The organism is Pseudomonas marginalis (assembly GCF_008692035.1).
Taxonomy (GTDB): Bacteria; Pseudomonadota; Gammaproteobacteria; order Pseudomonadales; family Pseudomonadaceae; genus Aquipseudomonas; species Aquipseudomonas marginalis.
Genome location: NZ_VTFG01000002.1, coordinates 1,535,254 through 1,592,924 on the forward strand (window position 1 = coordinate 1,535,254; position 57,671 = coordinate 1,592,924).

Sequence of the window (57,671 nt, forward strand, 5' to 3'; positions counted from 1 at the left end):
ACCACCGCCAGTTCGCGGTTGGATTGGTTGAGTGCGATGAGTGCCGGGTTTTCCTGGTTGATCAGGAAGTTCGAGGTCTCGTTGAGGTGCCAGTGGCCGGCCTTGTCGATGCCGATCAAAACCGGCTCGAAGCGGGTGCGGTCGAGTGCATCGACAATATTGCGCGCCGACTGCAACGAGACTTCGTGCTCGGCCGAACGGCCACCAAAAATAATCCCTACCCGCACCTTGCTCATGACCCGGCCTCACTGTTGAAAGTAAGGCTTCTTACCACGGACGGTCAGCGATTCGCTACCAGGTGTGCGCCGAACAACACGTAGCAACCGCCGGCAAAACGGTCGAGCCATTTGCGCGAGCGGCTGTAGAGGTTGGCCATGTGCGCACTGGAAAACACCAGGGCCACGCAGGAATACCAGCTGAACGACAGGGTGGCCATGGTGATCACCGCCAGGGTCAGCAGCATCGGCGACGGCGACGGCGGCATGGTGGAGGCGAAGATGGTGGCGACGAACAACGCGGCCTTGGGGTTGGACAGGTTGCCCAGCAACCCCAGGCGCCAGGCGGAAAACAACGAGCGGCGCGCTTCGTCCGGCAACAGGCTCTGGCCCATCGCCGGTGCCGAGCGCTTGAACAGTTTCAGCCCCAGGTAAATCAGGTAGCAGCCGCCGATGATCTTGAACGCCAGATACAACATGGGCGCGGCGGTAAACAGCGACTTGATGCCCAGCCCACCCGCCAGCCCCCACATGATCGTGCCAGTGGACACGCCCGCCGAAGCCACCACGCCATGGCGGCGCGAACAACTGGCAGCCAACTGTGCGGTGTTGAAGAAGTTGGGACCCGGCGTCACCACCGCCACCGTCCACAGCAGGGCCAGCGAGACCAGAGGCGCCACATAGGTGGGGTTGATAAATTCCATGGGGCGGCTCCATCAGCGCAGGGCACGAGCAGGGAGCATAGACCTCGCCCGCCGCCTGCACAATCGTACAAGACCCCGGCAGACAAGGGATGCAGACTGGGTTAACGTGTTTCCACCTCTTTTTGTGACAAGCCACTATGGGCAAACCGACCCGCAACTTCGACTGGCTGCACCGTGCCCCCCACGCCAGCGGCCTGGACCGTATCGAGGCGTACTTCGCCGGTTTCGCCTTCGACCCCCATCGCCATGACACCTATGCCATCGGGCGTACCTTGTCTGGCGTACAGAGTTTTCACTACCGCGGCGACATGATCCACAGCCTGCCCGGCACGACCATGGTGCTTCATCCCGATGAGACCCACGACGGCCACGCCGGCAGTGAGGAAGGTTTCAAGTACCGGATGATTTACGTGGAGCCGTCGCTGATCCAGCAGATACTTGGCGGCAAGCCGTTGCCGTTTATCCCCGGCGGCTTGTCCACTGACCCCAGGCTGTTCCGCGCCAGCGATGTGCTGCTGCAAAACCTGGATAACCCCATCGACCCATTGCAGGAACAGGACGCGATGTTCGACCTGGCCCACGCGCTGAGCAACGCCGCGGGCGCCATCGTCAGCCGCAAGGCGTTCGATTACGTCGCCGCCGAGCGCGCCCGGGAGTTTATCCACAGCGCCCTGGGCCGCAGCATCACCCTGGACGAAATGGCCGACCACGCCGGCCGCGACCGCTGGGCATTGTCGCGGGACTTTCGCGTGCTGTTCGGCACCAGCCCCTATCGCTACCTGACGATGCGCCGTCTGGACCTGGTGCGCAGTCTGCTGGCACAGGGGCAGTCGCTGGTGGACGCGGCGCTGACCGCCGGCTTCACCGACCAGAGCCACATGACCCGGCAATTTCGCAGCACCTACGGTATGCCGCCGTCGCGATGGGTGAAGATGCTCGGGCGTTGAGTACGCTTATAGCGAATGCCCATCGATGGGCTCGCCGATGCTCAGGAAATGACCACCCGCTACATGGTGCAAGGTGCGTAACTGATCATGCCCTTCAAAGTGCCAGCGGCCTTCGCTGAACACACGTTCGTCGGCATAGGCTGCGACCACTTCGCCGAGGAACAGGTCATAGGCCTGCTGGTTGTGGGGCTCGGGGAGCAAGCGGCATTCCAGCCAGGCTACACAGCCTTCCAGCAACGGCGCCTCAGTGTGTTCACCGTTGAAGGTTTGCAGGCCATAAGCGGCGAACTTGTCACGCTCGGTGCCGGTGGTATTGCCGACCGTCTGCACGAGGTCGACCTGGGCCACACAGGGCACCTGCAGCACGAAGCTGCCGGCACCTTCCAGCAATTGGCGAGTCCAGGTGGCCTTGTCCAGCACCACGGCGACTTTCGGCGGTTCGAAATCCAGCGGCATGGCCCAGGCGGCCGCCATGATATTGCGCTGGCCGTTGTGGGCCGCACTCACCAGCACGGTTGGCCCGTGGTTGAGCAAACGATAGGCCTTGGGCAACGGAACGGGGCGGCAGTGGGTAGGGCTCATGGAGGATCGGCTCTTCAAACGAAAAAACCTACGATACCTCAAGCATCAGCCCTATGGATCAGCTCGACAGTTGGTTAGCGAATTGTCCTACGGCGCTGACCACCTTCTGTGCGCCGTCCTGGATCTCCACGATCACCGTGCCCGCTTCCGCCGCCAGGGCCAGGCCTTGCTCGGCTTGCAGGCGGCCGTCGGTCATCAGGGCCACCGCGTCGCGGGCCATATCCTGGTTCTGACGCACCACACCAACAATTTCCTCGGTGGCTTTGCTGGTCCGTGATGCCAACTGGCGCACCTCATCGGCCACCACCGCAAAGCCCCGGCCTTGCTCGCCGGCACGTGCCGCTTCGATGGCCGCGTTGAGCGCCAGCAAATTGGTCTGTTCGGCAATGCCGCTGATGGTCTTGACGATGGTGCCGATCACTTGGGATTGCGCGTTCAGTGCCTCGATGCCTTCACCCGCCGCCTGCATGTGCGTGGCCAGGTCGCGCATCACCTCCACCGCCTGCGTCACCACGGTGGTACCGCGCTGGGCGCTGTCGTCGGTATGCAACGAGGTGCTGTAGGCAATGTTCGCGGCCTCGGCGACGGCTTGCTCCCGATTGACCTGATCGGTAATCACCGTGGCGAACTTGACCACTTTGTACAAACGATCATTGGCGTCCAGCACCGGATTGTAGGTGGCTTCCAGCCACACCACGCGGCCATGGCTGTCCACACGCTTGAAGCGCGCTGCGACGAATTCTCCGGCGTTCAGGCGTTTCCAGAAATGCTGGTACTCGGCGCTGTTGTACTCCTGCGGCTCACAGAAGATACGGTGATGCTTGCCCTGGATCTGCGCCAGGCTGTAGCCCATGCCGCTGAGGAAACGGTCGTTCGCGGTCAGCACGTGCCCATCCAGGTCAAACTCGATCACGGCGGTGGAACGCACCAGCGCGGTGATCAGGTTTTCATGCTCGCGCGACGCTTCGATGGTGCGGGTGAGGTCGCTGGAGTAAATCGAAAAATGCTTGATGCGCCCATCGGAACTGCGCACCGGCTGCACAATCGAGCGCAACCAGGCTTCCTGCCCGTTACCGCGCATCAGGCGTACGGCGCCGGCGAAATGCTCACCGCGCAGCAGGGCGTTCTTGAAGCGCTGCTGGAATTCGTCCTGGCGCACATGGGCGGGCACCAGGTCTTCGATGGGGCGCCCCAGCAGCGTGGAACTCTGGTAGACCAGTTCCTGCAGAAAGTTGGCATTGGCCCATTCAACCCGACCTTCTGCGTCCAGCGTCAGGCAGAGCATTTCGCTTTCCAGGCTCTCCCTGACCTGTTGCAAGCTGGACAGTTCTTCGCGAAGAGCGGACAGCTCCTGCTTCAAGCGGGTGTTAAACATAGGGCACCGAGGTCGATGGGAGAGAAGTATCAGATCTGCATCGGCCCTATGGGCTGTTTCTGAAGCGAACTCAGGCGCTACACCCCACTCTTTTTTTGACGCCATTAACTGCCGTTATTCCGGCACACGCCCATGACTTGGTACTCCAACGTGGTGAGCTTGCCGCTGGAGTCTTCATAGGTCATGCGCGAAGGCACGGTATTGCACGCGCGGATCGGCGGCGTCACGTTGACCACCTTGGCAATGTCCAGGTCCATGCCATAGCGATACACCTGGACCTGGGGCGCCGGCTTACCGTTTCTCTCGGCGTAGGCGGCCATGGCTTTTTCATTGCGTTCCATCATCAGGGCAAAGGTCCGGTCCCCCCCGCCTTCGGCCAATGCGCCGAATGACAGGACGGCCGTTAGTACACCCACGCCTGCGGTAGAAAAGTTCATCACCTGTTCCTCGACTGAAAGTTCAGTGCCGAGACTAACGAACGAACCCTGACGCGATGTTCACCAGAACATTACTTATTTGTTAGGTGGCGACGAGCTTCCAGAATTGTAATGTTCACGCCACCCAATCGTTATCCACGGTTTGCAACTATCAGCCCGGGCCAGATCAATAAGAACGCCCGCCTCCATAAGAAGCTGATAACTGCCAACACCGAGGAGCGAAACATGCGGATCCGTTATTACACCCTTCCCCTTTCACTGATCGCCACATTGCCCCTGGCAGCCGTGGCCGCGGAAGACAAACCTGAAGGGTTTATCGAAGGCAGCAGCGTGAACGTGCTGGCGCGCAATTTTTACTTCAACCGCGATGACCGCAAGGGCCAATCCAGCCCCACCGGTAATGGCTATTCCGAAGCCTGGGCCCAGGGACTGATCGGTCAATTCGAATCCGGTTTTACCCAGGGCACCGTGGGGTTTGGCCTGGACGCCTTCGCCATGGTCGGCGTGAAGCTCGACTCGGGCACCGGCCGCAGCGGCGGCAAGGGCTCGTTCGGCGTGCTGCCGGTGGACAGCAACAACCATCCTGAAGACAACTACAGCAAGGTCGGCGGCGCGGCGAAACTGCGGGTATTGGACACGGTGATCAAGGCCGGCGACGTGTTCCCGCTGACCCCCGTGGTGGCCTACGGCGATTCGCGGGTGTTGCCGGAAAGCTTCCGTGGCGTGACCCTGCAGAACACCAGCCTGGAAGGCCTGACCTTGCAGGGCGGGCGTCTGAGCGGCATGAGCCAACCCAACGAAAGCGGCATGAACAAGGGCTTTGCGACGTTTTACGCAGGCCCCGTGGACTCGCCCTGGATCGGCTATGCCGGTGGTGATTACCAACTCAACAAACACCTGAGCCTGAGCCTGTACAGCAGCCGCCTGAAGGACGCCTGGGACCAGTACTACGTGGGCAGCGCCGCCAGTTACCCGCTGAACGAAGACGTTTCGCTGTTCGGCGACATCAACTACTACAAGGCCGTGGACGAAGGCAAAAAGCTGCTGGGTGAATTCGATAACAGCATCTGGAGCGCCCGGCTCGGCGTGAAGGTGGGCGCCCACAGCCTGGCCGTTTCGCACCAGCGCAACAACGGCGATGACGACTTCGATTACCTGCGCCAGTCGGACTCGATCTTCCTCAACAACTCGATCCAGTACAGCGACTTCAACTCGCCCAAGGAGCGCTCGTGGATGCTGCGCTACGACCTGGACATGCAGCCATTCGGCATTCCCGGCCTGTCGTTCATGACCCGCTACGGCAAGGGCACCGGCGCCGACTACAGCAACGCCAACGCGGTGTATATGCGCCGCGATGCCGCCGGCGATCCGCTCACCGACCAACGCCGCTGGGAGCGGGATATCGAAGCCAAGTACGTGGTGCAAAGCGGCAACTTGAAGGACTTATCGCTGCGACTGCGCCAGGCCACCGTGCGCTCAAGTTCATTCGAGTCCGACCTTGAAGAAGTCCGCGTCATTATCGAATACCCACTGGCGGTGCTTTAAGACGCGCTTACATTCACTTGCCGATGCCCTACATCTGTTCACAGGTTGAAGTCTGTCAGAACTGTAATATCGGCCTCACCTTCTCGTTAAGTTGCACTTTTTATACTGCGCATCGAACACCTCTCATCTCTGCGGCTTTTGTGTAGCTCCTTTGGAACAGAGATGAATTTTATACGCCCCAGCCGGGGCGTTTTTTTTGCGTGCCCGATCAGTGACGAATCGTCGCACCGGCCTGACGCGGCTTGACCCTAAAGCTACTTTAGGCTTCAGAGTTTTCCTACAGCCCATTCAGCCTCTATGAGGCCATCTCCTTTCGTTTTCCTTGAAGGTAAATCCCCATGCGTATCCTTGTGGTTGAGGACGAGCAGAAAACCGCCGATTACTTGCAGCAAGGCCTGACCGAAAGTGGCTACGTCGTCGATTGCGCCGCCAGCGGCATCGACGGCCTGCACCTGGCCCGGCAGCACACCTACGAACTGGTGATCCTCGACGTGAACCTGCCCAACACCGACGGCTGGGAGGTACTGGAACAACTGCGCCGGGACGGCAACCAGCGCGTGATGATGCTGACCGCGCGCGGCCGCCTGGCCGACAAGATCAAGGGCCTGGACATGGGCGCCGACGATTACCTGGTCAAACCCTTCGAGTTCCCCGAACTGCTGGCCCGTGTGCGCACCTTGCTGCGCCGTAGCGAACATATCCCGCTGCCGGATGTGCTGCGCGTCGCGGACCTGGAGCTGGACCCGCGTCGCCATCGCGCCTATCGTGGCAGCCGGCGCATCGACCTGACCACCAAGGAATTCGCCCTGCTGCATGTGTTGATGCGCCAGGCCGGCGAGGTAATGACCCGCACGCAGATCATCTCGCTGGTGTGGGACATGAACTTCGACTGCGACACCAACGTGGTCGAGGTCTCCATCAGCCGCCTGCGCGGCAAGGTCGATGACCAGAGCGAGGTCAAATTGATCCACACCATTCGCGGCGTGGGTTATGTGCTGGAGGCGCGCCAATGAGGACCAGCAGCCTGTCGATGCGCCTGGGGCTGACGGTCAGCCTCATGGGCGCCGGGCTGGTGGTGCTGTTGGCGACCCTGGCCTACCTGGCCTTGACCCATGAGCTGGAAAAGCTCGCGCGCAAGGGCCTGGAAAGCAAGATGGAACAGCTCCAGCACAGCCTAGCGCTGGGCCTGGACACCCACGCAATCAAAGCCCGCCCCCACTCGTTGCTGGACCTGGTGATGGGCCATGACAATTTCTACCTGACCATCGTCGGCACCGCACCCGATAACGCGGTGCTGCTCAGTGTCGGCGCCAAACCCCAGGAACCGTTGCTGACCGACTTCTCCCCTCGGGAAACCCTCGGTTACCTCAACTGGCAAGACCAGGACGGCAACCAGGTACTCAGTGCCTCCAGCCTGATGCGCCTGGCCAGCGGCGAGCGCGTACGGGTGTTGCTGTCGCTGGACCGCAGGGATGACCAGGCCCTGCTCAGTGCCTACCTGCGCGCCACCCTCATCGCCCTGCCGATGCTGCTGGTCCTGATCGGCATGGGCGCCTGGTGGCTGGTGCAGCGTGGGTTGGCGCCGTTGAAGCAGTTCAGCCATGTCGCGGCCCAGGTGACGACCCAGGACCTGACCCACCGTTTATCCATCGACAACCTGCCCCAGGAGCTGGGCGAGTTGGCGCAAAGCATCAACGTAATGCTGCGTCGCCTGGACGCCGGTGTGCAGCAGTTGTCGCAGTTCTCCGACGACCTCGCCCACGAGCTGCGTGCGCCGCTGACCAACCTGATGGGCAAGGCCCAGGTGACCCTGTCCCGCGAACGGCCCTCGGAGGAATACAAGGCGGGGCTGGAATCCTGCACCGAGGAAATGGAACGCCTGTCGCGCATCGTCTCCGACATGCTGTTCCTGGCCCAGGTCAGCCATCCGGCGGCGCGGGCCGGGTTTGGCCCGGTGTCATTGGGTGAAGAAGCACAACGGGTGATGGCGCTGTTCGCCCTCAGCGCCGAAGACAAACACGTGACCCTCAACCTGCGCGGCGACGCCTGGGTGACGGGCGATCGCCTGATGATCCAGCGGGCGATTTCCAACCTGCTGTCCAATGCCATCCGCCATACGCCCGAAGGCTCCAGCGTGCTGCTGCTGGTGGAGACCTACGACCAGAGCGTGGCGTTGTCGGTGGGCAACCCCGGGCGTGGCATCGAAGCGCACCACCTGCCGCATCTGTTCGAACGCTTCTACCGCGCCGACAGCAGCCGTACCCGCGCCGAAGGTGGCACGGGGCTGGGGCTGGCCATTGTGCAGTCGATCATGCAGCTGCATCAGGGGCACACCGACGTCAGCAGCCAGCCAGGCCGGTTTACACGGTTCAGCCTGGTGTTTCCTCTTCCTTGCGATGGGCCCACTGGTACAACGCCGGCAGCACCAGCAAGGTCAGCAAGGTAGAAGAAATGATCCCGCCGATCACCACCGTCGCCAACGGACGCTGCACTTCGGCGCCGGTGCCGGTGGCCAGGGCCATGGGGATAAACCCCAGGGAGGCCACCAGCGCGGTCATCAATACCGGGCGCAGGCGGGTCAGCGCGCCCTCGTGGATAGCCACCGACAGCGAGCGTCCTTCCTCGCGCAGGTTGCGGATGAAGGCAATCATCACCAGGCCGTTGAGCACCGCCACGCCGGACAAGGCGATAAAGCCCACGCCTGCCGAGATCGACAGCGGAATATCGCGCATCCACAGCGCCATGATCCCGCCGGTCAACGCGAACGGAATCCCGGTAAACACCAGCAGCCCGTCCTTGAGGTTGTTGAACATCATGAACAGCAACCCGAACACCAGCAGCAACGCCACCGGCACCACGATCTGCAAACGCTCGGCGGCTTCCTTCAACTGTTCGAACTGGCCGCCCCAGGTGGTCCAGTAACCCGCTGGCACTTTCACCTGCGCCGTGATCGCCGCCTCGGCCTCTTCCACGAACGATCCCATATCCCGCCCGCGCACGTTGGCACTGACGATCACCAGACGCTTGCCGTTCTCGCGGCTGATCTGGTTCGGGCCGAGCACCAGGTCCAGGCTGGCGACCTGGGACAACGCAATGAACCCCAACTGCCCCGCCGCATTCCCGGCCAGCGCCGGCACCGGAATCAGCAGCCGCGACAAGCCGTCGATATCAGTACGCAGCGCGTCGGACAAGCGCACAACCATGTCGAAACGCCGGTCACCTTCATACAGGGTACCGGCCTGGCGCCCACCGACGGCGACGGCAATGGTGTCCTGCACATCGCCGACATTCAGGCCAAAGCGCGCGGCCTTGTCACGGTCGATATTGATGGTCAGCACCGGCAGGCCGGACGTCTGTTCGACCTTCACTTCCGAAGCGCCATCGAGGCCTTGCAGGGTCTCGGCAATGTCTGCGGCGGTGGTGTTGAGCACCGCCATGTCGTCGCCGAATACCTTCACCGCCACATCACTGCGCACCCCGGAAATCAGCTCGTTGAAACGCAGCTGGATCGGTTGCGACAACTCGTACGCACTGCCCGGCACAATCGCACTGGCGCGCTGGATATCGGCGATCAGGGTGTCGCGGGATTTATTCGGGTCCGGCCATTGCGCCTTCGGTTTAAGCATCACGTAGCTGTCGGAAATATTCGGCGGCATCGGGTCGGAGGCGATTTCCGCCGTCCCGGTACGGGCGAATACCCGCTCGATTTCCGGCACCTGGGCCATCAAGGTTTTTTCCAGCTGCTGCTGCATCTGCACCGATTGCGTCAGGCTGGTGCCGGGCACGCGCAGGGCCTGTTGGGCGAAGTCGCCCTCGCTGAGGCTGGGGATAAACTCACTGCCCATGCGGCTGGCCACCACGCCCGACGCAACAATGGTCAGCACGGCCAGGCCGAACACCAGTGGCCGGCGCGCCATCACCCAATCCAACACCGGCCCATAGGCCCGGCGCGCGGTACGCATCACCAGGTTTTCTTCTTCCTTGACCTTGCCGGTGACGAACAGCGCAATCGCCGCCGGTACGAAGGTCACTGACAAAATCATCGCCCCCAGCAGCGCGATCACCACGGTGAACGCCATGGGGTGGAACATCTTCCCGGCCACACCGGTGAGGGCGAAGATAGGCAGGTAAACGACCATGATGATCAGCTGCCCGAAGATCAGTGCACGCCGCGCTTCCTTGGCCGCCGCGAACACCTCGTGCAGGCGCTCGCTGCGGGTCAGCAGGCGGCCATGGCGCTGCTGCGCATGGGCCAGGCGGCGGATAGCGTTCTCGACGATCACCACCGCGCCGTCGACGATAATGCCGAAGTCCAGCGCGCCGAGGCTCATCAGGTTGGCGCTGACTTTGTGGGTGAACATGCCGGTAAAGGTGAACAACATCGCCAGGGGAATCACCATCGCGGTGATCAGCGCCGCGCGGATATTGCCGAGGAACAGGAACAGCACCGCGACCACCAGCAGCGCACCCTCGAAGAGGTTTTTCTTCACCGTGGCAATGGCTTTTTCGACAAGGTTGGTGCGGTCGTAGACGGTCACCGCCACCACGCCTTCGGGCAGCGAACGGTTGATTTGTTCGAGCCTGGAAGCCACCGCCTGGGACACCGTGCGGCTGTTTTCTCCGATCAACATAAACACCGTGCCCAGCACCACTTCACGGCCGTTTTCCGTGGCGGCGCCGGTCCGCAGTTCACGGCCGATCTCGACCTGGGCGACATTGCGCACGCGGATCGGCGTGCCATCGGACGTGGTGATGACGATATTGGCGATGTCGTCGATGGACGCCACCTGCCCCGGCGCGCGGATCAACAATTGCTCGCCGCTGCGCTCGATGTACCCGGCGCCGACGTTGGCGTTGTTGCGCTCCAGTGCCGTGACCAGATCGTTCAAGGTCAGGTTGTAGGCCGCCAGGCGCTTGGGGTCGGGGGCGATCTGGTATTCCTTGGCGAAGCCGCCGATGGTGTTGATCTCGGCCACACCGGGCACGTTGCGCAGTTGCGGCTTGATGATCCAGTCCTGGATCACCCGCAGGTCGGTCGGCGTGTAGGGCGTGCCGTCGTCCTTGCGGGCGCCCTCTTCAGCCTCCACGGTCCACAGGAAAATCTCCCCGAGGCCGGTGGAAATCGGCCCCATCGCCGTTTCAATCCCCACAGGCAATTGCTCGCGGGCCACCTGCAGGCGCTCGTTGACCAACTGGCGGGCGAAGAACAGGTCGGTGCCGTCCTTGAAGATCACCGTCACCTGGGACAAGCCGGAGCGTGACAGCGAACGGGTCTGCTGCAGGCCCGGCAAGCCGGCCATCGCGGTTTCGATGGGAAAGGTAATGCGCTGCTCGGTCTCCAGCGGCGAAAAACCGGCCGCCGCCGAGTTGATCTGCACCTGCACATTGGTGATGTCGGGCACCGCGTCGATGGGCAGTTTCTGATAGCTGGCAATGCCGACACCGGCCATCAACAGCACCGCCAGCAGCACGATGATGCGCTGCTCGATGGCGAATTGGATAAGGCGCTCAAACATGGGAAATCACTCGCAGGATCAATGGGCGTGCTCGGCCGAGCCCTTGCCCAATTCGGACTTGAGGATGAAGCTGCCGGTGGTGGCCACCTGGGCTCCGGCCTCCAGGCCCTGGCGCACTTCGACGTAGCCGTTTTCACTGGCGCCAAGCTCAAGATGGCGGGTGATAAAACCGTCTGGGGTGCGTACGAAGACCGAGGGTTTTTCCTCGACGGTCTGGATCGCCGTTTGCGGCACGGTGACCTTGGCCTGGTAAGTGTCGGTGGCCAGTTGCACGGTGACGAACAGTCCAGGGCGCCAGGCGTCGTCGGGGTTGGGCACCGTCACACGTACGGTGGCGGTGCGCGTTTGCTCGCCGAGCAAATTGCCGACATAGGCCACGGTGCCCAGCACGTCGGTGCCCATTTCCGTGGAGCTGACCTTCACCGGTTTGCCGAGCCGGACCTTGTTCAAATCCTTGGGAAATACGCCGAAGGTGACCCACACCTGGGACAGGTCAGACAGCGTGAAGGCGTTACTGGTCTCGCTCACCACCTCGCCGACACCGAGGTGCTTTTCCACCACCACGCCCGCGAACGGCGCACGCAGTTCGTAACGATTGCCGCCGGCCAATACCGTGTTGCCGCTGAGCGCGGTCATTTTTTGGCGGGCATTGTTCAGCGCGATTTCGGCTTCTTGCAGGGTTTGGCGCGCCAGCAGGTAATCCTGCTCGGCGGAGATTTTGTCCTGCCACAACTGGCGTTCACGCTGGAAGGTGATACGCGCCAGTTCAACCCGACGCTCGCTGGCCGCCAGCTCACTGCGCTGGTCGGAAATCTGCTGGCTGGCGATCACCGCGAGCAGCTCGCCCTTCTTCACCGCCTGGCCAAGATTGACCTTCACCGACTCCACCACACCGGCCGCGCGGGGGACGATATGCGAGGTACGGTCTTCGTCGAAACGCACCTCCCCTGGCAGCGTCAGCAATGTGCTGATCGACCGGGGTCGGGCCTCGGCGAGCTCGATGCCGGCGGCCTGGATTTGTTGTTCAGTCAGCTCGAGGGTGCCTTCTTCTTCCTCGGCGTTGGCCACGCCGGACAGCATCAGGCCCAAGGCGACGGCAAGCGCCACGCCGTGTCGTTTATTCATAAGGCACTCCAGAAAAAATCAAAACCGGGCGAGGTCGCCGTAAATCCGTTCGATGCGCAGCCAGGCATCGGTGGCCTGGGCGGTGGCCGCAAGGTATTGGGTGCGCGCCGCGATCAGGGTGCGCTGGGCGTCGAGCACGTCGAGGAAGTTGAACTTGCCCATCTCGAAGCCGCGGGTGGCGCTGTCCACCGCGCGTTGGGCGGCGGGCAGAATCTGCTGGTTGAATGCGCGCACTTCGCTGTTCGCGGTTTGCCACAGGTCCAGGGCCTGGCGCGTTTCGGTACGCAGGCGCAATTCGGCAGCGTTGCGCAGGTCGCGGGCCTGATCGGCACGGCGCGTGGCGGCGAGCACGTTGCCCTGGTTGCGGTTGAACAACGGAATCGGCATCGACACGCCGACCAGGTTCACCCGCTCGCGCACACTGGCGTCGTACTGGCTGCCAATGGACACATCCAGGTCGGGAATACGCTGGGCTTTTTCCAGGCCCACGCTGGCTTCGTTCTGCACAATCTGCAGTTCGGCCAGGCGCAGTTCGGCGGTCTGTTCAAGGCGCGCCAACAGGTGCGTGGCGGACGGCAACGGCGGTGTGGAGTGGCTTGGCGTGGCGACGGCCTGGAAGTCGGTCGCCGCGCTGCCGGTACTGGCGGCCAGGCGACGATAGGCGTCGGTGAGGCCCATGTGTGCGCGGTTGAGTTCGAGGCGAATCTCCGACAACTGCACCTGGGCACGCGTGGCTTCCACCGGTGAGGATTTGCCGGCAGTCACGCGGCCGTTGGCGACCACCAGCCCGCGCTCGGCCAAGGCCAGGGAACGCTGGGCCAGGTCGAGACGTTCCTGGGCGCGCAGGGCGCCGTAATAGCCCTCGATCACCTCGGCGCGCAACGTATTGCGGCGCTGTTCCAAGGCCAGTGCGGCGGCGTCCTGGGCACGCGTCGCCACGTCAATGCGGGCACCGCGCTTGCCGCCCAGTTCCAGGGTTTGGCTGAGCTTGAGGGTGGTGGTGCGCGTATCGCGACGAGTGTCTTCGGCATCCCAGGACGCCACCGGATTGGGGATCAGCCCGGCCTGCTGGCGACCGCCCGCGGCGATCTCGATGTCCCATTGCGCGGCCGCCAGGTCGGGGTTGTTGGCGAAGGCGGTTTGCAGGGCCGCGTCGAGGGTGAGGGTTTGTGCCTGGGCAATGCTGGCGGCGCCCCACAACAGCGTCGCCCCCACCAGCTTTCTAACGGAAATTGCCATAACGAGAGTTCCACGCCCATAAAGTAAAAGCCGGGAGAATGTAGCGTTCGCGACTTATCAGAGCGGTGGAGCAAAGATTACAAATCCGACAGCAATGGCTCTACGGCGGGCGTTATCAGGTATGCTTTTGGGGCAGGAAATAAAAAGAAACAATTTTCCCAACCTGTTCGATAAGGAGTCCCGCCTTGGCGTTATCGACTGCCGCGTGGATGGTTCACGACACCCGTCTCATGCTCTGCGTACTGCTGGCCATCGCCAGCATCATCGTGCTGATCAGCGCGACCAAGTTGCCGCCGTTCCTGTCGATCCTGATCGGCACCTTTATCGCCGGGGTCGGCGCCGGGCTGCCAGCGGAAGAGGTGGCCAAGGCCTTCAGCAAGGGCGCCGGGGCGATCCTCGGTGAGGCCGGGATCATCATTGCCCTGGGCTCGATGCTGGGTGCGCTGATGGCGGAATCCGGCGCGGCCGACCGCATCGCCACCACCCTGCTCGGGCTGGGCAAGGGCAAGTCGTTGCCATGGGTGATGGCGCTGGTGGCGATGGTGATCGGCCTGCCGCTGTTCTTCGAAGTAGGCCTGGTGATGATGGTGCCAATCATCTTTGTGATGGCCAAACGTTCGAACCAGCCGCTGTTGAAAATCGCCATCCCGGCGCTGGCGGGCATGACCACCTTGCACGCCTTGATGCCACCGCACCCGGGGCCGCTGATTGCGGTGGGCGCGTTGCACGCCGACCTGGGCCTGACCATGTTGCTGGGCTTTTGCCTGGCGGTGCCGGCGGTGATCCTCGCCGGGCCGCTCTATGGCAACTGGCTGTCCAAACGCCTGCATGTGGATGAGCCGGCCGACATCGGCGCGCTGTTCAGCGCCCCGCCCAAGGCCCCGCGCCAGCCGAGCTTTGGCGTGTCATTGCTGATCATTCTGTTGCCGGTGATTCTGATGCTCGGCAGCACCCTGGCCAAAGTCGCGCTGCCAGCGGAAAGCAGCGTGGGCCTGACCCTGAAATTCCTCGGCGAACCGCTGATCGCCCTGGGCCTGGCGGTGATCGCCGCCGTGATCTGCCTGGGCTGGGCCGCCGGGATGCCGCGCGCTGAGGTCGGCAACACCCTGCGCAAGGCCCTCGCGCCCATCGCCGTGTTGCTGCTGACCATCGGCGCCGGCGGCGGCCTCAAGCAAACCCTGCTCGACGCCGGCGTCAGCCAGACCATCAGCAAAGTCGCCGAAGGCGCGCACATGCCGTACCTGCTGCTGGCCTGGTTGATCGCGGTGGCGCTGCGCCAGGCCACCGGCTCGGCCACGGTCGCCACCACCACGACCGCCGGCATCCTCGCACCGATGATGGCCGGGTTGGCGGCGACACAAAGCTCACTGGTGGCACTGGCGATCGGCGCCGGCTCGGTGTTCTTCTGCCACGTCAACGATGCGGGGTTCTGGATGGTGCGCGAGTACTTTGGCTTGCAGCTGAAACAGACGATTTGGGTGTGGTCGGTGTTGCAGACGATTGTTTCGGTGGTCGGGTTGGTCGGTACGCTGGTGCTGTGGCACTTCTTGACCTGATCTTCAGGCCGCCAAGGTGTGGCGCTTGCCAAACAGCGTCACACACCCCACCCCAACCGCGCCCATCACCACGCAATACCCCACGCAAATCCACGGGCTGGTCGGCATCAGCGCGATCAGCATCAGCGGCGTGGTACTTGCCCACAGTGCGTAAGCGATGTTGTAGGTGAAGGAAATGCCCGACACCCGCACCTGCGCCGGAAACAGGCCGACCATCACCGACGGCACCGCACCCACCACCCCGCAACTCAAGCCCGCCAGCGCGTACGCCGCGCCAAGCCAGATGCCGCCGCTGATCAGGCTTGCGTACAGCAGGAAAATACCCACCGGCAGCAGCAGGCTGTAGACCAGCACCGCGCGCCAGGCACCGATACGGTCCACCAGCAGGCCGGCGAGGACGCAGCCGATATTCAGGAAGACGATGCCCAGGGCGCTCAAGGCAAAGGTGTGGCTGGGGCTCATGCCGAAGGTTTTCTGCATCATGGTCGGGGTGATGACCACCAATACCACTACGGCGGAGGTGAGCACGCAGGTGAGGATCATCGCCGGCAACAGTACGGCGCGATGGTCACGCAGTACGGTGCGCAGCGGCAGCTCGGCAGCGGCCTGGCGGCGGGCCTGCATTTCGAGGAAGACCGGGGTTTCGCTGAGCCAGCGCCGCAGCCACACGCCGATCACGCCGAACACACCGCCGAGCAGGAAGGGGAAGCGCCAGGCGTAGTCGAGGATTTCGGCCGGGGTGAAGACCTGCGCCAGCAGCGTGGCGGTGAGGGCGCCGAGCAGGTAGCCGAAGGTCAGGCCGGCTTGCAGGAAGCCCAGGGCATAGCCACGATGGTTGCGCGGTGCGTGTTCGGCGACGAAGGTCCAGGCGCTGGGTACTTCACCGCCCACCGCCGCACCTTGCAGCACGCGCAGCACCAGCAGGATCAGCGGTGCGAAGTAGCCGATCTGTGCGTAGGTGGGCATGATCCCGATCAGCAGGCACGGCAACGCCATCATCAGGATGCTCAGGCTGAACACACGCTTGCGCCCCAGGTGATCGGCGAAGTGCGCCATCAGGATGCCGCCCAACGGGCGCGCCAGGTAACCGGTGACGAAGATGCCGAAGCTTTGCAGCAGGCGCAGCCACTCGGGCATTTCCGGCGGGAAGAACAGTTGGCTGAGGGTCAGCGCAAAGAACACGAAGATAATGAAGTCGTAGATTTCCAAGGCGCCACCCAGGGCGGCCAGGCCCAGGGTTTTGTAGTCGGAGCGGGAAAAACGCTGCGCCTGTGGCACAGAGGTGGCAGTCATGTTGAGGCTCGGCAGACAAACAAAATGGCGTGCAGGTTATGAGCTGAGCCGGTTGATGGCAATCGCGGCAGATATATTTGTTTTCCTCATGGATCGATGAAGATAACTGCATTCCCATATCAATGGCCGTGGAGGAACATGCCGAAAAATTGCCGACACCATAATAACTACAAGAGGAAAGACTCGTGGCCGATGCTATCGAAGAAAGCCGCTATGCCCGCTTTGCCCTGCGCTGCTCGAACTTTGCCGAGCGCTGGTTTCCGGACTCCTGGGTGTTCGCCGCCCTCGCCGTGATCATCGTCGCCGTGGCGACCCTGGGCATGGGCGCCGCGCCGACCGAAGCCGCCAAGGCCTTTGGCGACGGGTTCTGGAGCCTGATCCCGTTCACCATGCAGATGGCCTTCGTGGTGATCGGTGGCTACGTGGTCGCCAGCTCGCCACCGGCGGTCAAGCTGATCGACCGCCTGGCACGCATCCCGAAGAACGGCCGCTCCGCCGTGGCGTGGGTCGCGTTGATCTCTATGGTGGCGTCATTGCTCAACTGGGGCCTGTCCCTGGTGTTCGGTGGCTTGCTGGTGCGTGCGCTGGCCCGCCGTACGGATTTGCGCATGGACTACCGTGCTGCAGGTGCGGCGGCCTATCTTGGGTTGGGCGCGGTGTGGGCGCTGGGGCTGTCGTCGTCAGCCGCACAATTGCAGGCCAACCCGGCCAGCTTGCCGCCGTCGATCCTGTCGATCACCGGGGTGATCCCGTTTACCGACACCATCTTCCTGTGGCAATCCGGTGTGCTGTTGCTGGCACTGATCGTGGTGTCGCTGATCATCGCCTACGCCACCGCGCCCGGCCCCAACAGCGCCCGTGACGCCAAGGCCTGTGGCGTCGACCCGGCCTTCAACCTGCCCAAGCTGCAACCACCGGGCCGCCCCGGCGAATGGTTGGAACACAGCCCGTTGCTGACCATTCTGCTGGCATTGCTGGCGGCGGGCTGGTTGTTCCATGAGTTCTCGACCAAGCCGGCGATCAGCGCGATTTCGGGGCTGAATACCTACAACTTCCTGTTCATCATGGTCGGTGCCCTGCTGCACTGGCGCCCCCGCAGTTTCCTCGATGCGGTGGCCCGTGCAGTGCCGACCACCACCGGCGTGTTGATCCAGTTCCCGCTGTACGGCTCGATTGCGGCGCTGATGACCGTGGTCAAGGGCGGCGACGGCCAGACCCTGGCGCACCATATCTCGACCTTCTTCACGTCCATCGCCTCCCACGACACGTATGCACTGCTGATGGGCGTGTACTCGGCGGTGCTGGGCTTCTTTATCCCGTCTGGCGGCGGCAAGTGGATCATCGAAGCGCCTTATGTGATGCAAGTGGCCAATGACCTGCAATACCACCTGGGCTGGGCGGTGCAGATCTACAACGCGGCCGAGGCGCTGCCGAACCTGATCAACCCGTTCTACATGCTGCCGTTGCTGGGAGTGCTGGGGTTGAAGGCGCGGGATTTGATCGGGTTTTCGTTTGTGCAGCTGCTGGTGCACACACCGTTGGTGCTGTTCCTGCTGTGGGCGCTGGGGACGACATTGAAGTATTTGCCGCCCGTCATGCCGTAGGATCAGTTGCAAGCCTCAAGCTTGAAGCTTGAGGCTCATAGCTTGCAGCTGCCTTAATTCCGTCACATTGCATTGCTACCGTCCTGCGAAATATCTTGCAACATCTCGCCAGCAAGGACTCCCCGCAATGAGTGATGATCACGAAGACCGCCCTTCCCCTGATGCCATGGCCCAACCGCCGGTAGACACCGGCCGTCGGCGCTTCCTGGGGGGCGCGGCGGTGTTGGGGGTTGGCGCGACCTTGAGTGCCTGCGGCAATGGCGGTGAGGCGCAGGGCAAGCCGGTGGCGCGGCCACTCACGCCCCAGGAGCTGGACAAGGCCTTGCACGACCAGGTGAAGACCGTGGTGGTGATCTATGCCGAGAACCGCAGCTTCAACAATCTGTTTGCGGACTTCCCAGGCGTTGAGAAACCGCTGTCGGCGCTTTCCGCCGCCGACACACAGCAACGCGACCGCGACGGCAGCCTGTTGACCACCCTGCCCCCGGCCTGGGGCGGTGTGCTGCAAGTGGGCCCGCAAAGCGTGGACGGGGTGACTTACCCCAGCGAAGTGCAATTCCAGGAAAACCTGCCCAACGCCCCGTTCGCCCTCAAGGGCCCGAACGCCGAAGACCTGCCGTTGAGCCTGGTCACCCGCGACTTGTGGCACGTGTTCTACCAGAACCAGATGCAGATCAACGGCGGCAAGAACGACGGTTTCGTCGCCTGGGCCGACGCCGGCGGCCTGGTCATGGGCCATTACGCCCAGAGCCGTTATTCCCTGCGCCTGTGGGATGTCGCCAAGGAGTTTGTGCTCTGCGATAACTTCTTCCAGGGCGCGTTTGGTGGCTCGTTCCTCAACCATCAATACCTGATCAGCGCCACCGCGCCGTTCTACCCGAATGCCGCGCAGTCGGTGGCCAAGGCGCAGATCGCCACGCTGCAAAGCGATGACCCCACCGACCCGCGTCTCAAACCGCTGGATAAATCCCCGGCGAGCGCCATGACCGGCCCGCCACAGTTCGGCCCCAGCGCGCTGACCCCGGACGGCTACGGCGTGAACACCCTGGCGCCGCCGTATTGGCCGACCTGGATTCGTGACCCGGAAAACCCGGACTACGCAAAAGCCGACCTGCCCAACGTGCTGGTGCCGCAAACCCACGAACATATCGGCGACAAGTTGTCGAAAAAGAACGTCGACTGGGCGTGGTACGCCGGGGCGTGGCAGGCGACGCTGGACCAGTTCAAGGATTCGGGCGGCATTCCGAAGATCCCCAACTTCCAGTACCACCACCAGCCGTTCAACTATTTCAAGCAGCAGGGCCCCGAGAACCGTGCCGAGCGTGACAAGCGCCTGCGCGATGGCGGTTTGGGCGATGAGGCGAGCACCAATAAATTCTTCGCCGATGCCCAGGCCGGCAAGCTGCCGGCGGTGAGTTTCTACAAGCCCCAGGGCAACCTGAATATGCACGCCGGTTACGCTGACGTGGCGTCGGGCGACCGCCACATCGTCCGCGCCTTGAAGGTGCTGCAGGAAAGCCCGCAGTGGAAAAACATGGTGGTGGTGGTGACCGTCGATGAAAACGGCGGCTGGTGGGACCACGTCGCCCCGCCCAAAGGCGACCGCTGGGGCCCAGGCACGCGGGTCCCGGCGCTGGTGGTCTCGCCCTTCGCGCGTAAAGGCACCGTGGACCATACGGTGTACGACACCGCGTCGATCCTGCGCTTGATTACGCGGGTCTTCCAGCTGGAGACCCTGGACGGGCTCAAGCAACGCGATGACGCCATGATTGCCCGGGGTCAGAAACCCATGGGGGATTTGAGCAACGCGTTGCAGTTCAGCGTGTAGGACGCTTATCCAATAGCGACATGCCTGGCGATTTAGCACGCGGTTTTCCTGGCCAACCGCTACTGTGAGGAGGTGGGCTTTCACCCCGCGCAGACGGGCTTTCGCTGACAAGGAATCAAGTATGTTCAAACCGACCAGGTTGTCCTTCACCCTGGCCGCACTGATGGCCAGTGCGGTCGTACACGCCGACATCGAAGTACCGTTGGGCAGCACTCAACGGGTGACCCAGTTGTTCGCCTACCCCAATAACTGCAATGTGATCTGCTTTCGGCCATGGACGCTGGAGCAGACCGCCGAGCACTACCTGAACCAAAGCCTGCAGCGCGATGGCTACAGCCGAGCCAAGGTCAGCGTCAAGAACCATGAAGGGCAGCTCGCCGCGACCTTCAGCGGTGTACCCGACAGTTACGGCCAGCCCCTGACCGCGCTGCTCAATACCGCTGACCTGGCCTACCAGGGCGCGAGCAGACTCAACAGCGACGGCAAGTGGGCGTACAACTGGTACCTGTTCCTGCCACTGGGCATGGCCCTGGAAAACCGCAAGAGCATCGAGTTGCTGCATTTCCCGCCGGATTATTCGCTGACCCAGGCCCAGGATTACCTGGAGTCGGCCACCACCGACCGCTGGGCCAGCCTGCTCACCGATAACGGCGTGCCGGCCACCGAAACCCCGGCCTACCAGACCATCATCGATATCGCCCCCATCGCCGCCCCTTCCAATGCGGGCAAGGACCTGGAGAACGTCTACGGCTACTTCACCGACTACCAGACCCGCATGGTCAGCGAACTGAGCCTGCACCCCAACGGCTCGCTGCCAATGGTCGCGTTCGGCGCGCCGGTGCGCAGTTGGATCAAGCAGCAATACGGGCAGACCGTGGGTGTGCTGGGCCTGGCGCAGATCAGCCCTGCCGCGGGCAGGACCGTCTCGGTGCTGGGCGCCAACCACCCCAGCTACATCTGGTACGCGGCCAGCCCGGACACCTATGACGGTAACGAGCAGAAAGCCGACGAAGCCGGCTTGAAAGTGATGGGCCAGGACTTGAGCGCCGCCTGCTGGCAGGCCGGAATGGGCCAGAAGCCCGCGAGCGATCCGAATGTACTGCTCAAGGCCTGCATGAACACCTGGCAGGTCACGCGCAAAGAACAGACCTGCGAATTGTTCTACACCTCGGTGCGCAACCTGACCCCGGAACAGGCGAACGCCAAATGCGCCACGCCTTCGATCAAGACGCAGCTCAAGCAGCTGAAAAACGCAGCACCCGCCCCCAGCATCACGGCGCCTGCGCTGTAGACAGCAAAAAAATCCGACTTCTACTGTCAAAGTTGACAGTAGAAATCGGCTCCACGTTCAGCGAGTCTTGAGCCGGGCCCATCCGCTGCAAGACTGGTAGTCAGCCACCACCCGCAGGTCGATGCAGCCTAACCAAGGAGAGTTATGAAAACTCAAGCCATGGACCAGGCTAAAACCGTTGTGGGTGATGGTTTGTACCCGTTCAAGACACTGCTCGTTGAACAGGGCTACCCTCCGGCCAAGCACTTTAAGGTTGAGCGCGACGGCGGCGGCGTCAGGGCTCGCGTGGATTTTGACGGCCGCGTGCGCATTGCCCGGGTGTCCGGTTACGCCGTGAACGAGCGACGCCCACGTACGCTGCAGCTGTCGGCCCGCATCCACCTGTATGACAGCTGGTTCTGCGGCCTGCTGCGACACTCCTGCAACCCGAATGTGTTTTTCGACACCACTTACCTGGAACTCTGGACCGTACAGCCCATCCCCGCCGGCGCCCCGCTGACCCTGGACTACGCCAGTACCGAGGACACCTTGTTCCGACAGTTCGCCTGCCAATGCGGCGAGCTGAACTGCCGGGGCTGGATCACCGGCAGCACAGAGTGTTTGAACGCCGAGGGCCAGGCGTTCATGACCCATTGGCGCGAACGCAAACGGCCTTAGGCTTCGCCCAGCGGACGCAGGCGATACTGCGGCGGCAGTTGCTCGAAGCCACTGATGGTGGTGTTCAAGCTCTTCCAACGGCCGTCCTTGATGCCGTAGATGCAGCCGTGGATCGACAGGCTCTGCCCACGGTGCCAGGCATTTTGCACAATGCTGGTGTGGCCGACGTTGGCCACCTGCTGGATCACGTTCAGCTCGCACATGCGGTCCACACGCTCCTCTTCGGTCGGCAGTTGGGCCAGCACGTCACGGTTTTCGTAGTAGAGGTCGCGGATGGTGCGCAGCCAGCCGTCGATCAGGCCGAACTGGCGGTCCTGCATCGAGGCGCGCACGCCGCCGCAGCCATAGTGGCCGGTGACGAGGATATGTTTGACCTTGAGCACATCGACCGCGTACTGGATCACCGACAGGCAATTGAGGTCTGTATGCAGCACCACGTTGGCCACGTTGCGGTGTACGAACAGATCACCGGGCAGCATGCCGACGATCTCGTTGGCCGGTACCCGCGCATCGGAACAACCGATCCACAGGTATTCAGGGGTCTGCTGGCGGGCGAGCTTGGCGAAGAATTCGGGATCTTCCTGTTTGATCGCATCCGCCCAGCGTTCGTTGTTATCAAGCAGGTCTTGTAGTTCGTTCATCAGGGAAAGCCTCAGGAATGATGCGCAGCTTTGACAGACGACCGCCCGTCCGGGTCACGCCGATCATAAAGATAGCCGGCGGGCAATTACTTGAATCTTGGGGGGCCATGCCTGTCCACACACTATAAGCCCCACAGTATGAGGATTGGCCATGACTGAATCACGACGTCCCTACGGCGCTGCACAGCCCGAACCGATTGACGACAACGAAGACCGCATGGGCTCGATGCGCGAGCTGGATTTTGACGAGGAAGAACCGACGGCGGAGATTGGCAATGAGATCCCCCGTGGCGAGCGAGAACAGCTGATGCCCGACGAACGGGTGCGCGAGGCCGGAATGACCGGGGCTTCAACGGCGGATCATGAGTCGACCGATGATGATATGAGCCCGGAAACCCTGATCCATGAAGACGGTGCGCGGGATGCTCGGGAGGCGGGCGAAGACAACCCGGCGGATTTTGACCTGAGCATTGTCGATGAAGATGACATTGGCGGCGGCAATGGCCTGGATGAAGCGGAACTGGCTGATCTGGACCCGGTGGACGGAAACCGCTGACACTGCGCAAATCCAAATGTGGGAGGGGCGACCTGCCCCCTGCCACGTTGGCTTGTGTGTTTAATCGACCAGGGTACAGGCCATCACGACTGCATCCTCACGCCCCCCCACGGCTGGGTAATAGTCCCGACGACGCCCAATCTCGTTGAAGCCATAGCGCTCATACAGGCGGAACGCGCCGGTATTGCTGTCGCGCACTTCCAGGAAGCATTCCCGTGCGTTGGCGGCATAGGCGCGGGACATCAGGTGTTCCAGCAGTGCCAGGCCCAGGCCACGGCCCTGGTTTTCCGGCTTGACGGTGATGTTCAGCAAATGCGCTTCATCGAGGATGATCTGTACCACGCCGTGACCTACCTGCTGCTCGCCTTCGAACATCAGCCAGATCTGGTACTTGCCCAGGCCGTCGAGAAAGATCCCGCGGGTCCAGGGATGGCTGAACGCCGCGTATTCGATTTTCAGCACGGCGTCGAGGTCGGCCTCGGTCATCGGGCGGAAGGATAAAGCCTCACTCATCGGTTGTTTTCCAGCGCGCCATCAGCCGGCGCATGGCTTGCCAGACATCAGCCTTACGCTGTGGCTCTTCCATTAATAATTCCAGGCCCGGCAGGGCCCATACAGAACCCAGGCCCTCGACCTGCAGTTCGCGGTACCAGGCTTCTGCGTTCGCTTCACCGGCAAATCGTACGGCGGGCAGGCCGATCAGCCACAGGCACACGCAGGGTTCGTCCTCCAGGCGTGCCGAGACGAAGCCTTGCACGAAATCCCGCGCCGCTTCCGGGCCCTGGTCCATGGTACCGCGTACCAGCAGTGGCCAACGGACCGGGTCGCCGACGATTTGCGGGCTGTCGGGCAGGCCGGCGGCGCGCAGCATGTCCTTGAGCAGCATGTAGGCGGGGTCGCGGGTCTGGAAGCGCTCGCCGGTGGGTAACTCCACCAATAGCAGGCAACGCCCGGCCCGCAATAACTGCAGGGCAAAACGTGGCGGCGGCACCACGGGGGCCTTGGCAACCGGCGCAGCCGCTTCGGCCACCACGGGCTTGGCCATTGGCCCCGGGCGCGGCACCTCGACCTTGACGCGTTCAACCGCAGGACGAGCTTCCAGTACGGGTTTGACCACGGCCACCGGTGCAGCCGCCTCCTCCCCCGAAACCTCGAACGCCTCATAGGGCTCAAGCGCCGCTAACAGCTCGGGCCGCGACGGGGCGGCGAACGGCAGTTCGGTGCGGGGCAGCCAGTTGACCACCTGCATGGCGGTCAAGTAAGCGCGACGTCGGGACTCGATAAGCACAGCTCGGCCACTTGTGGATAAGTAAAGAGCGGGGATTCTACCGCTGTTCGGTAACAATCGCCCACTGTGCACTGACCGGCTGTGGATAAATCCCGCGCCTGATGCAGTACAATCGCGACTTTTAATCGCCAACCAGCCGGCCATTCCCATGATCGAACCCAAGCGCGTCCTGCGCGCCCTCGCCGAACACTGGGCCTTACTTGAGCCATTGTGCGAACACTTCGACCAAGGCACCCTGAGCCTCGGCGAGCTGCGCGCACAACTGGCCGCCCAACAACTGGACAGCACGCCCCAGGACATCACCAGCCTGCTGGACGTGTGGATTCGCCTGGATATCCTGGTGCCTGTCGCCAAGAGCCCGAACCGTTTCGAGCTCAACGCGCAGATCCACGACTTCCTGGCTTATCTTCGCAAGGAGCACCGGCTTGGCCTGTGCCTGGAAATCGAAGCCTACCTGCGCCATCTGGAGCGCCTGGCCGGTTATATCCAGGATGCCTTCGACATTCGTGATGGCCACGACCTGGCCCGCCAACTGCGCCTGCTGGACATGCGCGTACGCGACGTACTGAAAAAACTCGCCAACGACGAACAGGCCCTCGCGGCCGTGGCCGACCGTGCCAAGACCAGCGACCGGCAGATCCCGCTGCGCCAGCGTTATGCTGAAGTCCTGGCAACCTGGGACGAGTACGTCGAACCGATGATCCAGCTGGTGAACGCCGACGGTGCCTTCGAGCAAGGCGTGCGCAAAGTGGAAAACGTGCTGCTGCGCATGCTCACCGAGCAACAGCGCCTCGGCCACCTGGTGGACGACGACATGCTGCTGCGCACCCACGCGCGCATCCTCGAAATGCAGACCAGCGCCCAGTTGACCTTGCGGCATGCCCGCGAGCTGCTGTTGCCGCTGCGCGAAGAAGCGCGTCGGCACAACGCCGTGACCCGCGGTGCGGCGCTGGCGCTGTCGGCCATCCGCCGTAAAGGCCTGGACGCGGTGCCGCAGGCGGCGATGCCGATGTTTACCCGACCGCAAAGCACCTTCCTCGGCAGTGCCAGCCAGGTCGAAGCCTATGTGTATGCCCTGGCGAACTTCGAGCCGAAACCGGCCCGGTTCCCCAAGGCGCACAAGTCCCACAAGGGCGAAGCCCAGCGCGCACCGCGGACGGTCAAGGAAATGCTCGAGCGCTGCGAAGACGCGCTGCCGATGCCGGACCTGATGACCTGGCTGCTGGAGCAGGAACCGGACGGTGCCACCGACGAATTGCTGTACTGGTTCTCGCGGCTCTCGCGGGAGAAACGCTTCAAGCGCGAGCGCCTGGAACGCCGTGACTACCACACACACGAGCACCAGGTCAGCCTGCGCTCATTCGCCCTGCTCCCGGCCGGCACCGACGCCGCCGAGCATTCTGCGAGTACACCTCATGCATCTTGATCTATCCGAACTGTCCCAGCTGGCGCCGATCTTTCGCGAGCTGTTCAAGGGTTACCACGTCAGCCGCCGCGACCCCGAGCTGTACGCGCAACTGTCGAACTTCCAGGACCAGTACCGCACGCTGTTCAAGGCCCTGGGCTTTGAGCTGGTGTGCGATACCCGTGGCTTCTACTACTTCGTGCCGGACTCCGCGATTGCCAGTGCGCAGGTCAACAAGACCGCCCAGCGTCTGGCGTTGTTCACCTTCATCATTGTCGAGCACCTGGCCGACCAGGGCCGCGACCCGATCGCCGTGCTCGACGGTGGCAGCCTCGGTCGCGATGAACTGCCGTCCCTGCTGGAAAAGTACCGCGACCTGTTTATCCAGGCCGAAGTGCAGACCCAGGAAGAACTCGAAGAAAAGATCATGCGCCGCATGACCCAGCTGGGTTTTGCCAGCGAAGACAACGGCATCTACCGCTTCCTGCCACCGATGCACCGCTTCCTCGACGTGTGCCTGTCGGTGCAGCAAGACCGTGACCTCGCGGCCAGCGTGCACAGCGTGTTGCCGTTGCCGGCACCGGTGATCATCGACGAAGACAGCGATGAGAAGCTGCTGAAGACCGATGACCCGCTGGACTTGAGTGACTTCGCGGAAGAAAGCGAAGAAGACGCCCTGGCCCGCGCCATTGCCGAAGAACAGGAGACCGACGCATGAGCAAGGAACGCTACGGCATCCGCCGCTTCGCCCTATTGAACACCGCCGGCTACAGCTTGGGCTTGTTCCCGCTGGAAGAACCGCTGTCGGTGTATGGCGCCAACAACCTGGGTAAATCCGCGTCGATCAACGCCTTGCAGTTCCCGATCCTGGCGCGCATGTCGGACATGAGTTTCGGCAAGTACACCCTGGAGCAATCGCGACGCTTCTACTTCGCCACCGACACCAGCTACATCCTGGTGGAAGTCTCCCTGCCCCATGGCCCCCACGTAATCGGCGTGGTCGGGCGCGGCCCGGGCGGCGGTTTCGGGCACCAGTTCTTTGCCTACGCCGGCAAGCTGGACCTGGCCCACTATCAGAAAAACGACACCTGCCTGCGTCAGAAGGAGCTGTTCACCAACCTTGAGCGCGAAGGCCTGAAAGCCTACGAACTCAAGCCGGATGAACTGCGCCGTTTGCTGGTGGGTGGTCATACGTCGATCCCGCTGGACCTGACCCTGATCCCGCTGCGCTCCACCAGTGAGCAAAGCCTGAAAACCTTCCGCGCGTTGTTTATCAACCTGCTGCACATGCGCGAAATCACCGCGGCCAAGCTCAAGCAGCTGTTCCTCGATGCGTTCGAGCACAGCCTGCGTTCGGGCAGTGTGGATTACATCGCAGCGTGCGAAGAAGCCTTCCGCGACGTACGACGTATGGAGCAGGACTACAATGCCCTGGTCGCAGCCGGCCCGCTGGTGGAAGCCCTGGCCAACGGCGTTCGCCAGCGCGACGTACTGCGCGGCAAGCTGCATCGCCTGTCGCCGCTGCTGGATTCGCTGCTCGGCACCTGGTCGGACTATGCCAGTGCGCGCAAGGAAGAGCTGACCATCCAGGCCGAGCACTACCGCAACGAGCAGGACGCACTGCAGAACGACCAGCGTGGCGGCACCCAGGAGCTGATGCGCCTGGAGCGGGAAATCAGCGGCATCCAGCGTTGGCTGGGCGAGCTGTCGGTGCTCAAGCATCGCTTTGCCCTGGTGGATGACGTCAAGGTCCTGGAGCAGCAACTGCTGGCGGCCAAGGATGCTCACGATGAACTGGCGGGCGCCCTGGCGCAGTCGCGGCAGTTCAGCGCCGAGGATCTGGACGAGCGTCTGCGTGACCTGGAAAAACGCTTGAAGTCGGTCAAGCAGCAGCTTGATCACGCGGATAACAACAGCTACGCCAAGCTGCGCGAAGAGTTTTCGCAGCAGGACGTCGAGCGCCTGATGCGCCTGTTCAACAGCTCGTTGTTCAGCCTGCCATTAGGTGAACACGGCATCACCCTGGACGAGGACGGCCAGTGGGTCAAATCCCTGGAGCAGATCCTCGATGGCTTCAAGGGCGAGCGCTTTGAAGTGCCGGGGCTGTCCATCGACATCTCCCACATCGAACCACCGGCGCTGCAGGCCCTGGCGGATCGCGCGGCGTTGCGCGACCAAAAGGAACGCCTGGAGAAAGAACTCAAGCAGCTGAAAACCCAGCAGGCCGTGGCCTCCGACCGCGCGGCGAGCAAGACCCAGACCGAAGCGCTGTACCAGCAGGTGCTGGACGCGCAAAAGGCGCTGGAAGACTTCCGTCGCGCGCAAACCCTGAGTGCCGAAGAAGGCGAAAAACTGGAAAACCTGGTACAGATGGAAGCGGCCCAGGATGAATTGAAACGTTCCAGCGATGCGTTCACCGAGCGCGTCCAGCAACTGTCCGCCAAGCTGCAACTGGTGGGCCGCCAGATCGGCGATATGGAAGCCAAGCAACGTACGCTGGATGACGCCTTGCGCCGCAGGCAGCTGTTGCCGGCCGACTTGCCGTTCGGCACGCCGTTCATGGACCCGGTCGATGACTCCATGGATAACCTGCTGCCGCTGCTCAATGACTATCAGGACAGCTGGCAGGGCCTGCTGCGTGCCGATGGCCAGATCGAGGCGCTGTATGCTCAGGTGCGCCTCAAGGGCGTGGCCAAGTTCGACAGCGAGGATGATGTAGAGCGTCGTCTGCAATTGTTGATCAACGCTTATGCGCACCGCACCGATGAGGCGCTGACACTGGGCAAGGCGCGCCGCGCGGCGGTCACTGACATTGCGCGAACCCTGCGTAATATCCGCAGCGACTACGACAGCCTGGAACACCAGCTGGCGCTGTTCAACCGCGAGATCAACAAGCGTCAGGTGTCCAACCTGCAGAGCTTCCGCATCGTACTCGCGCCGAACAAGGAAGCCCTCAAGCATATCGACCAGATCATCCACAGTGCTGGCCAGTACGAAGAAGGCGAAACCCTGTCGGTGTTCGACCTCAGCCAAAGTGCCGAGCAGGACAACAAGAACGAAGAGGCCAAGGAATACCTGGCCCGCCTGGTGGCCGCCAACCATAACCAGTTGGGCCTCAAGGACCTGTTCGAGCTGGCCTTCGAAATCACCAAGGTGCACGGCCAGCCGGTGATCCACACCGACATCGATGGCGCGGCGTCCAACGGCACCACCATGACCATCAAGGCGCTGACCAACATGTACTTGTTGCTGCACTTGATGGACCGTGACCAGGCCGGGCGTGTGCGCTTGCCGTACTACCTCGACGAAGCAGCGGATATCGATGAGAAGAACCAGGCGGCGTTGCTGGAAACCAGTTTGCAGCTGGGCTTCGTGCCGATCCTCGCCAGTGTGAAGCCGCAGGTGTCTGCCCAGGTGGCAATCGACCTGGAAGGCGGCAGCGGGCCGAACGGGATCTACATCGATGAGGCGGACTGGAAGTACATCCGTCGCCATGATGTGGTGAAGGCGACAGTGAATGTGCAGGCGGATGAACCGGAGCTGGATGAGGTCTGACGTTTTGCGCTGAAATGCAAAAAGGCCGCGATCCATTGGATCGCGGCCTTTTTTTGTAGCTTTATTTGCCGAGTGGGATTTTCGGTGCCCAGGTCAGCCATTCCTCTTCGAATTTGTCGAACAGCGGGAAGGTTTGCTGCGGCCGCGCGGCGTTGCCCATGCGCTCGCCGTCTGGCGTGGCAAAGGCGATACCGCCGGCCACCAGCGTCTCCAGGGATTCGGTGCGCACCGTCGCGCCCTTGAACAGACCGAAGTCGAGGCCAAAGCCGCTGGTGTTCCAGAAGCGGCTGCCACTGCGTACCAGCGGTGCGTACTTGGGCTCGATGAGGATGTGGATCAGCACCCGATCGGCGGTCTGGCCCAACTCGTAGCCGGTCACTTTGCCCACGGTGACTTCACGGTAGGTCACCGGTACACCTTCTTTCAACGAGCCACGGCGTGCGGCGCTGAGTGTCAGGCTCAGGCCAGCCTCCTGACGGACAGCTTCAGGGGGTTGGCCCAGTGCGACGAAGCTCTTCTGCGGACCGGCGTTTTTCGCAGCCGGCTGCACCTCGATGTATTGCCCGGTGACCAGGGTTTCCAGGTTGGAGGTTTTCATCAGGCCCAGCTCTGGCTTGACCACCCAGAACTGGCTGCCGACGCGCGCGATGCGGTCCGCTACTTGGGTAATACGTGCACTGAGCAACACCGATTGCATATCGGCACTGAGGTCCACGCTCTCGATCTTACCGACATCCAGGCCTTTGAAACGTACCGGTGTGCCTGGACGCATACCGTCAGCACGCTCGACCTTGATGGTCACCAGGGTGCCATGCTGATTGGCCGCCTCACGGTCGGCAAACAAACGGAAACGTGGAATGCGCTTTTTCAGCGGTACGTTCGGCTGCGGCGTTTCGAAGGCAATACCGCCGGCCATCAGGCTGGCCAGGGACTCACTCTTCACCTGGATACCACCGGTAAGGCCGCCGGTCAGGGTCACGCCGCTGGCATTCCAGAAACGTGTCGAACCGTTAACCAGGTTTTCGTATTCCTTCTCGATATGAACGCCGATCACCAGTTGCTTGTTCTTGCGCGAGAACTGGTAGCTCTGCACCGAGCCGACCTTGACCTGTTTGTAGAGGATCGGGCTGCCGACATCCAGGGAGCCGAGGTTGTCGGTGAACAGCACCATGTGCAGGCCAGGGGAACGCAGGTCCAGCGGCGGCGCCTTTGCGCGGGCGACGAATTCGCGCTGCGGGGCGCTGCCTTTGTCACCAGGACGAATGGCGATGTAATTACCTTTGACCAGGGCTTCCAGGCCGGTAATGCCGGCCAGCGAGATGGAAGGTTTGACCACCCAGAACTGGGTGTCCTGAACCAGGTAGTCTTCGGCCAAGGGGTCGAGGGTCAGCTCGGCGTTGGCGCTGGACAGGTCCGGGTCGATCTTCAAGGTTTTCAGGCTGCCCACCTGAATGCCTTTGTACATCACCGGTGTACGCCCGGCCTGCAGGCCTTCGAAGTCCGTGAGCTTGACCTTGGCCTTGATACCGGCAGCGGCTGCGTCGAAGTCTTCGTACAGGCGGAACGGCAGGCTCGGATCGGTCGGCGGGCTGTCCTTGCGATTCTCCGGCGTGGCGAAGGCAATGCCGCCGGCGACGATACTGGAGAGGGATTCGCTGCGCACCTTCACGCCGGAGAGATTGGCATCGATGCTGATGCCGCTGGCGTTCCAGAAACGGGTGTGTTTGCGCACAAGGTTGGCGTAGGTCGGCTCGATGTAGACCTTGATCTCGACGGTGCTCTGGTCCTCGGAGAGCAAGTAGCTTTTGACCTGGCCGACCTGTATCTGCTTATAGAACACCGGGCTGCCACGGTTGAGCGAGCCGAGGCGGTCGGCCTTGATGGTCAGGTGCAGGCCAGGCTTGGCGTCGGACAAAGGCGGCTCTTCGGAGAGCGCCTTGAATTTGCGTGTGGGCTCACCGTCACCGGGGCTGGCGGCGATGTAGTTACCCGAGACCAGGGTTTCCAGGCCGGTGATACCGGCAAGGCTGACACTGGGCTTGACCAGCCAGAAACGCGTGTTGGTCTTGAGGTATTGCTCGACATCCTTGTTCATCTCGATGGTGGCAATCACCCCGCGATTATTGCCCTCGTCGTCAAGGGCAAGGGTCTTTACCTTACCCACGGACATGCCTTTGTAGACCACTTCGGTTTTGTTGGCCTGGATGCCTTCGCCGCTTTCAAAGCGCACCTGGATCTCAATACCCTGCTGGGAATAGGCACGCCACCCCAGCCAACCGCCGATGATCAAGGCAATCAGGGGAAGAACCCAAATGGCTGACCAGTTGGAGGCCGGGCGGGTTTTAGCTTTAGGCAAATCACTCATGGTCGTCGTCCGACTCCGTGTTATCCCAAATCAGTCGGGGATCAAAAGTTACTGCGGCAAGCATCGTAAGGATCACCACACTGGCGAACGCTGCGGCGCCAAGGTTGGCCTCGACGCTGGCAAGCCGTCCGAAGTTTACGACCGCCACCAGGATGGCGATCACGAAGATATCCAGCATGGACCAGCGGCCAATGAATTCGATAAAGCGGTACATGATAATGCGTTGCTGCGCGGAAAGCGGTTGGTGACGCTGAACCGAGAACAGTAAAAGGCCAATGCCCACCAGCTTGAACGTCGGCACCAGGATGCTGGCGATGAACACCACAGCCGCAATCGGGAACATGCCGTGCTGCACCAGTTGGATGACTCCGGCCATGATGGTGCTGGGCTCGCCCTGGCCGAGGGAATTGACGGTCATGATCGGCAACAGATTGGCGGGGATATACAGAATGGCCGCCGTGATCAGCAAGGCCCAGGTACGGGTGAGGCTGTTGGGGCGACGGGCATGGATCAGCGCACCGCATCGCGTGCAGGTTTGCTCATCGGTGTCAGGCTCTTGTTTGTTCAGCTCGTGGCATTCAGTACAAATCAGAATGCCCGCATCAATCGCCCGCATGATCATCCTCTCCTGACAGTGCTTGCCAGATCTGGTGCGGCGACATCACCACCTCAAGCAGAACCTGAACCATTAATAGGCTGACAAAGCAGACCAGACCCAGGCCGATGGTGATTGAGGCCATGTCGGCGAGTTTCACGATCGCCACCAGTACGCCCATCAAGTAGACCTCCAACATTCCCCAATCTTTCATATGGTGGTAAATGCGGTACAGCAGCAGGCCGTAACTACGGCCGATCTTCCAACGAATACTGAGCAGCACCACCAGTTGGCAAAGCAGCTTGAGCAGCGGAATACCCATGCTGCATAGGAACACCACGGCGGCGACACCTTGCATCCCGGTATCGAATAGACCGACTACGCCACTCCACACAGTGTCCTCTGAGGACTGCCCGAGCAGATTGAGCTGCATGATGGGCAGAAAGTTCGCCGGGACGTACAGCAACAGCGCGGCGAGTACCAGGGCGAGGCTGCGCTCAACGACATTATGGCGGTGAGCGTAGAGTTCATAACCGCAACGCGGGCATTGGGCTTTTTCACCGAGGGCGAGCATGGGTTTGCGCATCAGCAAGTCGCACTCATGGCATGCCACCAAGTTGTCCAGTGGTAAATCCGACACCTCAAGGGCATCAACCGGATCCGGCATAGATAGGGCTCTGACTCTAAAAAAGGTTAGGTGCCTATTCTAGTGGTCTGGTTCAGAAATAACTGTGCAAATTTGTCGTGCATCTTTGCGCACTTTTCGAGCGCCCAAAACAAAACCCCATCTGCTTTCGCAAATGGGGTTTCGCAATTTAATCTTGACGATGACCTACTCTCACATGGGGAAACCCCACACTACCATCGGCGATGCATCGTTTCACTGCTGAGTTCGGGATGGGATCAGGTGGTTCCAATGCTCTATGGTCGTCAAGAAATTCGGGTACTGAGTCGTGGCCGGCTGGCCTCGCTTCAGCAAATTGGGTATGTGACAGCTGTCGGTGCTTTGTGAAATCTCGAACTTTCGGTTCATTGCGTCTTCACACACCGCAATCTGATGCTCTTTCGAGTAGTCAAATTGCTTGGGTGTTATATGGTCAAGCCTCACGGGCAATTAGTATTGGTTAGCTCAACGCCTCACAGCGCTTACACACCCAACCTATCAACGTCGTAGTCTTCGACGGCCCTTCAGGGGACTCAAGGTCCCAGTGAGATCTCATCTTGAGGCTAGTTTCCCGCTTAGATGCTTTCAGCGGTTATCTATTCCGAACATAGCTACCCGGCAATGCCACTGGCGTGACAACCGGAACACCAGAGGTTCGTCCACTCCGGTCCTCTCGTACTAGGAGCAGCCCCTCTCAAATCTCAAACGTCCACGGCAGATAGGGACCGAACTGTCTCACGACGTTCTAAACCCAGCTCGCGTACCACTTTAAATGGCGAACAGCCATACCCTTGGGACCGGCTTCAGCCCCAGGATGTGATGAGCCGACATCGAGGTGCCAAACACCGCCGTCGATATGAACTCTTGGGCGGTATCAGCCTGTTATCCCCGGAGTACCTTTTATCCGTTGAGCGATGGCCCTTCCATACAGAACCACCGGATCACTAAGACCTACTTTCGTACCTGCTCGACGTGTCTGTCTCGCAGTCAAGCGCGCTTTTGCCTTTATACTCTACGACCGATTTCCGACCGGTCTGAGCGCACCTTCGTACTCCTCCGTTACTCTTTAGGAGGAGACCGCCCCAGTCAAACTACCCACCATACACTGTCCTCGATCCGGATAACGGACCTGAGTTAGAACCTCAAAGTTGCCAGGGTGGTATTTCAAGGTTGGCTCCACGCAGACTGGCGTCCACGCTTCAAAGCCTCCCACCTATCCTACACAAGCAAATTCAAAGTCCAGTGCAAAGCTATAGTAAAGGTTCACGGGGTCTTTCCGTCTAGCCGCGGATACACTGCATCTTCACAGCGATTTCAATTTCACTGAGTCTCGGGTGGAGACAGCGCCGCCATCGTTACGCCATTCGTGCAGGTCGGAACTTACCCGACAAGGAATTTCGCTACCTTAGGACCGTTATAGTTACGGCCGCCGTTTACCGGGGCTTCGATCAAGAGCTTCGCGTTAGCTAACCCCATCAATTAACCTTCCGGCACCGGGCAGGCGTCACACCCTATACGTCCACTTTCGTGTTTGCAGAGTGCTGTGTTTTTAATAAACAGTCGCAGCGGCCTGGTATCTTCGACCGGCATGGGCTTACGGAGCAAGTCCTTCACCCTCACCGGCGCACCTTCTCCCGAAGTTACGGTGCCATTTTGCCTAGTTCCTTCACCCGAGTTCTCTCAAGCGCCTTGGTATTCTCTACCCAACCACCTGTGTCGGTTTGGGGTACGGTTCCTGGTTACCTGAAGCTTAGAAGCTTTTCTTGGAAGCATGGCATCAACCACTTCGTTAACTAAAAGTTAACTCGTCATCAGCTCTCGGCCTTAGAATCCCGGATTTACCTAAGATTCCAGCCTACCACCTTAAACTTGGACAACCAACGCCAAGCTGGCCTAGCCTTCTCCGTCCCTCCATCGCAATAACCAGAAGTACAGGAATATTAACCTGTTTTCCATCGACTACGCTTTTCAGCCTCGCCTTAGGGACCGACTAACCCTGCGTCGATTAACGTTGCGCAGGAAACCTTGGTCTTTCGGCGTGGGTGTTTTTCACACCCATTATCGTTACTCATGTCAGCATTCGCACTTCTGATACCTCCAGCAAGCTTCTCAACTCACCTTCACAGGCTTACAGAACGCTCCTCTACCGCATCACTTACGTGATACCCGTAGCTTCGGTGTATGGTTTGAGCCCCGTTACATCTTCCGCGCAGGCCGACTCGACTAGTGAGCTATTACGCTTTCTTTAAAGGGTGGCTGCTTCTAAGCCAACCTCCTAGCTGTCTAAGCCTTCCCACATCGTTTCCCACTTAACCATAACTTTGGGACCTTAGCTGACGGTCTGGGTTGTTTCCCTTTTCACGACGGACGTTAGCACCCGCCGTGTGTCTCCCATGCTCGGCACTTGTAGGTATTCGGAGTTTGCATCGGTTTGGTAAGTCGGGATGACCCCCTAGCCGAAACAGTGCTCTACCCCCTACAGTGATACATGAGGCGCTACCTAAATAGCTTTCGAGGAGAACCAGCTATCTCCGAGCTTGATTAGCCTTTCACTCCGATCCACAGGTCATCCGCTAACTTTTCAACGGTAGTCGGTTCGGTCCTCCAGTTAGTGTTACCCAACCTTCAACCTGCCCATGGATAGATCGCCCGGTTTCGGGTCTATTCCCAGCGACTAGACGCCCTATTAAGACTCGCTTTCGCTACGCCTCCCCTATTCGGTTAAGCTCGCCACTGAAAATAAGTCGCTGACCCATTATACAAAAGGTACGCAGTCACCCAACAAAGTGGGCTCCCACTGCTTGTACGCATACGGTTTCAGGATCTATTTCACTCCCCTCTCCGGGGTTCTTTTCGCCTTTCCCTCACGGTACTAGTTCACTATCGGTCAGTCAGTAGTATTTAGCCTTGGAGGATGGTCCCCCCATATTCAGACAAAGTTTCTCGTGCTCCGTCCTACTCGATTTCATGACTAAGAGATTTTCGCGTACAGGGCTATCACCCACTATGGCCGCACTTTCCAGAGCGTTCCGCTAATCTCAAAGCCACTTAAGGGCTAGTCCCCGTTCGCTCGCCACTACTAAGGGAATCTCGGTTGATTTCTTTTCCTCAGGGTACTTAGATGTTTCAGTTCCCCTGGTTCGCCTCTTGCACCTATGTATTCAGTACAAGATAACCATCTTATGATGGCTGGGTTCCCCCATTCAGACATCTCCGGATCAAAGTCTGTTTGCCGACTCCCCGAAGCTTTTCGCAGGCTACCACGTCTTTCATCGCCTCTGACTGCCAAGGCATCCACCGTATGCGCTTCTTCACTTGACCATATAACCCCAAGCAATCTGGTTATACTGTGAAGACGACATTCGCCGAAAATTCGATCATACTCAATTAAGAGCCACTCACAAATTTTACCTTAGCCTGATCCGTTACCAGTGAAAGTAACGTTCAGTCTATCTTTCTATCACATACCCAAATTTTTAAAGAACGATCTAATCAAAGACTAGAAATCAACATTCACCATCATACTGATGGAATGCTCATTTCTAAGCTTTCATAACGCAGAAGCAGTAGTGGTGGAGCCAAACGGGATCGAACCGTTGACCTCCTGCGTGCAAGGCAGGCGCTCTCCCAGCTGAGCTATGGCCCCGTATTTCTACAGGCGTTTCCCACACAAAATTGGTGGGTCTGGGCAGATTCGAACTGCCGACCTCACCCTTATCAGGGGTGCGCTCTAACCAACTGAGCTACAGACCCAATTTCGAGCTGCTAAGGCCGACCTCACCCTGCTCTTTACCACAAAGCATGGGGTGCGCTCTAACCAACTAAGCTACAACCCTTTAGGCTGCTTCTTATCGTCTTCTTCAATGAATCAAGCAATTCGTGTGGGAACTTATGGAGCAGCTGATGTCGTCGATTAAGGAGGTGATCCAGCCGCAGGTTCCCCTACGGCTACCTTGTTACGACTTCACCCCAGTCATGAATCACACCGTGGTAACCGTCCTCCCGAAGGTTAGACTAGCTACTTCTGGTGCAACCCACTCCCATGGTGTGACGGGCGGTGTGTACAAGGCCCGGGAACGTATTCACCGCGACATTCTGATTCGCGATTACTAGCGATTCCGACTTCACGCAGTCGAGTTGCAGACTGCGATCCGGACTACGATCGGTTTTCTGGGATTAGCTCCACCTCGCGGCTTGGCAACCCTCTGTACCGACCATTGTAGCACGTGTGTAGCCCAGGCCGTAAGGGCCATGATGACTTGACGTCATCCCCACCTTCCTCCGGTTTGTCACCGGCAGTCTCCTTAGAGTGCCCACCATAACGTGCTGGTAACTAAGGACAAGGGTTGCGCTCGTTACGGGACTTAACCCAACATCTCACGACACGAGCTGACGACAGCCATGCAGCACCTGTCTCAATGTTCCCGAAGGCACCCATCCATCTCTGGAAAGTTCATTGGATGTCAAGGCCTGGTAAGGTTCTTCGCGTTGCTTCGAATTAAACCACATGCTCCACCGCTTGTGCGGGCCCCCGTCAATTCATTTGAGTTTTAACCTTGCGGCCGTACTCCCCAGGCGGTCAACTTAATGCGTTAGCTGCGCCACTAAGAGCTCAAGGCTCCCAACGGCTAGTTGACATCGTTTACGGCGTGGACTACCAGGGTATCTAATCCTGTTTGCTCCCCACGCTTTCGCACCTCAGTGTCAGTATCAGTCCAGGTGGTCGCCTTCGCCACTGGTGTTCCTTCCTATATCTACGCATTTCACCGCTACACAGGAAATTCCACCACCCTCTACCATACTCTAGTCAGTCAGTTTTGAATGCAGTTCCCAGGTTGAGCCCGGGGATTTCACATCCAACTTAACAAACCACCTACGCGCGCTTTACGCCCAGTAATTCCGATTAACGCTTGCACCCTCTGTATTACCGCGGCTGCTGGCACAGAGTTAGCCGGTGCTTATTCTGTCGGTAACGTCAAAACCATCACGTATTAGGTAATGGCCCTTCCTCCCAACTTAAAGTGCTTTACAATCCGAAGACCTTCTTCACACACGCGGCATGGCTGGATCAGGCTTTCGCCCATTGTCCAATATTCCCCACTGCTGCCTCCCGTAGGAGTCTGGACCGTGTCTCAGTTCCAGTGTGACTGATCATCCTCTCAGACCAGTTACGGATCGTCGCCTTGGTGAGCCATTACCCCACCAACTAGCTAATCCGACCTAGGCTCATCTGATAGCGCAAGGCCCGAAGGTCCCCTGCTTTCTCCCGTAGGACGTATGCGGTATTAGCGTCCGTTTCCGAACGTTATCCCCCACTACCAGGCAGATTCCTAGGCATTACTCACCCGTCCGCCGCTCTCAAGAGAAGCAAGCTTCTCTCTACCGCTCGACTTGCATGTGTTAGGCCTGCCGCCAGCGTTCAATCTGAGCCATGATCAAACTCTTCAGTTCAAACATCTTTGGGTTTTTAAGAAACCCTAAACTTGGCTCAGCAATCGTTGGTTACATCTTTGATTTCTCGCGGAGTAACTTGTGATGCTGATAATCTTGTTGACTATCAGTCTGACTCCACAAGCACCCACACGAATTGCTTGATTCAGTTGTTAAAGAGCGGTTGGTTAAGAGCTTTCGTCTCAACCGAGGCGCGCATTCTACAGCAGCCTCATTTGCTGTCAAGTGATTATTTTCAGAAGCTTTCGAAGATTTCTTCAACAACTTCAACCACTTGCGCTTACGATCTCTCGTCAGCGGGAGGCGAATTCTACAGCGTTACACGCTGCTGTCAACACCTCTTTTTCTCCGCTTTCGACCAAGAAGATCGAATCGTTAATAGCGCCAAACAACACGACTCTACCAACGCCTTCTGGGCTTCGATGAACTGAAGCAATCCGCTGTCTTATTCTGCATAACTCGTTGTTTACCAAGGAGTTTTACGTTTCGACTGCGCCGGAAGTGGGGCGAATTATAGACGTCCAGGATCTGCCGTCAACCTTCTTTTTCATCTTTCTGTCATATAAGTCAAAAACGCCCAAAAACGCAAAAGCCGGCCCCAAGGAGCCGGCCTTCTGCTTACTGAGCCTTACAGACTAGGGAAAGCGAATTGCGACGCTTCATGGCTGGCCCGTTGCGGCCAACGCTGGGTGATCGCCTTGCGGCGGGTGTAGAAACGCACCCCATCCGGCCCATAGGCGTGCAAGTCGCCAAACAACGAACGCTTCCAGCCACCAAAGCTGTGATACGCCACCGGTACTGGCAATGGAACATTCACACCGACCATACCCACTTCAATTTCGTCACAGAACAGACGCGCCGCTTCCCCGTCACGGGTGAAGATGCACGTACCGTTGCCATACTCGTGATCGTTGATCAGTTGCATCGCCGCCTCCAGGCTGCTCACCCGGACCACGCACAATACCGGCCCGAAGATCTCTTCCTTATAGATGCGCATCTCCGGCGTCACACGGTCGAACAAACTGCCCCCCAGGAAGAAGCCGTCTTCATTCCCGGCAATACTCAGTCCACGACCATCAACCACCAACTCCGCACCAGACGCAACACCGTCTTGTATATAGCCGCTGACCTTATCCCGCGCCTGGCCCGTCACCAGTGGCCCCATATCCAGCCCACAGGTAGTGCCCGCACCGATCTTCAGCGCCTTGATCTGCGGCACCAGCTTGGCGATCAACGCATCCGCCACCTGATCACCGACGCACACCGCCACCGAGATCGCCATGCAGCGTTCGCCGCAGGAACCATAGGCCGCGCCCATCAAAGCACTGACCGCGTTATCCAGGTCAGCATCCGGCATCAGCACCGCATGGTTCTTCGCCCCACCCAACGCCTGTACGCGCTTACCACGCTTGGTCGCTTCGGAATAGATGTACTCGGCAATCGGCGTCGACCCCACAAAACTCAGGGCCCTGACTTCCGGCGCCTCGATCAACGCATCCACCGCGCCCTTGTCGCCGTGCACAACACTCAGCACACCTTTGGGAAGACCGGCCTCCTGCAGCAGTTGCGCGATCAACAGCGTCGAACTCGGATCACGCTCCGAAGGCTTGAGGATGAAACAGTTACCGCAAACAATCGCCAGCGGATACATCCACAGCGGCACCATCGCCGGGAAGTTGAATGGGGTAATACCCGCCACCACGCCCAACGGCTGGAAATCAGACCAGGCATCAATATTCGGCCCAACATTGCGGCTGTACTCGCCCTTGAGAATCTCCGGCGCCGAGCACGCATACTCCACGTTCTCGATCCCGCGCTTGAGTTCGCCGGCGGCGTCTTCCAGCGTCTTGCCGTGCTCTTCACTGATCAGCTGCGAGATGCGTGCTTCGTTCTGCTCCAGCAATTGCTTGAACCGGAACATGACCTGGGCGCGCTTGGCCGCCGGCGTGCTGCGCCAAGCCGGAAAGGCCGCCTTGGCCGAGTCGATAGCACGTTGAATGGTTTCGCGGCTGGCCAATGGCACCTGGTGAATCACCTGGCCGGTGGACGGGTTATACACATCGGCAGTACGGCCGGACTCACTGACCAACTCACCGTTGATCAAATGCTGGATAAGGCTCATACAGGGCTCCTGAAAAGTTGTTCTATATAGAAGGAGAAATCAGTCGATCTTGTTCAGCACTTCGCCGACCGCATCGAACAGACGATCCAGGTCCTGCGGTTTGCTGTTGAAGGTTGGCCCGAACTGCAGCGTGTCACCGCCAAAGCGCACATAGAAGCCCGCTTTCCACAGAGCCATGCCGGCCTCGAATGGACGCACGATGGCATCACCGTCACGCGGCGCAATCTGAATCGCACCGGCCAGGCCGTAGTTACGGATGTCGATCACGTTCTTGCTGCCCTTCAGGCCGTGCAGCGCATTCTCAAAGTGCGGGGCGACTTCGGCCACGCTCTGCACCAGGTTTTCCTTCTGCAGCAGGTCCAATGCGGCCAGCCCTGCCGCGCAGGCAACCGGATGCGCCGAGTAGGTGTAGCCGTGGGGGAATTCCACAGCGTACTCAGGCGTCGCCTGATTCATGAAAGTCTGATAGATCTCGCTGCTGGCAATCACCGCGCCCATGGGGATCGCGCCGTTGGTGACTTGCTTGGCGATGCACATCAGGTCCGGGGTCACGCCGAAGCTATCAGCGCCAAACATCGAACCGGTACGACCGAAGCCCGTGATCACTTCGTCGAATACCAACAGAATGTTGTGCTGGTCGCAGATCTCACGCAGGCGCTTGAGGTAACCCTGTGGCGGCACCAGCACGCCAGCGGAGCCGGCCATCGGCTCGACAAACACCGCGGCGATGTTCGACGCGTCGTGCAGTTCGATCAGTTTGAGCAACTCATCGGCCAAGGCGATACCGCCCTGCTCCGGCATGCCCCGGGAGAACGCATTGCTCGCCAGCAGGGTATGCGGAAGATGATCAACATCCATCATCGCCTGACCAAACATCTTGCGGTTGCCGTTGACGCCGCCCAGGCTGGTACCGGCGATGTTCACACCGTGATAACCACGGGCGCGACCGATCATCTTGGTCTTGGTGGCCTGGCCCTTCAGGCGCCAGTAGGCACGCACCATCTTCACCGCGGTATCGGCACACTCGGAACCGGAGTCGGTGAAGAACACGTGATTCAGGTTGCCTGGGGTCAAATCGGTAATTTTTTCCGCCAGCTGGAAGGACAGTGGATGGCCGTACTGGAAGCCTGGGGAGTAGTCCAGCGTGCCCAGTTGCTTGGCGACCGCCTCCTGGATTTCCTTGCGCGTATGCCCGGCGCCACAGGTCCACAGGCCCGACAACGAGTCGTAGACCTTGCGCCCCTTGTCATCGGTCAACCAGCTGCCTTCGGCGGCCACGATCAGGCGCGGGTCACGCTGAAAGTTACGGTTGGCGGTGTAAGGCATCCAGTGCGCGTCCAACTTCAGTTGGCTGGCCAGGGACGATGGGGCGTTTTCGGGCATGTTCATCAGCAAAGCCTCGCAGGGCAACAGGCAGCGTCGGGATTGAAAAAGCGTTGTTGCAGCTAAATTGCCACGGGGATAAAGTCGGTGAAATCCAACTCTTCTAACCTTCAGTCAGGTCTTCACTAAACTATGAGCAGCCGTCGACCCGATCCCCTGGCCCAAGTGAGCGACTTCGATATTCGCCTGCTGCGCATCTTTCGCAGCGTCGTGGAGTGCGGCGGCTTCTCGGCGGCGGAAACCGTGCTCGGCATCGGCCGCTCCGCCATCAGCCAGCAAATGAGCGATCTTGAGCAGCGGCTCGGATTAAGACTTTGCCAACGTGGCCGTGCCGGTTTCTCGCTGACCGAAGAAGGCCGGGAGGTCTACCAATCGGCCCTGCAACTATTAAGCGCCCTGGAAAGTTTCCGCACCGAGGTCAACGGCCTGCACCAGCACTTGCGCGGCGAGTTGATCATCGGCCTCACCGACAACCTGGTCACGCTGCCCCACATGCGCATCACCCACGCCCTGGCGCAGTTGAAGGAACGCGGGCCGGACGTACAGATCCAGATCCGCATGATCGCCCCCAATGAGGTCGAACAAGGCGTACTCGACGGCCGCCTGCATGTCGGTGTGGTGCCCCAGGCCAGCGCCCTGTCCGGCCTGGAGTACCAAGCGCTGTACAGCGAACGCTCACTGCTTTACTGCGCGGTTGGCCACCCCCTGTTTTATGCCGACGACAAGCAACTGGGCGACGAGCGCATCGACGCCCAGGACGCCATCGCCCCCACCTTCCGCCTGCCCGCCGAGATCCAGGCCCACTACCAGGCGCTCAACTGCACCGCCAGCGCCTCGGACCGCGAAGGCATGGCATTCCTGATTCTCACCGGTCGCTACATCGGTTACTTGCCCGACCACTACGCCAGCCTATGGGTGCAACAAGGCCGACTGCGCGCGCTGAAACCGGCTACGCGCTTTTACGATTTAAGCCTGGCATCGGTCACGCGCAAAGGCCGTCGCCCTCATTTGGTGCTGGAAAGCTTCCTGGAAAGCCTGGCGGCAACGCGCTAACGCGGGCCTTACGTAAAAAGCTGAGCACCTGGACAGCTTTTTGCAAGGACACGAGGACCTAGAACCATCCGCCTCGAGTTTGCTTGCCATGCCACCAGAATCCTCCAGCCCCAGCGACCTGATCTACGGCCTCAATGACCGCCCCAAACCCGCTCCTGCATTGCTGGCCGCACTGCAACATGTGCTGGCCGCCTTTGTCGGCATCATCACGCCACCGCTGATCATCGGCTCCACATTGGGCCTGACCGCACACTTGCCCTACCTGATCAGCATGGCGTTGATGGTGTCCGGCGTCGGCACATTCATTCAGGCCCGTAGGCCATTTGGGATCGGTGCCGGAATGATCTGCCTGCAAGGCACCAGCTTTGCGTTTCTCGGCGCGGTGCTGTCGGCCGGCTTTCTGGTCAAGCAACGCGGCGGCAGTCCGGAAGACATCATGGCGATGATCTTCGGCGTGTGCTTTTTCGGCGCTGCCGTGCAGATCATTCTCAGCCGCTTTATTGGTCAACTGCGCCGAGTGATCACACCGCTGGTGACCGGGATTGTCATTACCCTGATCGGCATCAGCCTGATCAAGGTCGGTATCACCGACCTGGGCGGTGGTTTCAACGCACCGGACTTCGGCGCACCGACCAACCTTGCGTTGGGCCTGTTCGTGGTGCTGACAATCATCTTGCTCAACCGCTCCAACACACCCTGGGTGCGGCTCTCGGCAATCATCATCGGCCTGGCCCTCGGCAGCCTCGCCGCCTGGTTCAGCGGCAAGCTGGTGCCCCAGGCCCTGGGCGACTTGCCTTTGGTCAGCCTGCCGATCCCGTTTCGATTCGGCTTCAACTTCGACTGGAGCGCCTTCCTGCCTATCGCGCTGATTTATCTGATCAGCAGCATCGAAACTGTCGGCGACCTCACCGCCAACTGCATGATCGCGCGCCAGCCCATCAGCGGCCCTTCCTATATAAGCCGGCTCAAAGGCGGCGTCCTCGGCGATGGCGTCAGTTGCATGATCGCCGCCACGTTCAGCGCTTTCCCCAACACCACTTTTGCCCAGAACAACGGCGTGATCCAACTGACCGGCGTGGCCAGCCGCTACGTCGGCCTGTACATCGGCGTGGTGCTGTTCTGCCTGGGTTTGTTCCCGCTGATCGGTGCCGTGCTGCAACAAATCCCCAAGCCCGTGTTGGGCGGCGCAACCCTGGTGATGTTCGGCAGTGTGGCCGCCGCCGGCGTACGCATCCTCGCCCAGGCACCACTGGACCGTCGCAGCATGCTGATCATCGCCACCTCGTTCGGCGTCGGCCTGGGCATCGCCGCTCAACCGAACCTGCTGCACCTGATGCCGACCCTGGTGCAGAACCTGTTCGACTCGGCCATCACCAGCGGTGGCCTGACCGCGATCGTGTTGTGCCTGTTACTGCCGGAATCCAAGGTGCCCGCTCCTGCCGCAAACCAGGCGCAGGAAAGCGACACCCTGGAACCGCTTTGACGGTTTTATTGCATCGGGACTTGTCTGGGGCTTGAGGGTGGGTTATCTGTGCACACGTCGTCTCTATCGATCAGCACGGAAACCTCCATGAGCCTCGAAGTTCCTGCCCACAGCAACCACGCCGGTAAGCCCGCCAGCCGCATTCGGCAAAAGAACGAACAAGCGATTCTCCAGGCTGCTGAAGATGAGTTCGCGCGCCATGGCTACAAGGGCACCAGCATGAACACCATCGCTGCCAGCGCCGGGCTGCCCAAGGCCAACTTGCACTACTACTTCACCAACAAGCTGGGCCTGTATATCGCAGTGCTCAGCAATATCCTCGAACTGTGGGACAGCACCTTCAACACGCTGACCGCCGAGGACGACCCGGCCGTGGCCCTCTCCCGCTACATCCGCACCAAGATGGAGTTTTCGCGGCGCCAGCCCCAGGCCTCGCGGATCTTCGCCATGGAAATCATCAGCGGCGGCGAATGCCTGACCGAATACTTCAGCCAGGATTACCGCGCCTGGTTCAGTGGGCGGGCGGCGGTGTTCCAGGCCTGGATCGACGCCGGCAAGATGGACCCCATCGACCCCGTGCACCTGATCTTCCTGTTGTGGGGCAGCACCCAGCATTACGCCGACTTCGCCACCCAGATCTGCCGCGTCACCGGTCGCACCAAGCTGACCAAGCAGGATATGGAAGACGCCGGCACCAACCTGATCCACATCATTCTCAAGGGCTGCGGCATCAAGCCGGCCCTCTAGACGAAGCCACTTATGTCTTTCACGCTCACCGGCCTTTGCGAGTTCCGCGAAGAAATTCGCAAAAGCCGCTTCATTACCCTGGCCGCACCGATCACCAGCCCGCAAGAAGCCCAGGCATTTTTCGAGCAGCACAGCGACCTTAACGCCACGCACAACTGCTGGGCCTGGAAGCTGGCCGATCAATACCGCAGCAGTGACGACGGCGAACCCGGCGGGACCGCAGGGCGGCCCATCCTGGCGGCCATCGAGGCCCAAGGTTTCGATCAGGTCGCGGTGCTGGTGATTCGCTGGTATGGCGGCATACAACTCGGTACCGGCGGCCTGGCCCGCGCTTATGGCGGCGGTGCGAACAAGTGCCTGCAAAATGCCGAGCGCATCGAACTGATCAGCCGCGTGCCGCTGAGTTGCGCCTGCGGATTCTCCGAGCTGAACCTGGTCAAATTGCGCGTCGCCGAGTTGGACGGGCTGGTGCTGGAAGAAACCTTCACCGCCAATGGCGTGGAGTTACAACTGGCCCTGGGCGAAGCCCACATCGACACCCTGCAAACCCAGCTCGCCGACCTGAGCCGTGGGCGCATCCTGCTGCAACGCTGAAACTGCTAATGTTGTTCGCTGAACACCCTGAACCGCGACTTTTAAAGGAAGCCTTCATGTCTACGCCAAAAACCGCACTGATCATCGGCGCCTCACGCGGCCTGGGCCTCGGCCTGGTCAAGCAATTGCTCCAGGACGGCTGGGACGTGACCGCCACCGTGCGTGACCCGAACAAGGCCGATGCCCTGAAAGCCGTGGGCCCGGTACAGATCGAGAAACTCGACATGGATGATCAGCAAGCCGTGATCGCCCTGAACCAACGCCTCAAGGACCGCACCTTCGACCTGTTGTTCGTCAACGCAGGCGTCAAGGGCCCTGCCAATCAAGAACCTGGCCATGCCACCCTGGCGGAAGTCGGCCAGCTGTTCTTCACCAACGCTGTGGCGCCGATCAACCTGGCCCAGCGCTTTGTCGGGCAGATCCGCAAGGACAGCGGCGTGCTGGCGTTCATGAGTTCAGTACTGGGCAGCGTGACCATCCCCGATGGCTCGGACCTGGCGCTGTACAAGGCCAGCAAGGCCGCACTCAACTCCATGACCAACAGCTTCATTACCCAACTGGGCGATCACAAACTTACCGTGCTGTCGCTGCACCCGGGCTGGGTGAAGACTGACATGGGCGGCGAAAACGCGCACATCGATGTCGACACCAGCGTGCGCGGCCTGGTAGACCAGGTGAACGCCTACACCGGCAAGGGCGGCCATCACTTCGTGGACTACAAGGGCGACACCATCGCCTGGTAAGCCGCACAGGGTCGTTATCGAGCGATTGCCGTCGATAACGATCCGCGCGTAGACTGCGCACCTCGCCCTCACCGGCGACCCTGGATCAGCAGACAGGGCATCACTGAGCTGGCAAACCTGAACCCATCATTCAGAGGAGCCGGCCAATGCCTGCGACCCGTATCTGGTTAAAAAACCCCCTCGCGATTTTCACCGCCAACGGCCTCGACGCCCGTGGCGGCCTGGTGCTGCAGGACGGCGTGATCGCCGAAGTGCTGGCACAGGGTCAGGAACCCGCACTGCCCTGCGCCCACGTATTCGATGCGCGTGAGCATGTGGTCCTGCCCGGGCTGATCAACACCCACCATCACTTCTATCAGACCCTGACCCGCGCCTGGGCGCCGGTAGTCAATCAGCCGTTGTTTCCCTGGTTGAAAACCCTGTACCCGGTCTGGGCGCGACTGACTCCGGAAAAACTCGCCCTGGCGTCGAAGGTGGCGCTCGTGGAGTTGCTGCTCTCGGGCTGCACCACGGCGGCAGACCATCACTATCTGTTCCCCGATGGCCTGGAAAACGCCATCGATGTACAAGTCGACAGCGTGCGCGAACTGGGCATGCGCGCCATGCTCACCCGCGGCTCCATGAGCCTGGGCGAAGCCGACGGCGGCCTGCCACCGCAACAGACCGTGCAACAGGGCCAGGTCATCCTTGACGACAGCCAGCGCCTGATCCGCGAATACCATCAACGCGGCGACGGCGCGTACATCCAGATTGCCCTGGCGCCCTGCTCACCGTTTTCCGTCACCCCGCAAATAATGCAAGCCAGCGCCGAACTGGCCAACAGCCTGGATGTGCGCCTGCACACCCACCTGGCCGAAACCCTCGACGAAGAAGATTTCTGCCTGCAGCGCTTCGGCCTGCGCACGGTGGATTACCTGGACAGCGTCGGCTGGCTCGGCCCGCGCACCTGGCTGGCCCATGGCATTCACTTCAACCCGGATGAAATTGCGCGCCTGGGCGCCGCCGGTACGGGCATCTGTCATTGCCCAAGCTCAAATATGCGCCTGGCCTCCGGCATCTGCCCGACCCTGGACCTGATCGCTGCCGGCGCCCCCATCGGCCTGGGTGTGGACGGTTCTGCCTCCAACGACGCGTCAAATATGATCCTCGAAACCCGCCAGGCCCTGTACATTCAGCGCCTGCGTTACGGCGCCGAAAAGATCACCCCCGAAGGCGTGCTGGGTTGGGCGACCAAGGGGTCGGCGCAGCTACTGGGGCGTACGGATATCGGTGAACTGGCCGTAGGCAAACAGGCCGACCTGGCACTGTTCAAACTGGATGAACTGCGTTTCTCCGGCAGCCACGATCCGATCTCCGCATTGCTGCTGTGCGGCGCGGATCGGGCGGACCGGGTGATGATCGGCGGCAAATGGCGGGTTATCAACGGACAGGTGGAAGGCCTGGACCTGAAAGGCTTGATCGCCGATCACAGCCAGGCGGCACGGCGGCTAATCGCCGGAACCTAAACCAGACACCGCTCGACATGTGGGAGGGCAATCGCCTTCCCACTTGAAGTGCACGGTGCTTACAAGCCCAACAGCGACAACATGATAAAGGTCGCAAACAACACAAAATGGGTCATCCCTTCGATGGCATTGGTTTCGCCATCGTTGAGGTTGATCGCACTGACGATCAGCGTGATAAACACCATCACCGTTTGCACCGGCGTCATCGCCATCTGGAACGGCTGGCCGGTGTAGAGTGCCATGGCCTCCATCACCGGCACCGTCAGGATCACCGTCGACAACGACGCGCCCAGGGCAATGTTCACCACCGACTGCATGCGGTTGGCCAATGCGGCGCGCAAGGCCGTCAGAATCTCCGGTGCCGCCGAAATAGCCGCCACCACAATCGCCGTGATCACCGGCGGTGCGCCCGTGCCTTCCAGGCCCAGGTCGAGGGTCTTGGACATCACCTCGGCCAGCGCGCCAATCACAATCACGCCAAACACCAGGGTACCGATGGAGAACGCCAGGTTCACCGGCGGCGACTCTTGTTCCTCCGGCAGTTTCTTGCGACGCTTTTCCGGGTAGCTGTAGCTGAAGAAATAACTGTGGGGCCCTACCTGCATGCGCAGGAACAAGGTGTAGAGCACCACCATCGCGCCGATGGTGAAGGCCGAGTAAATTTTCCAGTCGGCTTCGGGGATAAATTCCGGCACCACCATCGACACGCCCATGGCGGTCAGGATCATTACGCTGTAGGTCCGCGCCGAATCATCATTGTAGGACTGTTCGCCATGCTTGATGCCGCCCATCAACGCTGCCAGGCCGAGGATGCCGTTGATATCGAGCATCACCGCCGAATAGATGGTGTCCCGCACCAAGGTGGGTGATGGCTCGTTGCTCATCATGATCGCCAGGATCACCACCTCCACCAGCACTGCGGCGAGAGTCAGGATCATAGTGCCGTAGGGATCGCCGACCTTTTCCGCCAGTTGCTCGGCATGGTGGGCCACGCGCATCGACGCCACGACGATAAAACCGATCAACACCACGCCGGCCAACAGTGCCACCATTTGCCCGCTGTGCAGCATCCAGTGCTCCAACGGGTAGGCGGCGATGGCGGCAATCAGCGCCAGCAGCATGAATTTTTCTTGCTTGAGGGATGTGAGCATTCCGGGCCTTTTAGTACGGCAAATCAGTCATTGATGGGGTACAGACTGCGCCAAGCCGCTAACGTTTCGTTACACCTTAGTTCACACAGCCCTAGCGTGAATAAATCGAATACTCTCCTGCTGGTCAGGTTTTGCCGATTATTTCAGCCATGGCCTGTAGAATGCCGCCATTGCACCTGATGAGAATTTAGAAAATGTACGATTGGCTCAACGCCCTGCCCAAGGCTGAATTGCACCTGCACCTGGAAGGCTCGCTGGAGCCGGAGTTGCTGTTCGCCCTGGCCGAGCGCAACAAGATCGCGCTGCCGTGGAACGACGTCGAAACCCTGCGCAAGGCCTACGCCTTCAACAACCTGCAAGAGTTTCTCGACCTCTATTACAAGGGCGCCGACGTCCTGCGCACCTCCCAGGATTTCTACGACCTGACCTGGGCCTACCTGCTGCGCTGCAAAGCACAGAACGTGATCCACACCGAGCCCTTCTTCGACCCGCAAACCCACACCGACCGTGGCGTGCCGTTCGAAGTAGTGCTCAACGGCATCGCCGCTGCGCTCAAAGATGGCGAACAGCAACTGGGCATCACCAGCGGTTTGATCCTCAGTTTCCTGCGCCACCTGAGCGAAGCCGAAGCCGAGAAAACCCTCGACCAGGCGCTGCCGTTCCGCGATGCGTTTGTGGCCGTGGGCCTGGACAGTTCGGAAATGGGTCATCCGCCGAGCAAGTTCCAGCGAGTGTTCGACCGTGCCCGCCACGAAGGCTTCCTCACCGTCGCCCACGCCGGTGAGGAAGGCCCGCCCGAGTACATCTGGGAAGCGATCGACCTGCTGAAAATCCAGCGTATCGACCATGGCGTACGCGCCATCGAAGACGAGCGCCTGATGCAGCGCATCATCGATGAGCAGATCCCGTTGACCGTCTGCCCGCTGTCCAACACCAAACTTTGCGTGTTCGACGACATGGCCCAGCACAACATCCTCGACATGCTCGAGCGTGGCGTGAAGGTCACGGTGAACTCGGATGACCCGGCGTACTTCGGCGGTTATGTCACCGAAAACTTCCACGCGCTGTACACCTCGCTGGGCATGACCCAGGACCAGGCCAAACGCCTGGCGCAGAACAGCCTGGATGCGCGCCTGGTAAAACCCTGACTGCACGCAAAGTCATCATCGCCAGGTCCATGGAATCAAAAAGGCCAGGGCGATGATGGCAAACCCTCAAGGCTAAGGTTGTTCGGACATGGCCAATCGGGCGATTTCTGCCAGCCCGTTGTCGTTGAGCTGCACCGCCTGGGACTCATTGACCAGGCTGATCCAGTTCGATTGCAGGAACAACTGCAACAGCCCCGCACCCAGCGCGCCGCCCAGGTGCGGTTGCCGCTGGCTCCAATCGAAGCAGTCGCATACCAGTGGCGACGCCAGCGCCTGGGTATAAATACCCAGGCCCGCCAGGTGCTGTGCGCCCTTGATCGTCACCTCAATGCGTTGCTCATGACGCTCGATCCACCCCGCCGCCAACATCCGCTCATGCAGCTGCGCCGCCACTTCGCCGCCGAGGTGGCCCTGGCACATCCGCGCATGTCGCAACAATGGCGGCGCCACCAATACCGGCGGTGAAGCATGCGGCGCACTACGTGCGGCGCTGGCCAGGGTCGTACTGGCCAAGGCATCGATGGCGACGCTGACATCGGCAGCCGCCACGCGGAACAGTCGCTTGCCACGCCGGCCCTCGGTACGCAGCAAACCACTCCCCGTCAGCCGTGCCAGATGGGCATTGGCCGAGGCGGGTGACAGCCCGGCAAGCGTTGCCAATTCCTCCGAGGACTTGGCCGAGCCGTCCATCAGGGACCAGAGCATGGCGGTGCGTTTGGGTTCGGCGAGCAAGCTGGCGATCTGACTGATGCATGGTGCCTGTTCCATCGATTCACTCCCTGTCGAATTATTTTTCTGCTGCGGTGGGCGCCAAAGTATAGGTGCGTAAACCAGCGGTTCCGCGGCGTCTGACAGCATGAATAGGGACAGGAGCTGAGTGAAATTTCCTTGTGTGATGGAGGCTGTTACGGCGTACCCAATCGCTCCGGCAATTGAGCGGTCAATGTCGCACAGCGCGACACGAGCATTTCCCGCAACAGGTTGATGGGTTTGCTCAACTGGGCCCGATGGGCGCACAGCAAATTGAGCGGTGTGCGCTCGCCACGCAACTCAGGCAAGACCAGGCGCAAGCGCCCGGCCAGCACATCGGTGCTCACATCCAGCCAGGATTTGTAGGCAATGCCCACGCCCGCCACCGCCCAGCGGCGCACCACATCGGCATCGTCGCTGAAGCGATCACCACCGACCGTGAGGCTGACTTCGCGTTTGCCATCGTGAAAGCTCCAGTGGTCATGCACTCGGCTGCCAAGCATGTAAAGCAAGCAATTGTGCTGGGCCAATTGCTCCAGCTGTCGCGGCTCGCCATAACGCGCGAGATAGCTGGGGGCTGCGCACAACACGCGAACGTTGTGCGGCGCGACGGGCAGGGCGACCAGGCTGGAGTCTTCGGGCTCGCCATAGCGCAGGGCAATGTCCACCGGCTGGCGGAACAGGTCGGCAATCCGATCGCCCAGCAGCAGGCGCACGGTGAGTTGCGGGTACTCGTGCTGAAATTCGTCCAGCCAGGGCAGTAATTGGTTGCGGCCGAAATCCGAAGGGGCCGAGAGTTGCAACACCCCGCTGACATGGTCCTGGCCACTGGCCAACAATCGCCGTCCTTCGTCCAGGGCGCTCAACGCAGTCCGGGCATATTCCAGGAAGCCTTCACCTTCGGCGGTCAGGCGCAGGCTGCGGGTGGAGCGCGCCAGCAAACGCGTGCCCAGCTGCTGTTCGATACGCTTGAGCGCCGCGCTGGCCACGGCGGGCGACAGGTCCATCACCCGCGCCGCCGCCGACAAACTGCCCAGGTCCGCGGCGCGTACAAACAACTGCAAATCATCAAAACGCAGCATTTAACCACCCATTATCAAAATATTATTGAAACAGAGTGCTGTTTTAGCCGCTTTTATCTTGCAGGGAAATGGCCAATCATCTGCCCATCCCGTTATCACGTGTCTGGAGTTGAATATGCCCACAGCCTTTAACGTCATCGCCACGCTGATCGCCAAACCTGGCCAACAGGCCACCTTGGAGCCGCTGCTGCGCGACCTGCTGGAACCTACCCGTCTTGAAGCCGGCTGCGAGCAATACGACCTGCACCAGGACCTGCAACACCCTGAGACCTTCTACATGCTCGAACGCTGGAGCGATGACGCCGCACTGGCCGACCACGACCAGAGCGCGCATATCCAACATTTTCGCGCTAAAGCCGCTGATGTCATCGAACACTTCGAACTCAAGCGCCTGAAGTTTCTCGCCTGATCACCGCCTTTTTCCGGAGCCCCCATGAAAGCCATTGCCTACTACGCATCACTGCCGATCAACGATGAAAAATCCCTGCAAGACATCCAGCTGCCGGAGCCCGTCGCCGGCCCCCGCGACCTGCTGGTAGAAGTCAAAGCCATCTCGGTCAACCCGGTGGACACCAAGGTGCGCCAGAACGTCGCCCCTGAGAACGGCGCGACCAAAGTGCTGGGCTGGGACGTGGCCGGTGTGGTCAAGGCCGTCGGCAGTGAAGTGAGCCTGTTCAAAGTCGGCGACAAGGTGTTCTACGCCGGTTCCCTGGTCCGCCCGGGCGCTAACAGCGAACTGCATACCGTGGATGAACGCATCGTCGGCCATATGCCCAAGAGCCTGGGCTTTGCCGAAGCCGCCGCGCTGCCGCTGACCGCCATCACCGCCTGGGAGCTGCTGTTCGAACGCCTGCAAGTGCGTGAAGGTAAAGAGGCTGAAGGCCAGAGCCTGCTCATCGTCGGTGCCGCCGGTGGCGTGGGTTCGATCCTGACCCAACTGGCCAGCCAGCTCACCGCCTTGACGGTGATCGGCACCGCGTCGCGCCCGGAAACCCAGGAATGGACCAAGGCACTCGGCGCCGACCTGGTGATCGACCACAGCCAACCGCTGAGCGAAGCGCTGAAACAAGCCGGCCACCCGCAGGTGACCCACGTCGCCAGCCTGACCCAGACCGAGCATCACCTGGACCAACTGGTCGAAGCGCTGCAACCCCAAGGCAAGCTGGCGCTGATCGACGACCCCAAGGCGCTGGACGTGAGCAAACTCAAGCGCAAGAGCCTGTCGCTGCATTGGGAGTTCATGTACACGCGCTCGATGTTCGAGACTCCGGACATGATCGAGCAGCACAACCTGCTCAATCGCGTGGCCGAACTGATCGACGCCGGCATCTTGAAAACGACGGTGGGCGAGCACTTCGGTGTAATCAATGCGGCGAACCTGCGCCGTGCCCATGCACTGCTGGAAAGCGGCAAGGCCAAGGGCAAGATCGTGCTGGAAGGGTTCTGAAGATAACGTCTGTCAGTGTCGTCCGTTATTCGTGTGAGTGATGGACGACACCGCTAGTCAGAGAGTTGATCTTTGTCATATTTGTGAGCGTATTCGGGTTTATATTGGCCGCCTTTGCCACGATTCTTTTACGTGAGGAAGTCAGCAATGAAAATCCTGATAAAAGCGTTAGCAAAATCCCCCGGCAATAAATGGCAGGTTCGCCTCGACGGCGATGCGTTCACCTTCCGCAGCGAGGCCGAGGCCCGCGCCTTCGCCGATACCCTGCAAGCCCGTATCCAGGCTCCTCACCGTTTTCCACTCAGCCAGCAACGCTCCGCCGCTGGCTGACCTGCATTTCAGCCCTGCGCCTGCGTGGCCCTTGCCCGTTGCAGGCGCTGGGTCGACATCGCAATCGTCACCGCCAACACCCCGCACAAGCTGATGACCATCGCCATCGGCATCGCCGTGCCGTCGTGCAGCACGCCCACCAACGAAGCCGCCCCTGCCGCCACGCCAAACTGAATGCAACCGAGCAAGGCCGACGCGCTGCCGGCCCGGGCGCCCTGCCCGCTCATGGCGCAGGCCGAGGTGTTGGGCAGAATGCAGCCCAGGCTGGCGATACAGATGAACAGCGGTACCAGCAACGGCCATAACGCTTCGGTGCGCAAGGCCGCGATGCCCAACAGCGACAGCGCCGCCAGCAGATAGACCCACACCGTGCGCGACAGCAGAAACGCCGGGCCACGCTTGGCCAGCAGCCGCGCATTAACCTGTGCAACCAGGATGAACCCGGCGGCGTTGGAGCCGAACAGCCAGCCGTAATGCTCGGCGGGCACGCCGTAGAGTTTGATAAATACGAACGGGGAGCCGGCGATGTAGGCAAACATCCCGGCAATCGAAATGCCCCCGGTCAGGGCGTAACCGAGGTAGACCCGGTCTGACAACAGCGCGCCGTAGCGGCGCAGCGACCCGGACAAGGGTTGACGCGGCTGATGGGCCGGAAAGGTTTCCGGCAAACCGACCGCCACGGCAATCGCCGCCATCACGCTGAAGATCGACAGCGCGAGGAAAATCGACTGCCAGCCCCATAACCCGACCATCACCCCGCCTGCCAACGGCGCAAGGATCGGCGCCAGGCCGGTCACCAGCATCAGTTGCGAATACACCTTCGCCGAGCCCACCGCATCACATTTGTCACTGACCACGGCGCGGGAAATCACCATGCCCGCGCAACCGCCGAGGGCCTGCACGAAACGTGCGCCAATCAGCCATTCCAGGGACGGCGCATACGCGCAGGCAAAGGACGCCAGGGTAAACAGGGTCACGCCGCTGAGCAGCGGGCCGCGTCGACCAAAGCGGTCTGCCAGTGGGCCGTAGATCAGTTGGCCGATGGCCAGGCCGGCGAAATACACCGCCAGGGTCAGCTGGATATGTTTTTCGTCGGTCCCGAAGGCCGTCGCCATGGCAGGAAAGCCTGGCAGGTAGAAATCGATCGCCAGCGGCGCGAAGGCGCTCAAGGCGCCCAGGATCAGGATTATGCGAAGGTTCATCAGGCACCCAAGTGTGTCGGCAGCCCGACAGTTTAGCCGCGCTTGGGTGCATTGAATACGATAGCTCGCTAACTATTTGAATGGGTCAGGCGAGCTTGGCGCTGTAGCCCTCTTCGCTGATCAGGCTGATCACTTCCTCGGCAGACAGGCGGCTTTCGACGCCCACCTCTTTCGCCGCCAGGTCGACCTTCACGCTGGCCGCCGGATCCTGGCTCTGCACCGCCTGGGTCACGGCCCGAACGCAATGGCCACAGGTCATTCCTTCAACGCTGAATATTTGCATGACATGACTCCTTTGATGAGGTTGAACCCAGTCTTGACCTTGCCACGATGGCAAGGTCAAGTTCTGAAACTTTCGGCCGGGCTGGTATTACACCGCGGCGTCGGCCAAGCTTCACCCATCTTCGATTCAAACCACGGAGCATTCGCCATGCGCTGGTCGTTTTTTGGCCTTGTCGGCCTGATGAGCTTGTCCGCCGCTGCGCCCCAGGCCCTCGCCGCAGAAGACTATGCGGTGCTGATCATTTCCCGCGAACGCCTGGAAGTACCGACCAATTGCGAGATCGGCCTGTACATCCAGGACCAGTTGGCCGGGCGCCTGTTCCAGGAACAGTCCACCTCGTTCAACCTGCCCGCCGGCAATGTGTCGCTGCGCCTGAAACTGCTGCCGGGCCAATCACCAGGTTGCTTGCCGGGCCTGCTCGCGCCGCCGGCGCAGAACATCACGCTCAAGGCCGGTGACGTACGCAAGTTGCGCATTGCCCAGGGCCCGGAAGGCATGTACCTCAAACCCGCCGCACTGGAATACTGAAGACGCTTGACCTTCCCCACAGGTCAAGGTTGATCCTGGGGGCAACTTCTCTGGAGGACTGCCCCATGAATGGATCCACCACCTTTGACCTGCCCATCGGCGGCATGACCTGCGCCAGTTGCGCCGGGCGTGTCGAGCGCGCGCTGGGCAAAGTGCCGGGGGTGCAAAGCGTCAGCGTCAACCTGGCCAACGAGCGCGCCCACGTCGAAGTGCAGGGCCAGATCGACCCGGCCGTGCTGATCGCCGCCGTCGACAAAGCCGGCTACACCGCCAGCCTGCCGCAAAGCGAAACCAGGACAGAGGCCGATCAGGCCCAACGCCTGCACCGCGAGCGCTGGTCGCTGCTGCTGGCGATTGTGCTGGCATTGCCCCTGGTGCTGCCGATGCTGGTGCAGCCCTTCGGCCTGCACTGGATGCTGCCGGCCTGGGTGCAGTTCCTCCTGGCGACCCCGGTGCAATTCATCTTCGGTGCACGCTTCTATATCGCAGCCTGGAAGGCCGTACGGGCCGGCGCCGGCAATATGGACCTGCTGGTGGCCATCGGCACCAGCGCCGGTTACGGCCTGAGCCTCTATGAATGGCTGACCGCGCCCGCGGGCACCATGCCCCATCTGTACTTCGAAGCGTCGGCCGTGGTGATCGCCCTGGTGCTGCTCGGTAAATACCTGGAGAGCCGCGCCAAACGCCAGACCGCCAGCGCCATCCGCGCCCTGGAAGCCCTGCGCCCTGAACGCGCGATACGTGTACAGGCTGGCCGCGAGGAGGATGTGGCCATCAGTGCGCTCAAGCTTAATGACCTGATGCTGGTCAAACCCGGCGAGCGCTTCCCGGTGGACGGTGAAGTGGTAGAAGGCCAGAGCCATGCCGATGAGGCATTGATCAGCGGCGAAAGCCTGCCGGTGCCGAAGCAACCTGGCGACGCCGTCACCGGCGGTGCCATCAATGGTGAAGGTCGCCTGCTGGTGCGCACCACCGCGCTCGGTGCCGAAAGCGTACTGGCGCGCATCATCCGCCTGGTGGAAGACGCCCAGGCCGCCAAGGCACCGATCCAGAAGCTGGTGGATAAGGTCAGCCAGGTATTCGTGCCGACCGTGCTGGTCCTGGCGCTGATCACGCTGGTGGGCTGGTGGCTGTACGGTGCGCCGCTGGAGACCGCGATCATCAATGCAGTGGCGGTGCTGGTGATCGCCTGCCCGTGCGCCCTCGGGCTGGCCACACCGACCGCCATCATGGCCGGCACCGGCGTCGCCGCGCGCTACGGCATCCTGATCAAGGACGCCGAAGCGCTGGAGCGCGCCCATGAAGTGAGCACCGTGGTGTTCGACAAAACCGGCACTCTAACTTCCGGCACCCCGAAAATTGCCCATTTGGCGGCGGTGGATGGCGATGCAGCCACATTGCTGCAACAGGCCGGTGCGCTGCAACGCGGCAGCGAACACCCGTTGGCCAAGGCCGTGCTGGATGCGTGCAGCGAGCAAGGCCTGACGGTGGCGGACGTAAGCACCAGCCAATCCCTGACCGGACGTGGCATTGCCGGCACCCTCGGCGGGCGCCAACTGGCCCTGGGAAATCGGCGCCTGCTGGAAGAAAGCGGCCTGGCCGCGGGTGGGCTGGCCGACTCTGCCACGGCCTGGGAGGCCGAGGGCCGTACCTTGTCCTGGCTGATCGAGCAAGGCGCGCAACCCC

Annotated in this window: 47 protein-coding genes, 2 tRNA genes, 3 rRNA genes and 1 pseudogene (2 of these 53 only partly in view); 25 read left to right on the plus strand and 28 right to left on the minus strand. The window is 60.9% G+C overall.

What is annotated here, in order from left to right; genetic code table 11:
- Positions 1-236 carry the 5' end (the start) of a D-alanine--D-alanine ligase gene (gene ddlA / locus FX984_RS27375; RefSeq protein WP_098480413.1) on the minus strand. It extends 859 nt beyond the left edge of the window, so only the first 236 of its 1,095 coding nucleotides appear in the window; its start codon is at positions 234-236; the stop codon falls past the left edge of the window.
- Between the two features lie 44 nt (positions 237-280).
- A complete protein-coding gene (locus tag FX984_RS27380) occupies positions 281-919 on the minus strand; it encodes a LysE family transporter (protein ID WP_027606936.1) in 639 nt (212 codons plus the stop codon).
- A 137-nt stretch (positions 920-1,056) separates the two neighbouring features.
- On the opposite strand from FX984_RS27380, the gene FX984_RS27385 reads away from it, so the two are divergent.
- Positions 1,057-1,866: an AraC family transcriptional regulator gene (locus tag FX984_RS27385; RefSeq protein ID WP_027606937.1), complete on the plus strand. Its 810-nt coding sequence runs from the start codon at positions 1,057-1,059 to the stop codon at positions 1,864-1,866.
- A 6-nt stretch (positions 1,867-1,872) separates the two neighbouring features.
- Here FX984_RS27385 and FX984_RS27390 read toward each other — a convergent pair whose 3' ends face one another.
- The 4 genes and pseudogenes from FX984_RS27390 to FX984_RS27400 form a co-directional block, all read right to left on the minus strand.
- Entirely contained in the window at positions 1,873-2,448 is a 576-nt protein-coding gene (locus FX984_RS27390) for a flavin reductase family protein (protein WP_092359793.1), read from the minus strand.
- Positions 2,449-2,506: 58 nt separating this feature from the next.
- Complete coding sequence (locus tag FX984_RS33295) at positions 2,507-2,938, minus strand: methyl-accepting chemotaxis protein (protein ID WP_371263385.1); 432 nt, start codon at positions 2,936-2,938, stop codon at positions 2,507-2,509.
- 108 nt (positions 2,939-3,046) lie between these two features.
- A pseudogene (locus FX984_RS33300) lies at positions 3,047-3,928 on the minus strand (PAS domain-containing protein); the annotation flags it as partial.
- Positions 3,928-4,260 carry a DUF2790 domain-containing protein gene (locus FX984_RS27400; protein ID WP_092359791.1) on the minus strand — a complete coding sequence of 111 codons (333 nt, stop codon included), beginning with the start codon at positions 4,258-4,260 and terminating at the stop codon, positions 3,928-3,930. The gene FX984_RS27400 and the pseudogene FX984_RS33300, both read right to left, overlap by 1 nt.
- A gap of 225 nt (positions 4,261-4,485) precedes the next feature.
- Between FX984_RS27400 and FX984_RS27405 the strand changes: the two genes are divergently transcribed.
- The 3 genes from FX984_RS27405 (at position 4,486) to FX984_RS27415 (ending at position 8,251) form a co-directional block, all read left to right on the plus strand.
- Complete coding sequence (locus FX984_RS27405) at positions 4,486-5,805, plus strand: OprD family porin (RefSeq protein WP_027606941.1); 1,320 nt, start codon at positions 4,486-4,488, stop codon at positions 5,803-5,805.
- Between the two features lie 338 nt (positions 5,806-6,143).
- Positions 6,144-6,818, plus strand: coding sequence for a heavy metal response regulator transcription factor (locus tag FX984_RS27410; protein WP_027606942.1), 675 nt, complete (start codon positions 6,144-6,146; stop codon positions 6,816-6,818).
- On the plus strand, positions 6,815-8,251 hold the full coding sequence (locus FX984_RS27415) for a heavy metal sensor histidine kinase (RefSeq protein WP_092359789.1): 1,437 nt from the start codon (positions 6,815-6,817) through the stop codon (positions 8,249-8,251). The genes FX984_RS27410 and FX984_RS27415 overlap by 4 nt, the downstream gene beginning before the upstream one ends.
- On the opposite strand, the gene FX984_RS27420 is transcribed toward FX984_RS27415, so the two are convergent.
- From FX984_RS27420 to FX984_RS27430, 3 genes are read right to left on the minus strand one after another with little or no spacing between them, the layout of a single operon-like run.
- Entirely contained in the window at positions 8,175-11,321 is a 3,147-nt protein-coding gene (locus tag FX984_RS27420; RefSeq protein WP_146478114.1) for a CusA/CzcA family heavy metal efflux RND transporter, read from the minus strand. The genes FX984_RS27415 and FX984_RS27420 overlap by 77 nt on opposite strands.
- 18 nt (positions 11,322-11,339) lie before the next feature.
- Complete coding sequence (locus FX984_RS27425) at positions 11,340-12,446, minus strand: efflux RND transporter periplasmic adaptor subunit (protein WP_027606945.1); 1,107 nt, start codon at positions 12,444-12,446, stop codon at positions 11,340-11,342.
- Positions 12,447-12,464: 18 nt separating this feature from the next.
- Positions 12,465-13,685: a TolC family protein gene (locus FX984_RS27430; RefSeq protein ID WP_098480420.1), complete on the minus strand. Its 1,221-nt coding sequence runs from the start codon at positions 13,683-13,685 to the stop codon at positions 12,465-12,467.
- Between the two features lie 185 nt (positions 13,686-13,870).
- Between FX984_RS27430 and FX984_RS27435 the strand changes: the two genes are divergently transcribed.
- Positions 13,871-15,241: a GntT/GntP/DsdX family permease gene (locus tag FX984_RS27435; protein ID WP_092489073.1), complete on the plus strand. Its 1,371-nt coding sequence runs from the start codon at positions 13,871-13,873 to the stop codon at positions 15,239-15,241.
- Positions 15,242-15,244: 3 nt separating this feature from the next.
- Here the strand turns inward: FX984_RS27435 and FX984_RS27440 are convergent, their stop codons facing one another.
- Positions 15,245-16,534, minus strand: coding sequence for an MFS transporter (locus tag FX984_RS27440; protein WP_146478112.1), 1,290 nt, complete (start codon positions 16,532-16,534; stop codon positions 15,245-15,247).
- A gap of 185 nt (positions 16,535-16,719) precedes the next feature.
- Between FX984_RS27440 and FX984_RS27445 the strand changes: the two genes are divergently transcribed.
- The 4 genes from FX984_RS27445 (at position 16,720) to FX984_RS27460 (ending at position 21,914) form a co-directional block, all read left to right on the plus strand.
- Entirely contained in the window at positions 16,720-18,138 is a 1,419-nt protein-coding gene (locus FX984_RS27445; RefSeq protein WP_027606949.1) for a short-chain fatty acid transporter, read from the plus strand.
- Positions 18,139-18,265: 127 nt separating this feature from the next.
- A complete protein-coding gene (locus tag FX984_RS27450; protein ID WP_146478110.1) occupies positions 18,266-19,966 on the plus strand; it encodes an acid phosphatase in 1,701 nt (566 codons plus the stop codon).
- Positions 19,967-20,087: 121 nt separating this feature from the next.
- Entirely contained in the window at positions 20,088-21,257 is a 1,170-nt protein-coding gene (locus FX984_RS27455; RefSeq protein ID WP_027606951.1) for a hypothetical protein, read from the plus strand.
- Between the two features lie 144 nt (positions 21,258-21,401).
- Complete coding sequence (locus tag FX984_RS27460) at positions 21,402-21,914, plus strand: SET domain-containing protein-lysine N-methyltransferase (protein WP_146478108.1); 513 nt, start codon at positions 21,402-21,404, stop codon at positions 21,912-21,914.
- On the opposite strand, the gene can is transcribed toward FX984_RS27460, so the two are convergent.
- On the minus strand, positions 21,911-22,555 hold the full coding sequence (gene can, locus FX984_RS27465) for a carbonate dehydratase (RefSeq protein WP_003188288.1): 645 nt from the start codon (positions 22,553-22,555) through the stop codon (positions 21,911-21,913). The genes FX984_RS27460 and can overlap by 4 nt on opposite strands.
- A 151-nt stretch (positions 22,556-22,706) precedes the next feature.
- Here can and FX984_RS27470 point away from each other — a divergent pair, with 151 nt between their 5' ends.
- The gene (locus FX984_RS27470) at positions 22,707-23,111 is read left to right on the plus strand and encodes a hypothetical protein (protein ID WP_027606953.1); all 405 of its coding nucleotides are present in this window, start codon (positions 22,707-22,709) and stop codon (positions 23,109-23,111) included.
- A 60-nt stretch (positions 23,112-23,171) separates the two neighbouring features.
- On the opposite strand, the gene rimI is transcribed toward FX984_RS27470, so the two are convergent.
- Both rimI and FX984_RS27480 read right to left on the minus strand, forming a co-directional pair.
- Positions 23,172-23,624, minus strand: coding sequence for a ribosomal protein S18-alanine N-acetyltransferase (rimI, locus tag FX984_RS27475; protein WP_003188286.1), 453 nt, complete (start codon positions 23,622-23,624; stop codon positions 23,172-23,174).
- A complete protein-coding gene (locus FX984_RS27480; protein WP_051429386.1) occupies positions 23,617-24,360 on the minus strand; it encodes a hypothetical protein in 744 nt (247 codons plus the stop codon). The genes rimI and FX984_RS27480 overlap by 8 nt, the downstream gene beginning before the upstream one ends.
- Before the next feature lie 187 nt (positions 24,361-24,547).
- Here FX984_RS27480 and mksB point away from each other — a divergent pair, with 187 nt between their 5' ends.
- The 3 genes from mksB to mksF are packed head-to-tail and all read left to right on the plus strand — an operon-like array spanning position 24,548 to position 29,359.
- Entirely contained in the window at positions 24,548-25,825 is a 1,278-nt protein-coding gene (mksB, locus tag FX984_RS27485) for an Mks condensin complex protein MksB (protein WP_027606955.1), read from the plus strand.
- The gene (gene mksE, locus FX984_RS27490) at positions 25,815-26,522 is read left to right on the plus strand and encodes an Mks condensin complex protein MksE (RefSeq protein ID WP_027606956.1); all 708 of its coding nucleotides are present in this window, start codon (positions 25,815-25,817) and stop codon (positions 26,520-26,522) included. The genes mksB and mksE overlap by 11 nt, the downstream gene beginning before the upstream one ends.
- Entirely contained in the window at positions 26,519-29,359 is a 2,841-nt protein-coding gene (gene mksF, locus FX984_RS27495) for an Mks condensin complex protein MksF (RefSeq protein WP_146478107.1), read from the plus strand. The genes mksE and mksF overlap by 4 nt, the downstream gene beginning before the upstream one ends.
- A 61-nt stretch (positions 29,360-29,420) precedes the next feature.
- Here mksF and FX984_RS27500 read toward each other — a convergent pair whose 3' ends face one another.
- The 10 genes from FX984_RS27500 to aptA form a co-directional block, all read right to left on the minus strand.
- Positions 29,421-31,724, minus strand: a complete 2,304-nt coding sequence (locus FX984_RS27500) for a PqiB family protein (RefSeq protein WP_146478105.1) — start codon at positions 31,722-31,724, stop codon at positions 29,421-29,423.
- Positions 31,717-32,340, minus strand: a complete 624-nt coding sequence (locus FX984_RS27505; RefSeq protein WP_027606959.1) for a paraquat-inducible protein A — start codon at positions 32,338-32,340, stop codon at positions 31,717-31,719. Before FX984_RS27505 ends, FX984_RS27500 begins: the two co-directional genes overlap by 8 nt.
- A complete protein-coding gene (locus tag FX984_RS27510) occupies positions 32,327-32,986 on the minus strand; it encodes a paraquat-inducible protein A (RefSeq protein ID WP_027606960.1) in 660 nt (219 codons plus the stop codon). The genes FX984_RS27505 and FX984_RS27510 overlap by 14 nt, the downstream gene beginning before the upstream one ends.
- Positions 32,987-33,138: 152 nt before the next feature.
- Positions 33,139-33,254: ribosomal RNA gene (gene rrf / locus FX984_RS27515) — 5S ribosomal RNA — on the minus strand.
- 158 nt (positions 33,255-33,412) lie between these two features.
- Positions 33,413-36,304 (minus strand): 23S ribosomal RNA (locus FX984_RS27520).
- Between the two features lie 249 nt (positions 36,305-36,553).
- A tRNA-Ala gene (locus FX984_RS27525) sits at positions 36,554-36,629 on the minus strand.
- A 30-nt stretch (positions 36,630-36,659) separates the two neighbouring features.
- Positions 36,660-36,736: transfer RNA gene (locus FX984_RS27530), tRNA-Ile, on the minus strand.
- Between the two features lie 161 nt (positions 36,737-36,897).
- Positions 36,898-38,434: ribosomal RNA gene (locus tag FX984_RS27535) — 16S ribosomal RNA — on the minus strand.
- The 16S, 23S and 5S rRNA genes sit together here with 2 tRNA genes alongside, the layout of an rRNA operon.
- 628 nt (positions 38,435-39,062) lie before the next feature.
- Positions 39,063-40,556 (minus strand): CoA-acylating methylmalonate-semialdehyde dehydrogenase, encoded by a 1,494-nt coding sequence (locus FX984_RS27545; RefSeq protein ID WP_098480426.1) that lies wholly within the window; start codon positions 40,554-40,556, stop codon positions 39,063-39,065.
- Positions 40,557-40,595: 39 nt separating this feature from the next.
- Positions 40,596-41,945, minus strand: coding sequence for an omega-aminotransferase AptA (gene aptA / locus FX984_RS27550; protein ID WP_027607942.1), 1,350 nt, complete (start codon positions 41,943-41,945; stop codon positions 40,596-40,598).
- 126 nt (positions 41,946-42,071) lie between these two features.
- Between aptA and FX984_RS27555 the strand changes: the two genes are divergently transcribed.
- The 6 genes from FX984_RS27555 to FX984_RS27580 all read left to right on the plus strand — a co-directional run bounded on the left by FX984_RS27555 (position 42,072) and on the right by FX984_RS27580 (position 48,064).
- Positions 42,072-42,992 carry a LysR family transcriptional regulator gene (locus tag FX984_RS27555; RefSeq protein ID WP_027607943.1) on the plus strand — a complete coding sequence of 307 codons (921 nt, stop codon included), beginning with the start codon at positions 42,072-42,074 and terminating at the stop codon, positions 42,990-42,992.
- 88 nt (positions 42,993-43,080) lie between these two features.
- Positions 43,081-44,475: a uracil-xanthine permease family protein gene (locus FX984_RS27560; protein ID WP_146478237.1), complete on the plus strand. Its 1,395-nt coding sequence runs from the start codon at positions 43,081-43,083 to the stop codon at positions 44,473-44,475.
- Between the two features lie 87 nt (positions 44,476-44,562).
- Positions 44,563-45,222 carry a TetR/AcrR family transcriptional regulator gene (locus FX984_RS27565; protein WP_027607945.1) on the plus strand — a complete coding sequence of 220 codons (660 nt, stop codon included), beginning with the start codon at positions 44,563-44,565 and terminating at the stop codon, positions 45,220-45,222.
- A gap of 12 nt (positions 45,223-45,234) precedes the next feature.
- Positions 45,235-45,816, plus strand: coding sequence for an IMPACT family protein (locus FX984_RS27570; RefSeq protein WP_146478239.1), 582 nt, complete (start codon positions 45,235-45,237; stop codon positions 45,814-45,816).
- A 56-nt stretch (positions 45,817-45,872) separates the two neighbouring features.
- Entirely contained in the window at positions 45,873-46,559 is a 687-nt protein-coding gene (locus FX984_RS27575; RefSeq protein ID WP_065940974.1) for an SDR family oxidoreductase, read from the plus strand.
- Between the two features lie 146 nt (positions 46,560-46,705).
- Positions 46,706-48,064, plus strand: a complete 1,359-nt coding sequence (locus FX984_RS27580) for an 8-oxoguanine deaminase (protein WP_146478241.1) — start codon at positions 46,706-46,708, stop codon at positions 48,062-48,064.
- Positions 48,065-48,123: 59 nt separating this feature from the next.
- Here the strand turns inward: FX984_RS27580 and FX984_RS27585 are convergent, their stop codons facing one another.
- Positions 48,124-49,215 (minus strand): calcium:cation antiporter, encoded by a 1,092-nt coding sequence (locus FX984_RS27585; protein ID WP_146478243.1) that lies wholly within the window; start codon positions 49,213-49,215, stop codon positions 48,124-48,126.
- Positions 49,216-49,409: 194 nt separating this feature from the next.
- On the opposite strand from FX984_RS27585, the gene FX984_RS27590 reads away from it, so the two are divergent.
- The gene (locus FX984_RS27590; RefSeq protein ID WP_043051475.1) at positions 49,410-50,363 is read left to right on the plus strand and encodes an adenosine deaminase; all 954 of its coding nucleotides are present in this window, start codon (positions 49,410-49,412) and stop codon (positions 50,361-50,363) included.
- 72 nt (positions 50,364-50,435) lie between these two features.
- Here the strand turns inward: FX984_RS27590 and FX984_RS27595 are convergent, their stop codons facing one another.
- Positions 50,436-51,131, minus strand: coding sequence for an ArsR/SmtB family transcription factor (locus FX984_RS27595; RefSeq protein ID WP_098480430.1), 696 nt, complete (start codon positions 51,129-51,131; stop codon positions 50,436-50,438).
- Between the two features lie 137 nt (positions 51,132-51,268).
- The gene (locus FX984_RS27600) at positions 51,269-52,195 is read right to left on the minus strand and encodes a LysR family transcriptional regulator (protein ID WP_027607952.1); all 927 of its coding nucleotides are present in this window, start codon (positions 52,193-52,195) and stop codon (positions 51,269-51,271) included.
- A gap of 115 nt (positions 52,196-52,310) precedes the next feature.
- Here FX984_RS27600 and FX984_RS27605 point away from each other — a divergent pair, with 115 nt between their 5' ends.
- The 3 genes from FX984_RS27605 (at position 52,311) to FX984_RS27615 (ending at position 53,972) form a co-directional block, all read left to right on the plus strand.
- Positions 52,311-52,604 carry a putative quinol monooxygenase gene (locus FX984_RS27605; protein WP_108573600.1) on the plus strand — a complete coding sequence of 98 codons (294 nt, stop codon included), beginning with the start codon at positions 52,311-52,313 and terminating at the stop codon, positions 52,602-52,604.
- A 24-nt stretch (positions 52,605-52,628) separates the two neighbouring features.
- Positions 52,629-53,642 carry a zinc-binding alcohol dehydrogenase family protein gene (locus FX984_RS27610; protein ID WP_146478245.1) on the plus strand — a complete coding sequence of 338 codons (1,014 nt, stop codon included), beginning with the start codon at positions 52,629-52,631 and terminating at the stop codon, positions 53,640-53,642.
- A 147-nt stretch (positions 53,643-53,789) separates the two neighbouring features.
- A complete protein-coding gene (locus tag FX984_RS27615; protein ID WP_027607955.1) occupies positions 53,790-53,972 on the plus strand; it encodes a hypothetical protein in 183 nt (60 codons plus the stop codon).
- 8 nt (positions 53,973-53,980) lie between these two features.
- Here the strand turns inward: FX984_RS27615 and FX984_RS27620 are convergent, their stop codons facing one another.
- The gene (locus FX984_RS27620; protein WP_027607956.1) at positions 53,981-55,174 is read right to left on the minus strand and encodes a multidrug effflux MFS transporter; all 1,194 of its coding nucleotides are present in this window, start codon (positions 55,172-55,174) and stop codon (positions 53,981-53,983) included.
- Between the two features lie 85 nt (positions 55,175-55,259).
- Positions 55,260-55,457 (minus strand): heavy-metal-associated domain-containing protein, encoded by a 198-nt coding sequence (locus FX984_RS27625; protein WP_027607957.1) that lies wholly within the window; start codon positions 55,455-55,457, stop codon positions 55,260-55,262.
- A gap of 147 nt (positions 55,458-55,604) precedes the next feature.
- Here FX984_RS27625 and FX984_RS27630 point away from each other — a divergent pair, with 147 nt between their 5' ends.
- Together FX984_RS27630 and FX984_RS27635 are read left to right on the plus strand one after the other, a co-directional pair.
- Positions 55,605-55,985 carry a hypothetical protein gene (locus FX984_RS27630; RefSeq protein ID WP_027607958.1) on the plus strand — a complete coding sequence of 127 codons (381 nt, stop codon included), beginning with the start codon at positions 55,605-55,607 and terminating at the stop codon, positions 55,983-55,985.
- 65 nt (positions 55,986-56,050) lie between these two features.
- Positions 56,051-57,671, plus strand: the 5' portion of a protein-coding gene (locus FX984_RS27635) for a heavy metal translocating P-type ATPase (protein WP_146478247.1). The gene runs 581 nt beyond the window's last position; only the first 1,621 of its 2,202 coding nucleotides appear in the window; the start codon lies at positions 56,051-56,053; its stop codon lies off the right edge, out of view.

Coding starts and splice junctions, on each gene's coding strand:
- FX984_RS27630 (WP_027607958.1), top strand. CDS start 55,605: ATGCGCTGGTCGTTTTTTGGCCTTGTCGGCCTGATGAGCTTGTCCGCC.
- FX984_RS27555 (WP_027607943.1), top strand. CDS start 42,072: ATGAGCAGCCGTCGACCCGATCCCCTGGCCCAAGTGAGCGACTTCGAT.
- FX984_RS27380 (WP_027606936.1), bottom strand. CDS start 919: ATGGAATTTATCAACCCCACCTATGTGGCGCCTCTGGTCTCGCTGGCC.
- FX984_RS27500 (WP_146478105.1), bottom strand. CDS start 31,724: ATGAGTGATTTGCCTAAAGCTAAAACCCGCCCGGCCTCCAACTGGTCA.
- FX984_RS27455 (WP_027606951.1), top strand. CDS start 20,088: ATGTTCAAACCGACCAGGTTGTCCTTCACCCTGGCCGCACTGATGGCC.
- FX984_RS27610 (WP_146478245.1), top strand. CDS start 52,629: ATGAAAGCCATTGCCTACTACGCATCACTGCCGATCAACGATGAAAAA.
- FX984_RS27595 (WP_098480430.1), bottom strand. CDS start 51,131: ATGGAACAGGCACCATGCATCAGTCAGATCGCCAGCTTGCTCGCCGAA.
- FX984_RS27440 (WP_146478112.1), bottom strand. CDS start 16,534: ATGACTGCCACCTCTGTGCCACAGGCGCAGCGTTTTTCCCGCTCCGAC.
- FX984_RS27430 (WP_098480420.1), bottom strand. CDS start 13,685: ATGGCAATTTCCGTTAGAAAGCTGGTGGGGGCGACGCTGTTGTGGGGC.
- FX984_RS27470 (WP_027606953.1), top strand. CDS start 22,707: ATGACTGAATCACGACGTCCCTACGGCGCTGCACAGCCCGAACCGATT.
- FX984_RS27560 (WP_146478237.1), top strand. CDS start 43,081: ATGCCACCAGAATCCTCCAGCCCCAGCGACCTGATCTACGGCCTCAAT.
- FX984_RS27420 (WP_146478114.1), bottom strand. CDS start 11,321: ATGTTTGAGCGCCTTATCCAATTCGCCATCGAGCAGCGCATCATCGTG.
- FX984_RS27400 (WP_092359791.1), bottom strand. CDS start 4,260: ATGAACTTTTCTACCGCAGGCGTGGGTGTACTAACGGCCGTCCTGTCA.
- FX984_RS27545 (WP_098480426.1), bottom strand. CDS start 40,556: ATGAGCCTTATCCAGCATTTGATCAACGGTGAGTTGGTCAGTGAGTCC.
- FX984_RS27405 (WP_027606941.1), top strand. CDS start 4,486: ATGCGGATCCGTTATTACACCCTTCCCCTTTCACTGATCGCCACATTG.
- mksB (WP_027606955.1), top strand. CDS start 24,548: ATGATCGAACCCAAGCGCGTCCTGCGCGCCCTCGCCGAACACTGGGCC.
- FX984_RS27575 (WP_065940974.1), top strand. CDS start 45,873: ATGTCTACGCCAAAAACCGCACTGATCATCGGCGCCTCACGCGGCCTG.
- FX984_RS27460 (WP_146478108.1), top strand. CDS start 21,402: ATGAAAACTCAAGCCATGGACCAGGCTAAAACCGTTGTGGGTGATGGT.
- FX984_RS27590 (WP_043051475.1), top strand. CDS start 49,410: ATGTACGATTGGCTCAACGCCCTGCCCAAGGCTGAATTGCACCTGCAC.
- FX984_RS27585 (WP_146478243.1), bottom strand. CDS start 49,215: ATGCTCACATCCCTCAAGCAAGAAAAATTCATGCTGCTGGCGCTGATT.
- FX984_RS27510 (WP_027606960.1), bottom strand. CDS start 32,986: ATGCCGGATCCGGTTGATGCCCTTGAGGTGTCGGATTTACCACTGGAC.
- FX984_RS27580 (WP_146478241.1), top strand. CDS start 46,706: ATGCCTGCGACCCGTATCTGGTTAAAAAACCCCCTCGCGATTTTCACC.
- FX984_RS27605 (WP_108573600.1), top strand. CDS start 52,311: ATGCCCACAGCCTTTAACGTCATCGCCACGCTGATCGCCAAACCTGGC.
- mksE (WP_027606956.1), top strand. CDS start 25,815: ATGCATCTTGATCTATCCGAACTGTCCCAGCTGGCGCCGATCTTTCGC.
- FX984_RS27450 (WP_146478110.1), top strand. CDS start 18,266: ATGAGTGATGATCACGAAGACCGCCCTTCCCCTGATGCCATGGCCCAA.
- rimI (WP_003188286.1), bottom strand. CDS start 23,624: ATGAGTGAGGCTTTATCCTTCCGCCCGATGACCGAGGCCGACCTCGAC.
- FX984_RS27565 (WP_027607945.1), top strand. CDS start 44,563: ATGAGCCTCGAAGTTCCTGCCCACAGCAACCACGCCGGTAAGCCCGCC.
- FX984_RS27620 (WP_027607956.1), bottom strand. CDS start 55,174: ATGAACCTTCGCATAATCCTGATCCTGGGCGCCTTGAGCGCCTTCGCG.
- FX984_RS27615 (WP_027607955.1), top strand. CDS start 53,790: ATGAAAATCCTGATAAAAGCGTTAGCAAAATCCCCCGGCAATAAATGG.
- aptA (WP_027607942.1), bottom strand. CDS start 41,945: ATGAACATGCCCGAAAACGCCCCATCGTCCCTGGCCAGCCAACTGAAG.
- FX984_RS27390 (WP_092359793.1), bottom strand. CDS start 2,448: ATGAGCCCTACCCACTGCCGCCCCGTTCCGTTGCCCAAGGCCTATCGT.
- FX984_RS27570 (WP_146478239.1), top strand. CDS start 45,235: ATGTCTTTCACGCTCACCGGCCTTTGCGAGTTCCGCGAAGAAATTCGC.
- mksF (WP_146478107.1), top strand. CDS start 26,519: ATGAGCAAGGAACGCTACGGCATCCGCCGCTTCGCCCTATTGAACACC.
- FX984_RS27505 (WP_027606959.1), bottom strand. CDS start 32,340: ATGCGGGCGATTGATGCGGGCATTCTGATTTGTACTGAATGCCACGAG.
- FX984_RS27425 (WP_027606945.1), bottom strand. CDS start 12,446: ATGAATAAACGACACGGCGTGGCGCTTGCCGTCGCCTTGGGCCTGATG.
- FX984_RS27385 (WP_027606937.1), top strand. CDS start 1,057: ATGGGCAAACCGACCCGCAACTTCGACTGGCTGCACCGTGCCCCCCAC.
- FX984_RS27480 (WP_051429386.1), bottom strand. CDS start 24,360: ATGCAGGTGGTCAACTGGCTGCCCCGCACCGAACTGCCGTTCGCCGCC.
- FX984_RS27625 (WP_027607957.1), bottom strand. CDS start 55,457: ATGCAAATATTCAGCGTTGAAGGAATGACCTGTGGCCATTGCGTTCGG.
- FX984_RS33295 (WP_371263385.1), bottom strand. CDS start 2,938: ATGCGCGACCTGGCCACGCACATGCAGGCGGCGGGTGAAGGCATCGAG.
- FX984_RS27410 (WP_027606942.1), top strand. CDS start 6,144: ATGCGTATCCTTGTGGTTGAGGACGAGCAGAAAACCGCCGATTACTTG.
- FX984_RS27600 (WP_027607952.1), bottom strand. CDS start 52,195: ATGCTGCGTTTTGATGATTTGCAGTTGTTTGTACGCGCCGCGGACCTG.
- can (WP_003188288.1), bottom strand. CDS start 22,555: ATGAACGAACTACAAGACCTGCTTGATAACAACGAACGCTGGGCGGAT.
- FX984_RS27415 (WP_092359789.1), top strand. CDS start 6,815: ATGAGGACCAGCAGCCTGTCGATGCGCCTGGGGCTGACGGTCAGCCTC.